54 protein-coding genes and 2 pseudogenes (2 of these 56 only partly in view) are annotated in these 56533 nt (G+C 71.0%); 34 read left to right on the top strand and 22 right to left on the bottom strand.

The features are described from left to right. The 5 genes from MKW14_RS14280 to MKW14_RS14260 all read right to left on the bottom strand — a co-directional run. Positions 1–513, bottom strand: the 5' portion of a protein-coding gene (locus MKW14_RS14280; protein ID WP_240862810.1) for a hypothetical protein. The gene continues 456 nt to the left of window position 1, outside the view; the window shows 513 of its 969 coding nt (coding positions 1–513); the start codon lies at positions 511–513; its stop codon lies off the left edge, out of view. Between the two features lie 284 nt (positions 514–797). Beyond that, positions 798–1094 (bottom strand): DUF3885 domain-containing protein, encoded by a 297-nt coding sequence (locus MKW14_RS41790; RefSeq protein WP_441349308.1) that lies wholly within the window; start codon positions 1092–1094, stop codon positions 798–800. Beyond that, complete coding sequence (locus MKW14_RS14270; RefSeq protein WP_240862806.1) at positions 1048–1668, bottom strand: DUF4291 domain-containing protein; 621 nt, start codon at positions 1666–1668, stop codon at positions 1048–1050. The genes MKW14_RS41790 and MKW14_RS14270 overlap by 47 nt, the downstream gene beginning before the upstream one ends. Before the next feature lie 134 nt (positions 1669–1802). Further along, on the bottom strand, positions 1803–2519 hold the full coding sequence (gene msrA / locus MKW14_RS14265) for a peptide-methionine (S)-S-oxide reductase MsrA (RefSeq protein ID WP_240862804.1): 717 nt from the start codon (positions 2517–2519) through the stop codon (positions 1803–1805). A gap of 97 nt (positions 2520–2616) precedes the next feature. After that, complete coding sequence (locus tag MKW14_RS14260) at positions 2617–3735, bottom strand: hypothetical protein (protein ID WP_240862802.1); 1119 nt, start codon at positions 3733–3735, stop codon at positions 2617–2619. Between the two features lie 208 nt (positions 3736–3943). Here MKW14_RS14260 and MKW14_RS14255 point away from each other — a divergent pair, with 208 nt between their 5' ends. Beyond that, positions 3944–5098 (top strand): cystathionine gamma-synthase, encoded by a 1155-nt coding sequence (locus MKW14_RS14255; RefSeq protein ID WP_240862800.1) that lies wholly within the window; start codon positions 3944–3946, stop codon positions 5096–5098. 13 nt (positions 5099–5111) lie between these two features. On the opposite strand, the gene MKW14_RS14250 is transcribed toward MKW14_RS14255, so the two are convergent. From MKW14_RS14250 to MKW14_RS14240, 3 genes are all read right to left on the bottom strand, one after another. Beyond that, positions 5112–5360, bottom strand: a complete 249-nt coding sequence (locus MKW14_RS14250) for a hypothetical protein (protein ID WP_240862798.1) — start codon at positions 5358–5360, stop codon at positions 5112–5114. Positions 5361–5427: 67 nt separating this feature from the next. Further along, positions 5428–5931, bottom strand: coding sequence for a sigma factor-like helix-turn-helix DNA-binding protein (locus tag MKW14_RS14245; RefSeq protein ID WP_240862797.1), 504 nt, complete (start codon positions 5929–5931; stop codon positions 5428–5430). A 655-nt stretch (positions 5932–6586) separates the two neighbouring features. Beyond that, positions 6587–7093: a MarR family winged helix-turn-helix transcriptional regulator gene (locus MKW14_RS14240; protein WP_240862870.1), complete on the bottom strand. Its 507-nt coding sequence runs from the start codon at positions 7091–7093 to the stop codon at positions 6587–6589. 163 nt (positions 7094–7256) lie between these two features. On the opposite strand from MKW14_RS14240, the gene ilvA reads away from it, so the two are divergent. From ilvA to MKW14_RS14220, 4 genes and pseudogenes are all read left to right on the top strand, one after another. After that, positions 7257–8486, top strand: a complete 1230-nt coding sequence (gene ilvA, locus MKW14_RS14235) for a threonine ammonia-lyase (RefSeq protein ID WP_240862794.1) — start codon at positions 7257–7259, stop codon at positions 8484–8486. Positions 8487–8736: 250 nt separating this feature from the next. Further along, a complete protein-coding gene (locus tag MKW14_RS14230) occupies positions 8737–9747 on the top strand; it encodes an ATP-binding cassette domain-containing protein (RefSeq protein WP_240862792.1) in 1011 nt (336 codons plus the stop codon). A gap of 196 nt (positions 9748–9943) precedes the next feature. Next, positions 9944–10744 carry an ABC transporter permease gene (locus MKW14_RS14225; protein WP_308314602.1) on the top strand — a complete coding sequence of 267 codons (801 nt, stop codon included), beginning with the start codon at positions 9944–9946 and terminating at the stop codon, positions 10742–10744. Positions 10745–10963: 219 nt separating this feature from the next. Next, positions 10964–11320 (top strand): annotated as a pseudogene (locus MKW14_RS14220) (ABC transporter permease); the annotation flags it as partial. 98 nt (positions 11321–11418) lie between these two features. Here the strand turns inward: MKW14_RS14220 and greA are convergent. Both greA and MKW14_RS14210 read right to left on the bottom strand, forming a co-directional pair. Then, positions 11419–11919, bottom strand: a complete 501-nt coding sequence (greA, locus tag MKW14_RS14215; RefSeq protein WP_240862790.1) for a transcription elongation factor GreA — start codon at positions 11917–11919, stop codon at positions 11419–11421. A gap of 168 nt (positions 11920–12087) precedes the next feature. Continuing rightward, positions 12088–12486 carry a DUF4307 domain-containing protein gene (locus tag MKW14_RS14210; protein ID WP_240862788.1) on the bottom strand — a complete coding sequence of 133 codons (399 nt, stop codon included), beginning with the start codon at positions 12484–12486 and terminating at the stop codon, positions 12088–12090. 129 nt (positions 12487–12615) lie between these two features. Here MKW14_RS14210 and mca point away from each other — a divergent pair, with 129 nt between their 5' ends. Next, positions 12616–13497 carry a mycothiol conjugate amidase Mca gene (mca, locus tag MKW14_RS14205; RefSeq protein ID WP_240862786.1) on the top strand — a complete coding sequence of 294 codons (882 nt, stop codon included), beginning with the start codon at positions 12616–12618 and terminating at the stop codon, positions 13495–13497. Then, positions 13490–13738, top strand: coding sequence for a hypothetical protein (locus MKW14_RS14200; RefSeq protein WP_240862784.1), 249 nt, complete (start codon positions 13490–13492; stop codon positions 13736–13738). Before mca ends, MKW14_RS14200 begins: the two co-directional genes overlap by 8 nt. Positions 13739–13759: 21 nt before the next feature. On the opposite strand, the gene MKW14_RS14195 is transcribed toward MKW14_RS14200, so the two are convergent. Next, positions 13760–16960 (bottom strand): tetratricopeptide repeat protein, encoded by a 3201-nt coding sequence (locus tag MKW14_RS14195; protein ID WP_240862783.1) that lies wholly within the window; start codon positions 16958–16960, stop codon positions 13760–13762. A gap of 170 nt (positions 16961–17130) precedes the next feature. On the opposite strand from MKW14_RS14195, the gene MKW14_RS14190 reads away from it, so the two are divergent. Continuing rightward, positions 17131–19167: a thioredoxin domain-containing protein gene (locus MKW14_RS14190; RefSeq protein ID WP_240862781.1), complete on the top strand. Its 2037-nt coding sequence runs from the start codon at positions 17131–17133 to the stop codon at positions 19165–19167. Here the strand turns inward: MKW14_RS14190 and MKW14_RS14185 are convergent. The 4 genes and pseudogenes from MKW14_RS14185 to trhA form a co-directional block, all read right to left on the bottom strand. Beyond that, positions 19164–19880: a Mut7-C RNAse domain-containing protein gene (locus MKW14_RS14185; RefSeq protein ID WP_240862778.1), complete on the bottom strand. Its 717-nt coding sequence runs from the start codon at positions 19878–19880 to the stop codon at positions 19164–19166. The genes MKW14_RS14190 and MKW14_RS14185 overlap by 4 nt on opposite strands. A 33-nt stretch (positions 19881–19913) precedes the next feature. Then, on the bottom strand, positions 19914–20549 hold the full coding sequence (locus tag MKW14_RS14180; RefSeq protein ID WP_240862776.1) for a TetR/AcrR family transcriptional regulator: 636 nt from the start codon (positions 20547–20549) through the stop codon (positions 19914–19916). Positions 20550–20632: 83 nt separating this feature from the next. After that, positions 20633–20902, bottom strand: a pseudogene (locus MKW14_RS14175) (MFS transporter); the annotation flags it as partial. A gap of 176 nt (positions 20903–21078) precedes the next feature. Beyond that, positions 21079–21825: a PAQR family membrane homeostasis protein TrhA gene (gene trhA / locus MKW14_RS14170; RefSeq protein WP_240862774.1), complete on the bottom strand. Its 747-nt coding sequence runs from the start codon at positions 21823–21825 to the stop codon at positions 21079–21081. 343 nt (positions 21826–22168) lie between these two features. On the opposite strand from trhA, the gene MKW14_RS14165 reads away from it, so the two are divergent. After that, on the top strand, positions 22169–23992 hold the full coding sequence (locus tag MKW14_RS14165) for a phosphoenolpyruvate carboxykinase (GTP) (RefSeq protein WP_240862772.1): 1824 nt from the start codon (positions 22169–22171) through the stop codon (positions 23990–23992). A gap of 511 nt (positions 23993–24503) precedes the next feature. Here the strand turns inward: MKW14_RS14165 and MKW14_RS14160 are convergent. Beyond that, on the bottom strand, positions 24504–24920 hold the full coding sequence (locus tag MKW14_RS14160; RefSeq protein ID WP_240862770.1) for an SCO4983 family protein: 417 nt from the start codon (positions 24918–24920) through the stop codon (positions 24504–24506). 101 nt (positions 24921–25021) lie between these two features. Beyond that, positions 25022–26233: a pyridoxal phosphate-dependent aminotransferase gene (locus MKW14_RS14155; protein ID WP_240862768.1), complete on the bottom strand. Its 1212-nt coding sequence runs from the start codon at positions 26231–26233 to the stop codon at positions 25022–25024. Between the two features lie 186 nt (positions 26234–26419). Here MKW14_RS14155 and MKW14_RS14150 point away from each other — a divergent pair, with 186 nt between their 5' ends. From MKW14_RS14150 to MKW14_RS14140, 3 genes are all read left to right on the top strand, one after another. Further along, entirely contained in the window at positions 26420–26995 is a 576-nt protein-coding gene (locus MKW14_RS14150) for a hypothetical protein (RefSeq protein ID WP_240862765.1), read from the top strand. 70 nt (positions 26996–27065) lie between these two features. Further along, positions 27066–28814 (top strand): P-loop NTPase fold protein, encoded by a 1749-nt coding sequence (locus tag MKW14_RS14145; protein WP_240862763.1) that lies wholly within the window; start codon positions 27066–27068, stop codon positions 28812–28814. 74 nt (positions 28815–28888) lie between these two features. Continuing rightward, positions 28889–29719, top strand: a complete 831-nt coding sequence (locus tag MKW14_RS14140; protein ID WP_240862761.1) for a trypsin-like serine peptidase — start codon at positions 28889–28891, stop codon at positions 29717–29719. Here MKW14_RS14140 and MKW14_RS14135 read toward each other — a convergent pair whose 3' ends face one another. Both MKW14_RS14135 and MKW14_RS14130 read right to left on the bottom strand, forming a co-directional pair. Next, entirely contained in the window at positions 29720–31351 is a 1632-nt protein-coding gene (locus MKW14_RS14135; RefSeq protein ID WP_240862759.1) for an N-acyl-D-amino-acid deacylase family protein, read from the bottom strand. A gap of 12 nt (positions 31352–31363) precedes the next feature. After that, positions 31364–32641, bottom strand: a complete 1278-nt coding sequence (locus MKW14_RS14130; RefSeq protein WP_240862757.1) for an amino acid deaminase — start codon at positions 32639–32641, stop codon at positions 31364–31366. Between the two features lie 146 nt (positions 32642–32787). Between MKW14_RS14130 and MKW14_RS14125 the strand changes: the two genes are divergently transcribed. From MKW14_RS14125 to MKW14_RS14090, 8 genes are all read left to right on the top strand, one after another. Further along, complete coding sequence (locus MKW14_RS14125; RefSeq protein WP_308314601.1) at positions 32788–33831, top strand: sugar kinase; 1044 nt, start codon at positions 32788–32790, stop codon at positions 33829–33831. Next, the gene (locus tag MKW14_RS14120) at positions 33828–34604 is read left to right on the top strand and encodes an IclR family transcriptional regulator (RefSeq protein ID WP_240862755.1); all 777 of its coding nucleotides are present in this window, start codon (positions 33828–33830) and stop codon (positions 34602–34604) included. The genes MKW14_RS14125 and MKW14_RS14120 overlap by 4 nt, the downstream gene beginning before the upstream one ends. Beyond that, positions 34601–35011 (top strand): RidA family protein, encoded by a 411-nt coding sequence (locus MKW14_RS14115; RefSeq protein WP_240862754.1) that lies wholly within the window; start codon positions 34601–34603, stop codon positions 35009–35011. Before MKW14_RS14120 ends, MKW14_RS14115 begins: the two co-directional genes overlap by 4 nt. 112 nt (positions 35012–35123) lie before the next feature. After that, positions 35124–36602 (top strand): GntP family permease, encoded by a 1479-nt coding sequence (locus tag MKW14_RS14110; RefSeq protein WP_240862751.1) that lies wholly within the window; start codon positions 35124–35126, stop codon positions 36600–36602. 64 nt (positions 36603–36666) lie between these two features. Further along, a complete protein-coding gene (locus tag MKW14_RS14105) occupies positions 36667–37263 on the top strand; it encodes a hypothetical protein (RefSeq protein WP_240862750.1) in 597 nt (198 codons plus the stop codon). A 166-nt stretch (positions 37264–37429) separates the two neighbouring features. After that, entirely contained in the window at positions 37430–39766 is a 2337-nt protein-coding gene (locus tag MKW14_RS14100) for an ATP-binding protein (protein ID WP_240862748.1), read from the top strand. A gap of 97 nt (positions 39767–39863) precedes the next feature. Beyond that, positions 39864–40790, top strand: a complete 927-nt coding sequence (locus tag MKW14_RS14095; RefSeq protein WP_240862745.1) for an anti-sigma factor RsbA family regulatory protein — start codon at positions 39864–39866, stop codon at positions 40788–40790. Between the two features lie 95 nt (positions 40791–40885). After that, complete coding sequence (locus MKW14_RS14090; protein ID WP_240862743.1) at positions 40886–41365, top strand: ATP-binding protein; 480 nt, start codon at positions 40886–40888, stop codon at positions 41363–41365. 32 nt (positions 41366–41397) lie between these two features. On the opposite strand, the gene MKW14_RS14085 is transcribed toward MKW14_RS14090, so the two are convergent. Beyond that, the gene (locus MKW14_RS14085; protein WP_240862740.1) at positions 41398–42642 is read right to left on the bottom strand and encodes a hypothetical protein; all 1245 of its coding nucleotides are present in this window, start codon (positions 42640–42642) and stop codon (positions 41398–41400) included. Between the two features lie 58 nt (positions 42643–42700). After that, positions 42701–43213: a SigE family RNA polymerase sigma factor gene (locus MKW14_RS14080; RefSeq protein ID WP_240862738.1), complete on the bottom strand. Its 513-nt coding sequence runs from the start codon at positions 43211–43213 to the stop codon at positions 42701–42703. A gap of 130 nt (positions 43214–43343) precedes the next feature. On the opposite strand from MKW14_RS14080, the gene MKW14_RS14075 reads away from it, so the two are divergent. Continuing rightward, on the top strand, positions 43344–43709 hold the full coding sequence (locus tag MKW14_RS14075; protein ID WP_240862737.1) for a hypothetical protein: 366 nt from the start codon (positions 43344–43346) through the stop codon (positions 43707–43709). 9 nt (positions 43710–43718) lie between these two features. Here the strand turns inward: MKW14_RS14075 and MKW14_RS14070 are convergent, their stop codons facing one another. Further along, a complete protein-coding gene (locus MKW14_RS14070) occupies positions 43719–45410 on the bottom strand; it encodes a chitinase (RefSeq protein WP_240862735.1) in 1692 nt (563 codons plus the stop codon). Positions 45411–45715: 305 nt separating this feature from the next. On the opposite strand from MKW14_RS14070, the gene MKW14_RS14065 reads away from it, so the two are divergent. From MKW14_RS14065 to MKW14_RS14005, 13 genes are all read left to right on the top strand, one after another. Continuing rightward, a complete protein-coding gene (locus MKW14_RS14065; RefSeq protein WP_240862867.1) occupies positions 45716–46525 on the top strand; it encodes a hypothetical protein in 810 nt (269 codons plus the stop codon). Between the two features lie 73 nt (positions 46526–46598). Continuing rightward, the gene (gene cpaB / locus MKW14_RS14060) at positions 46599–47309 is read left to right on the top strand and encodes a Flp pilus assembly protein CpaB (protein WP_240862733.1); all 711 of its coding nucleotides are present in this window, start codon (positions 46599–46601) and stop codon (positions 47307–47309) included. A gap of 9 nt (positions 47310–47318) precedes the next feature. Then, the gene (locus MKW14_RS14055; protein WP_240862731.1) at positions 47319–48575 is read left to right on the top strand and encodes a CpaE/TadZ family protein; all 1257 of its coding nucleotides are present in this window, start codon (positions 47319–47321) and stop codon (positions 48573–48575) included. Further along, positions 48572–48964, top strand: a complete 393-nt coding sequence (locus MKW14_RS14050; protein WP_240862729.1) for a TadE/TadG family type IV pilus assembly protein — start codon at positions 48572–48574, stop codon at positions 48962–48964. The genes MKW14_RS14055 and MKW14_RS14050 overlap by 4 nt, the downstream gene beginning before the upstream one ends. Before the next feature lies 1 nt (position 48965). Continuing rightward, a complete protein-coding gene (locus MKW14_RS14045; RefSeq protein WP_240862728.1) occupies positions 48966–49316 on the top strand; it encodes a TadE/TadG family type IV pilus assembly protein in 351 nt (116 codons plus the stop codon). Positions 49317–49337: 21 nt separating this feature from the next. Next, a complete protein-coding gene (locus tag MKW14_RS14040; protein ID WP_240862726.1) occupies positions 49338–50675 on the top strand; it encodes a TadA family conjugal transfer-associated ATPase in 1338 nt (445 codons plus the stop codon). A gap of 9 nt (positions 50676–50684) precedes the next feature. Continuing rightward, a complete protein-coding gene (locus tag MKW14_RS14035; protein ID WP_240862724.1) occupies positions 50685–51629 on the top strand; it encodes a type II secretion system F family protein in 945 nt (314 codons plus the stop codon). Between the two features lie 36 nt (positions 51630–51665). Further along, on the top strand, positions 51666–52553 hold the full coding sequence (locus MKW14_RS14030; RefSeq protein ID WP_240862722.1) for a DUF5936 domain-containing protein: 888 nt from the start codon (positions 51666–51668) through the stop codon (positions 52551–52553). A gap of 17 nt (positions 52554–52570) precedes the next feature. Beyond that, a complete protein-coding gene (locus tag MKW14_RS14025) occupies positions 52571–54181 on the top strand; it encodes a sensor histidine kinase (protein WP_240862719.1) in 1611 nt (536 codons plus the stop codon). Between the two features lie 44 nt (positions 54182–54225). Further along, complete coding sequence (locus MKW14_RS14020; protein WP_240862717.1) at positions 54226–55071, top strand: response regulator; 846 nt, start codon at positions 54226–54228, stop codon at positions 55069–55071. Positions 55072–55201: 130 nt separating this feature from the next. Continuing rightward, positions 55202–55432: a hypothetical protein gene (locus MKW14_RS14015; protein WP_240862715.1), complete on the top strand. Its 231-nt coding sequence runs from the start codon at positions 55202–55204 to the stop codon at positions 55430–55432. Further along, a complete protein-coding gene (locus MKW14_RS14010) occupies positions 55432–56037 on the top strand; it encodes a pilus assembly protein TadG-related protein (protein WP_240862713.1) in 606 nt (201 codons plus the stop codon). The genes MKW14_RS14015 and MKW14_RS14010 overlap by 1 nt, the downstream gene beginning before the upstream one ends. A gap of 16 nt (positions 56038–56053) precedes the next feature. Next, positions 56054–56533, top strand: partial view of a hypothetical protein gene (locus tag MKW14_RS14005; protein WP_240862711.1) — the 5' portion only. 105 nt of this gene lie beyond the right edge of the window; 480 of the gene's 585 nt are visible here — the first part of the coding sequence; it begins with the start codon at positions 56054–56056; its stop codon lies off the right edge, out of view.

Raw genomic sequence — 56533 nt, 5'->3', positions numbered from 1 at the left:
CGCCTGCCGGTGGCCCATGTAGTGGTGGGGCGCGCGTTTGAAGAGCTCCAACCAGACTCTCTGGAAACGGTCGTGCTCGAAGCGCAGTCCGCGCGCGGCGGTGATCATCACGACCCACGGCCCGGGGTCGTCGGCGTCGAGCGTGGCCGCTTTCTCGGCAGCGTCCATCGTCTCCCGGAGCAGTGCCCGGAAACGGGACATGAGGTCGGGGGACACGGTGTGCGCATATCCCGTACCGCGCACGGACCAGGCACCCTGGAGCAACAACTGCGCGTGGACAGTGGCGGCCACGCAGTCCTTCGGCTCGGCCGCGCGCCAGTCACGCAGCCATGCGTCGTCCTTGTCGGCCAGGTGCACCAAGAGTTCCAGCCGGGACCAGCGTTCGTCCCAGTCCCGCCCGGCTCCCTCCACGTACGAGGCCGCGGATCGCCAGTCACCGCTCCCCGCCGCATGCGCCACCGCATCGATCGCCTTGGCACGGTCAGGGGGCAGGGGAGGACCGGCATGCTCCACGTCGAGCTCCTCCCGGGAGGGCAGCCCGTAATCCGCCGGGTCGAAACGGACCCGTACCCAGATGGCACCCCCCATCCGAAGCAGGCCTGACCCGCTCCGCCACAGCAGCAAGAGCAAAGCCACGGTCGGGAGCACGAAGAGGTACGACATGGCACGCATGATCCAGGCCGTGGATCACCTGTGACAACGCCTGTAGTCGCAACGATGCCATGACGTTCAGCGCACTCGGCGAACAGCGCCACTTCGACCGACGGGGCTGTCCGCCCGCTCGATCTGGCCGAGCGTTACAGGCCGGTTGGGTTTGCGGGCAGCCAGTCGCGGTGGTTGTCGCGCAGGCGGTCGCGTTCTTCGGGGCTTGTCGCGATGACGTCTGCGCCGCCGTCACAGGGATGGTGCAGACGGCTGAGTCGGCTGTCGGTGATGATCACTCCGTTGAGTACGTCGTCTGCCACTTCGCGGAGGATGCCGTCGAGCGCGCCCGGACGCCAGTGGCGGCGGTCGGCGTAGAGGTGCGTGCAGCTGTGGAGTTCGGGGTCAGGTGCGTCGTCGTACGCGAGCGTCGTCCATCGGATGCCTTGCAAGAAGGTCGCCCTGGACGGGGTAGGGCCGTTCTGGGGGCAGGCGCTGGGCGGCGGAGTCCAGATCGCCCCCGTCGACCAGGTCGCGTATCTCGTGAGCGAGCGGGGTCACGTCGCGGATGGAGACTGTCCACTCGTCCGCGTAGCGTCGTGCTGCCTCACCGCAGAGGCCGAGTTGCAGAGACCGGTACGGCAGGGGTTGCATGCGCACATCCCGCTCGGGGTCCCACTGCACGCGAGCGGGCGCGCGCTTCAGCTGACGCTGCCAGGCGGCCCGGTCGGGGTGTATCCCGCGGACATAGCTCGACAGGCACGCGTGACGCAGCGCCCATTCGAAACCGTCACGACTGATCTCGACCGCGAGGACGGTCTCCTGTCCCTCCTTGGCGCCCCAGCCGCATCGGTACATCATCCACAGGAACGACGGCTTGATCCACGTCATCCTGTCGCGCTTCCACGCGGCGGGAAAACGGCCCTCCTGGACGGCGGGCAGGCCGATTTCCGGGGAGTACGCCTGGTAGACGGTGATCGTGGAGTCCACGTAGGCCGCACGGATCTCGTGTTGCGGTTGTTCCATGGCGTACAGCGTGATGACGGCCGGTTCGGGCGGCCACCGATTTTCGACGGCCGGTCACCGAGACGGAGACCGCCGGCCGCAGCACCGTGGGAATCGCCGGTGCCACGGCATCCGCGTCAGACCTGCCGCACACGCTACATGTCCGTGCCCTCCGGCGCCGGAGCGATGCCCGTCGGGCACGACGCCCCCCAGTTCGTCTCGAACGGGTCACTCAGCTTGACCCCCGTCCCACCGACCCCGCAGTACCCCGCCGGGTTCTTGTCGAGGTACTGCTGGTGGTAGGCCTCGGCCGGGTAGAAGGGGCGGTTGTCGGACGGGAGGATTTCTGTGGTGATCGTGCCGTGGCCCGTAGCCGTCAGGACCTTTTGGTAGGTCTCGCGGGAGGCGGTTGCCGCGTGGGCCTGGGCCGGGGTGTGGGTGTAGAACGCCGAGCGGTACTGGGTGCCCACGTCGTTGCCCTGGCGGAAGCCCTGGGTGGGGTTGTGGGACTCCCAGAAGGTCTTCAGGAGGCGCTCGTAGGAGATCAGCTTCGGGTCGTGGACCACGCGGACGACCTCCGTGTGGCCGGTCAGGCCCGAGCAGACCTCCTCGTAGACGGGATGCTCGGTGTAGCCGCCCTGGTAGCCGACCAGTGTCGTCCACACCCCTGCCGGCAGCTGCCAGAACTTGCGCTCGGCGCCCCAGAAGCAGCCCATCGCGAAGTCGGCGATCTCCAGGCCGTCGGGGTAGGGGCCGAGGAGGGGGTTGCCGAGGACGGTGTGGCGGTCGGGGACGGTGAAGGGGCGTTCCGTGCGGCCTCGCAGGGCCTGCTCGGGGGTCGGCAGCTGGGGCGTGCGGCTGTACAGGAACATGCGGTCTCCAAGAGGGGGCCCGACTCGGCTGTGCGCCCACGTCAACAGGGGGCGGTCGGCCGGGATTCCGAAGGCTGCCGCACAGCCGACCGCACCGTCACTGGGGCAGTGTCGCCGGGCTGCCGCCGTTCGCCTCGTAGCCCGCCACCGCCAGTGCCCGGTACACCGCGAACTCCGCCGCCGGGTCGGCGGACAGTGTCCAGGGGAGGGCTCCGACGTGGCCGTCGATGTGTATGAGCTGGTTCATCGCCTCGGACCAGCGTTCGGCACGGACCAGGAAGAACACCAGCAGATGGCGTACGTGCGCGAGCATCGGGTCGTCCGGGCGGGCCGAGTGGACCGCGTGCAGCGCTCCGTGGATCGCCTTCGTGACGACCTCGCTCTGGTAGAAGCCGCTGACCAGGTTCACCTCGGGCAGGTGCTCGAACACCGCGAACAGCGGCATGGCGGCCAGCAGCGAGCCCTGCGGCGCCCTCGCCGCCGCGGACTCGGCGAAGGAGTACGCCAGTTGCCGCGAGCCGTGCCACTTCTCGCACCAGTAGTGCAGCGCGGCCAGATGCGCGCCCATGTGCGCCGGGGCGCGGTCCAGGATCTTCAGCCACAGCTGCTCGAACTCCGGCTGCGGACAGGTCAGTCCGCGCGCCACCGACAGCTCGACGATGTACGGCACCGGGTCGCCGGGGGCGAGCAGCGCCGCGTCGCCGCAGGCCGCCCTCGCCTCCTCCATGATGATCCGGAACTCGTCCGTGCCCCGCGTCGCCGTCCGCCACGCCTGCTGCGCCAGGAACTCCGCGTGTACGGCCGCCCCGCCCGCGTCCTTGGGCTGCTCGGCCCGCCACACCCGCAGCCACTGCCCGCCCGGCGTCTCGCTGACCCCGCCCGGCCGCTGCTGCAGCTCCAGCGACGCGGCACCCGCGAAGGCCTGCACACGCTGCCAGCGCAGCTCGCCCTCCGCCTCCGTGCCGGCGAGCAACTGGGAGGCCGCGCGGTAGTCCTGTGTGCGCTGCACCAGGTCCAGGACGTCCAGCAGGTCCTGGTCGGGGCCGGGCATGCGCACGTCCAGCTCCTCCTCGCGTACGAAGCCGTAGTTCGCGGGGTCCGCGGCGTCCGGGTGGCCCGGTGGGACCTGCTCGATCATGCCCCGGCGGCGCCGCATGACCGGGAGCAGCACGAAGCCGAGCATGACCAGCGCGATCAGGACCCAGAGAATTTCCATGCCTCAAGCGTTCCAGACGCCGCGGACAATTGGCCAACCCGGTCGGCGCACCTGTGGAAAACTCCCGCGTCCCCTTCCGCGACCCCTCCGCGACCCCTCCGCGACCCGGTGGCCGGCTCGCCCCGGCACCGAGGGAAATCCCGACCGTGGGGCCGCTCCGGCCTCGGCGTCCGTCACTCGCCCCGCGAGCGCACTACCCTCGGTGCCCATGAGCGACAGGCACATCAGTCAGCACTTCGAGACCCTCGCGATCCACGCGGGCAACACCGCCGATCCCCTCACCGGCGCCGTCGTCCCGCCGATCTACCAGGTCTCGACCTACAAGCAGGACGGCGTGGGCGGCCTGCGCGGCGGCTACGAGTACAGCCGTAGCGCCAACCCCACCAGGACCGCCCTGGAGGAGAACCTCGCCGCCCTCGAGGGCGGCCGCCGAGGTCTCGCGTTCGCGTCCGGACTGGCGGCCGAGGACTGCCTGTTGCGTACGCTGCTCAGCCCCGGCGACCACGTGGTCATCCCCAACGACGCGTACGGCGGCACGTTCCGGCTGTTCGCGAAGGTCGTCGCCCGGTGGGGCGTGGAGTGGTCGGTCGCCGACACCAGCGATCCGTCCGCCGTACGCGCCGCCATCACCCCGAAGACCAAGGCCGTGTGGGTGGAGACCCCCTCCAACCCGCTGCTCGGCATCACCGACATCGCCGCCCTCGCCCAGGTCGCCCGGGACGCGGGCGCCCGGCTGGTCGTGGACAACACCTTCGCCACGCCGTACCTGCAGCAGCCGCTGGCGCTCGGCGCGGACGTCGTCGTGCACTCCCTGACCAAGTACATGGGCGGCCACTCGGACGTCGTCGGCGGTGCGCTGGTCGCCGCCGACGAGACGCTCGGCGAGGAGCTGGCGTACCACCAGAACGCGATGGGCGCGGTCGCCGGGCCCTTCGACTCCTGGCTGGTGCTGCGCGGCGCCAAGACGCTGTCCGTACGGATGGACCGGCACAGCGAGAACGCCGGCAAGGTCGCCGACATGCTGACCCGGCACGCGCGCGTGACGAGCGTTCTCTACCCGGGCCTGCCCGAGCACCCCGGCCACGAGGTCGCCGCCAAGCAGATGCGGGCCTTCGGCGGCATGGTGTCGTTCCGGGTGGCCGGCGGCGAGGAGGCGGCCGTCGAGGTCTGCAACCGCGCCAAGGTCTTCACGCTCGGCGAGTCCCTGGGCGGCGTCGAGTCCCTGATCGAGCACCCCGGGCGCATGACGCACGCGTCCGTGGCCGGCTCGGCCCTCGAGGTGCCCGCCGATCTCGTCCGCCTCTCCGTGGGCATCGAGAACGTGGACGACCTCCTGGAGGACCTGCAGCAGGCCCTCGGCTAGCCGCCCGCGCGGCTCACCAGCCCGTGTACGGGGGAGTCGTCTGCGAGGGCGGCTCCACCCACGGGCGGGCCATCATGGCCCACACGAGGAAGGCCACGGCCACGGCGCACAGCAGCAGCCACAGCGTCCGGCGGACCATCCTCCGGCGGCGCACCATACGGGCGCCCCGGCGCACGACCTCCGCGTACAGGTCCGGCGGTACGGGCGGCGGAGTCTGCTCCATGATCCGCCGTACGGTGGCTTCCCGCTCGGTCCGGTTCACCCGTGCCACCCCCGTTCACCCGGGCCGCTTCGCGCGCGTACGGCCGCCGCACCGGCGTCACGGCGGCTCATGACGGTGCCACCTTCGCCCCCACCACGGTCGGGGCGGGACTCCGCGGAGGTTGCAGCAGCGTGGTCGTCGCGCGGTCGCAGATCGTGCGGACACGTTCCACCGGCAGGCCGAGGAGGGCCGCCGTCTGTTCCTCGGCGACGCCCTCGTAGAGGCGCAGGACCAGGATCAGGCGTTCCTGCGGCGCGAGCGTGGCCAGGGCGCTGCCGGGGTGGGTCCGGGCGCGGCCGAGACCGCCGTACTGGTGCCAGGCCGCGCGGGCGAACCGGGTGGCCAGGTACTGGCGGGCGCGGTCGTACGGGTCCTCGCCGCGCAGCCGGTTCCAGGAGATGTACGTGCGGGCGAGGGCCAGCGTCAGCAGGCGCCGCGCGCGCGGGTTGTCGTCCGGGGCCTCCGCCGTCAGCAGCGTGGCGGCATGCAGCAGCCGCCCTGCCGCGCCCGCGACGAACGCCTCGAACTCCCGGGCCCGGCGGGCGCCCTGCAACGCCTGCCGTTGTCGCACCGCGCCTCCCGCCCTGACGCGACCCTGCGGAACCGGGGCCCGGCCGCGTACGGCATCCGGAACCGTGTACGACGGGCCCGGTCTCATATGAGGCCAGAGGTGGCCCCACGGTCAAGAGCCGCGCACCATCCACAGCCCCCACAGAGCCCCCGACCAACAAACGCACGGACCGCGTTACACACCCACGCGCGAGCATCAGCCCCCGACGCACCCACGCACGAGCATCAGCCCCCGACGCACCCACACGCGCGTCGCAGCCGACGGGGCGCCCACGCGCGGGCGTCAGCCGTCGAGGCGCCGATGCGCGGGCAGCCGTCGCCGACGGCACCCACGCCCGCTCGGAGCCCCGGGCGGACCCACAGATGCGCGCAGCCGCCCGACGCAGCCACGCGCATGTGGAGCTCCCCGACGTCATACACACGCGGAGCTTCCCGAGGCATCAAGCCGAGCCCCCAGGAACCATCAACACGCAGGGCCCCCGGCGAACGCACACGCGCGTGAAGCTCCATGCCCCTGCCCCCGCGCGCAGCCCCCGACGCAAGCGCGTGAGGCGTCGCGCACCTACTCGCGCTCAAGCATCCTGCCCCTACCCCCGCGAGCGTGAAGCACCACGCCCCTACCCCGCCCACGTCCCCCGTCGCAGCCCACCGAGTGTCTACGAGGGTGTCGACGCCTCCGGGCCGGGGACGCCGTGGGCCGTCATTCGGGCGGACAGGGCGGTGTTGAAGCGGGTCAGGAGCGCGCAGAACGCCTCGCGCTCCTCCGGCTCCCAGTCCTGGGTCAACTCCGCCATCAACTGTCGCCTGGAGGAGCGCACTTCCTCCAGTCGGGAGAGCCCGCGCGGGGAGAGCTGGAGCACCACCGCGCGCCCGTCCTCCGGGTGCGAGGTGCGCTTGACGAGCCCGGTGTCCACGAGCGGCGCCACCTGCCGGGTCACCGTCGAGGAGTCGATGCCCATGCTGGCGGCGAGCGCCTTGACGCCCATCGGACCTTCCTTGTCCAGGCGGTTGAGCAGCAGGTATGCGGCGCGGTCCATGGAGTTGCGCACCTGCCCGACCCCGCCGAGCCGGGTCTGTTCGGCACGCCGGGCGAAGACCGCCACCTCGTGCTGCAGCGTGTCGAGGAGACCGCTGTCACCGACGGTCGTCATGTCCATCGACATTTCAGGTGTTGTGGGCATGGCCGGAGGCTCGCTTCATGAAGGTGGTCTGTGAATGGGGGACAGAGTACGCGGCCGGAAGGCGGGCCGTACCGGCGCTGCGCAAACCAGTCTCGGACGTTGGTCACACCGGTCGCGGGACCCTGTGAACTGCGATGCTTGAGTCATGAGCTACAGCACGGCTGACTCCTTGCGGCACGTGACCCTCGACGATGTCCGGGGCGCCCAGAAGATGCTCTCGGGTGTGGCACGGATGACGGCGATGGAGGGCAGCAGGCATCTGTCCCAGCTGGTCGGCGCGCCAGTGCACTTCAAGTGCGAGAACCTCCAGCGGACGGGCTCCTTCAAGCTGCGCGGCGCGTACGTCCGGATCGCCGGGCTTCTGCCGGAGGAGCGGGCCGCCGGGGTGGTCGCGGCGAGCGCCGGCAACCACGCGCAGGGCGTCGCCCTCGCGTCCTCCCTGCTCGGCGTGCGGGCGACGGTGTTCATGCCGCAGGGCGCGCCGCTGCCGAAGATCAGCGCCACGCGCGAGTACGGCGCCGAGGTCCGCCTGCACGGGCAGGTGGTCGACGAGACGCTGGCCGCCGCGCAGGCGTACGCGGCCGAGACGGGCGCGGTGTTCATCCACCCCTTCGACCACCCCGACATCATCGCCGGCCAGGGCACGGTCGGCCTGGAGATCCTGGAGCAGTGCCCGGAGGTGCGGACCGTCGTCGTCGGCATCGGCGGCGGAGGCCTCGCGGCCGGAATCGCGGTCGCGGTGAAGGCCCTGCGGCCGGACGTGCGGATCGTGGGCGTGCAGGCGCAGGGCGCGGCGGCGTATCCGCCCTCGCTGACGGCCGGGCACCCGATGTCGGTCGAGAACCCGGTGACGATGGCCGACGGCATTAAGGTCGGGCGGCCCGGGGACGTGCCGTTCGGGATCGTCCAGGAGCTGGTGGACGAGGTCCGCACGGTCAGCGAGGACCAGCTCGCCGCCGCGCTGCTGCTGTGCCTGGAGCGGGCCAAGCTGGTCGTCGAACCGGCCGGCGCGAGCCCGGTCGCCGCCCTGCTGAGCGAGCCCGGGTCCATCGCGGGCCCGGTCGTCGCGGTGCTGTCCGGCGGGAACGTGGACCCGGTGCTGATGCAGCGCGTGCTGCGGCACGGCATGTCGGCGCAGGGCCGCTACCTTGCGGTACGGCTGCGGCTGACGGACCGGCCGGGGGCGCTCGCGACGCTTCTCGGGGTGTTGTCAGTGGTCGACGCTAACGTCCTCGATGTGAGTCACGTACGGACCGACCCACGGCTCGGGCTCACGGAGGCGGAGGTCGAGCTGCACCTGGAGACGAAGGGGCCGGAGCACTGCGCCGAGGTCGGCCGGGCGCTGCGCGAGGCCGGTTACACGGTCATCGGCTGAGGGCAGGCACGCCGACTTCGGCTGAGGTCGTCGACCCGTCGCGGGCCGCCCACATCAAGCGGAACGGCCTGCTCAGGGGCTCTTCGTCACCCGATGTCACTCGATCGGGTAAATCCATTGAGGGACGCGATACATCGCGTTATGGTGTGTCTCGTGGCCGCCGCTGCGTCACCGATCAGGCGGAACAAATCGCACAAACCTAGGCTTGCCTAGGCCTCTCCCAAGAATCCCCGACGACGTGGAGACTCACATGCCAGGCGCCATCTATGCCGAAGGTCTGGTGAAGACCTTCGGGGACGTAAGGGCTCTGGACGGCGTCGACCTCGATGTCCCCGAGGGCACCGTGCTGGGCCTGCTCGGGCCGAACGGCGCGGGCAAGACGACCACTGTCCGCTGTCTGACGACCCTGCTGCAACCGGATAGCGGCAAGGCCGTCGTCGCCGGCCTCGACGTGCTCAAGCAGCCGAACGAGGTGCGCCGCTCGATCGGCCTGTCCGGCCAGTTCGCCGCGGTCGACGAGTACCTGACCGGCCGTGAGAACCTCCAGATGGTCGGCCAGCTCTACCAGATGAGGGCCAGGGCGGCGAAGGCCCGCGCCGAGGAGCTGCTGGCCCAGTTCGACCTCGCGGACGCGGCCGACCGCCCCGCCAAGACCTACTCCGGCGGCATGCGCCGCCGCCTCGACCTCGCGGCCGCCCTCGTCGTGTCCCCGCCCGTGATGTTCATGGACGAGCCGACGACCGGCCTGGACCCGCGCAACCGCCAGCTGCTGTGGGAGGTCATCAAACAGCTCGTCTCCGGCGGCACGACCCTGCTGCTGACCACCCAGTACCTGGAAGAGGCCGACCACCTCGCGCACGACATCGCGGTCGTCGACCACGGCCGCGTCATCGCGCGCGGCACCTCCGACCAGCTCAAGGCGCGCACCGGCGGCGAGCGCGTCGAGGTCGTGGTGCACGATCGCGAGCACATCACGCTCGCCGGGGAGGTCCTCGCCGGCTTCGGCAAGGGCGAGCTCACCGTCGAGGAGCACACCCGCAAGCTCACCGTGCCCGTCACCGGAGGCGCCAAGCTGCTCGCCGAGGTCATCCGCGAGCTGGACGTCCGGGGCATCGAGATAGACGACATCGGGCTGCGCCGCCCGACCCTCGACGACGTGTTCCTCTCCCTGACCGGCCATGTCGCCGAGATCAAGGAAGCCGAGAGCGACGAGCAGGCCGGGCCCAAGGGACGCGGTCAGAAGACGGAGGCAGCCAAGTGAGCGCCATCACGGACGCCGTGCGGGTCGCGCCGAGCGCGAACCCGGTCAGCCAGTCCTTCCGTGACTCGCTGGTCGTCGCCAAGCGCAATCTGATTCGGATGTCCCGCATCCCGGATCCTGTTCGCCCGTGTTGGTCAGGATCCATCTCGCCGCGCGTCCACGACCGGCGGCCCAACCTGAGGAAGGGAGGGGTGAAGTGAGCGCCATCAGCGATTCCCTGGTGATCACCCGCAGGAACTTGATTCGGATGACCCGGATTCCTGAGATGGTGATCTTTGGCCTGGTCCAGCCCATCATGTTCGTGGTGCTGTTCACCTACGTCTTCGGCGGCTCGATCCAGGTCGGCTCGTCCACCTCAACCCAGGCTTACCGTGAGTTCCTGATGGCGGGCATTTTCGCCCAGACGGTGACGTTCGCTACGGCGGGCGCTGGCGCGGGCATTGCCGACGACATGCACAAGGGCCTCATCGACCGTTTCCGTTCCTTGCCCATGACTCGGGGCGCAGTCCTGACCGGCCGAACCATCGCCGACCTGGCCCAGACAGCACTCACCCTCGTCGTCCTGGCGATTGTTGCTCTGATCGTAGGCTGGCGCACCCACGAGAACTTTGGCAAGGTGCTCGCCGGCTTCGGCCTGCTCCTGCTGCTCGGCTACGCGTTCTCATGGATCGGCGCACTCATCGGCCTGTCCGTGCGCACGCCTGAGGCGGCGACCTCGGGCGGCCTCATCTGGCTGTTCCCGCTGACCTTCATCTCGAACGCGTTCGTGGACGCGAATCAGATGCCGACCTTTCTGCGGCACATCGCGGAGTGGAATCCATTCAGCGCTACTGTGCAGGCGTGCCGCGAGCTGTTCGGCAACCTTCCCCCGGGCTTCAAAGCGTCCGACGCCTGGCCCATGCAGCATCCAGTTTGGGCGTCACTGCTGTGGTCCGTGCTGATTATCACGGTGTTCCGAACGCTAGCGGTTCGCAAGTACCGCAGGGCAGGCGCCTGAACAAATCCCATCGCGTCTCTGACCAGCGATAGAGTCCAACAGAAAGAGCGCTCTCCATCGAACTGGAGGGCGCTCTTCCTGTTTTTCCACACCCCAGGCCCTGCTTTGCTCGCTGCCGGAATCGCGGAAGATCTCGCCGAAAACCGCGAGTTCGCCCGCGAAGCGATGAATGAACAGGGGTGGCGCGAATGAGCTGCCGGAAGAGGAAGCAACCCCAGCCTGGCCAAGTTGCTCGGCTACGCCTTCACCTGGATCGGCGCCCTGATCGGCATGTCGGTGCGCACGCCCGAGGCGGCGACCTCCAGCGGACTGATCTGGCTGTTCCCGGTGACGTTCATCTCGAACGCCTTCGTGGACACCAGCCACATGACCCCGTGGCTGCGGCACATCGCCGAGTGGAACCCCTTCAGCGCTACCGTGCAGGCCTGCCGGGTCCTGTTCGCCAACCCCGGCCAGTCCCAGTCGGACGCCTGGCCCATGGTGCACCCGGTGTGGGCCTCGCTGATCTACTCGGCGCTGATCATCGTCATATTCCGGACCCTCGCGGTGCGCAAGTACCGCTCGGCGACCGCGTGACTCCGACCGAATGGGCCACTGGATGACCCGACCGCATGACGATGCCCCCGGCTTCACCGGGAAGCCGGGGGCTCGCCAAGGGCGTGCAGGGGGCCGGGTCAGCCGTTGTAGGGCTCGGCCTTGAGGATCCGTACGGAGGCCTTCTTGCCGTTCGGCAGCTCGTACTCCGCGTCCTCACCGACCTTGTGGCCGATCACGCCGGAGCCCAGTGGGGACTGCGGCGAGTAGGTCTCGATGTCGGAGCTCGCGTACTCGCGCGAGGCGAGCAGGAAGGTCATCGTGTCGTCCTCGTCGCCGTCGAAGGCGATCGTCACGACCATGCCGGGCGCCACGGCGCCGTCCGCCGACGCCGGGGCCTCGCCGACCTTGGCGTTCTCCAGGAGCTGGGTCAGCTGGCGCACACGGAGCTCCTGCTTGCCCTGCTCTTCCTTGGCCGCGTGGTACCCGCCGTTCTCACGCAGGTCGCCCTCCTCGCGCGCGGCCGCGATCTTGGCGGCGATCTCCGTGCGCGCAGGACCAGACAGGTACTCCAGCTCGGCCTTGAGCTGGTTGTACGCCTCCTGGGTCAGCCAGGTGACGTTCTCGCTGGTCTGGGTCACAGGTGCTCCTCGTAGGTACTGGGAATACAAAGCATCGCCCTACCCAGAAGAATGTTCCTTCACGGATGGGCGAAACCACGAGCCTAACAATTCAGCGGCCGAAGGGGGAGGACATAAGCCCTCAGAATTACGTCGACGCAGGTCAGCCGCCACGTTTCCGGGCTGACGTCAGTCGGCGTGGCAGCCGAGCAGCTCCGCCGTGGTGCCCGGGGCCGTCGTGCGCAGCGTGAGGACCCGGTCGATTCGGGTCGCGCTGCCGGTGAAGCGGAAGTCGGCCCGGCCCACCTCGCTGCCGTCCGCCGCCTGGGAGCGGATCGTGCAGTAGCCGGAGGTACCGGAGTCCTTGCGGACCTCCAGATGGATCTGCACCGAGTCCTTGTGGGGCTCGAAGGTGATGACCTCGCCGCTGATCTTGTTCTGGCCGACGTAGTGGTAGGCGAAGTAACCGATCAGTGCCAGCAGCAGGGCGCCGAGCACCGCACCGGCGATCTTGAGTTTGCGGTCGGCGCGCTCGTCCGAGGAGCGACCGTAGCGGCCCTCGGGCAGCTGAGTGCTCGCCGTACTCATGATCGTCCTCTCGGCGCGGGGGCCTCCGGAGCCGGACCCCGGAATTATTCGCCTCCCGATTCGGTCACTATAGAAGCCGCCGATCGCACCCGAAGACACCGGGGGCGCCGACTTACCAAGGATTGAGTCTTGACTGACCAGCTGCGACTGATGGCCGTGCACGCCCACCCCGACGACGAGTCGAGCAAGGGCGCGGCCACCATGGCGAAGTACGTGTCCGAGGGGGTGGACGTGCTGGTCGTGACCTGCACGGGCGGGGAGCGCGGCTCCATCCTCAATCCGAAGCTGCAGGGGGACAAGTACATCGAGGAGCACATCCACGAGGTACGCAAGAAGGAGATGGACGAGGCCCGCGAGATCCTCGGCGTCAAGCAGGAGTGGCTGGGCTTCGTCGACTCCGGCCTGCCCGAGGGCGACCCGCTGCCGCCGCTGCCCGAGGGCTGCTTCGCGCTGGAGGACGTCGACAAGGCGGCCGGCGAGCTGGTCAAGCAGGTCCGCGCCTTCCGTCCGCAGGTGATCACCACCTACGACGAGAACGGCGGCTACCCGCACCCCGACCACATCATGACCCACAAGATCTCGATGGTGGCGTTCGAGGGCGCGGCGGACGCCGAGAAGTACCCGGAGGCCGAGTTCGGGCCCGCGTACCAGCCGCTGAAGCTGTACTACAACCAGGGCTTCAACCGCCCGCGCACCGAGGCGCTGCACAACGCGCTGCTGGAGCGCGGCATGGAGTCGCCGTACGGGGACTGGCTCAAGCGGTGGGCGCAGTTCGAGCGCGCCGAGCGCACCCTGACCACGCACATCCCGTGTGCCGACTTCTTCGAGATCCGCGACAAGGCGCTGATCGCGCACGCCACGCAGATCGACCCCGACGGCGGCTGGTTCAAGGTCCCGATGGACATCCAGAAGGAGGTCTGGCCGACCGAGGAGTACGAGCTCGCCAAGTCCCTCGTCGATACCTCCCTCCCCGAGGACGACCTCTTCGCGGGCGTCCGGGACAATGCCTGACATGAGCGCAAGCGTGAGCCTGGCAATGACGCACCTCGTCCCCCTCGCCAAGGAGGTGGACGAGAACAAGGTCACCCCCGGTGTCCTCGGCTTCATCGTCTTCGCGGCGATGGCCCTGGCCGTGTGGGGCCTGATGAAGTCCATGAACCGCCACATGGGCAAGGTCGAGTTCAAGGAGAAGGGCGACCCGGACGCCGAGTCCGGGAAGACCTCCGCCGGCCCCAAGGCACGCCAGAGCTGACGAGGCGGGCGGTGGTGCCGGTCACTGTCTGGCCGGCACCGCCACGCCCATGACCTCCCGCGCATGCCGGCTGGGCGCCATCCCCAGCCGCCAGGCCTGCCAGCCCGCCTCCAGGCTCACCCCCCGCTCCAGCAGCAGCTGGTACGCCCCCACGTAGTCGTCGAGCTTCTCGTCGCGCAGGGGGTGGTCGGTGCGGGCGAGCTCGGCCAGGTCCTCCTGGGCGACCGCGGTGCCGACCTCCACGCCACCGGGGGCCGCGTAGGGGAGCAGGGTGCAGCGCAGGAAGCGGGCCCAGTCCTCGCCGCGGCGGTCGCCGTAGGAGGCGAACAGGTCCGCCGCCTCGTCGCACAGGGCGAGGGCCTGCTGGGTGCGGGCGTTGCCCGCGTCCACCACCGCCAGCTCCAGACACGTCCACGCCTCGCCGTGGGCGACGCCGATGCGCTGGAAGTCGGCGCGGGCGTCGACCAGCAGCTGGCGGGCGAAGCCGGAGTTGCGCAGCGACCCCGTCTGGGCCGCCCGCTGGTCGCGGGTGACGCGGGCCGAGTGGTGCCGGGCGCACGCGAGGCCGTAGACGTCCCGCATCCGGGAGAACATCGTGCGGGAGCGCTCCAGCTCACGCACCGCCCGATCCAGGTCGCCGGTCTCCTCCAGGGCCTGGCCCAGGTAGTAGATCGTCCAGGCCTCGCCGCGCGCGTCCTCGTTCTCCCGGTGGCGGGCCGCCGCCTGGCGCAGACCGTCGACCGCCGGGGAGGGATCGCCGGCCACCAGCCGGGCGCGTGCCAGCTGGGTCAGCGCCCACGCCTCGCCACGGGCGTCGCGGGTACGGCCGTACCGGTCGAGGGCCGCCTTCAGCTCCACCTCCGCGCGCGGGACGTCCCCCGTCCGCAGAACGAGCTGGCCCAGCTGGAAGTGGGCCCAGGCCTCGCCGTGCAGGGACTCACCGGCGTGGTGCAGCACCAGGGACTCGGTGAGCAGCCGCATCGCCTCGGGCAGCCGGCCGCGGTCGCGCTCCACCGCCGCCAGCGCGTGCATCGTCCAGGCCCGGTCCGTCGCCAGTTCGGGGACCGACTGCAGCTGAAGGGCCTCCCGCAGCCGCGCCGTCGCCTCGGTCAGATTGCCCTGGTGGTGCAGGGTGATGCCGAGGGAGCACAGCGCCCGGGCCGCGCCCGCGTCGTGGTGGGCCTCCATGTACAGGTCCACGACCGAGGTCAGGGTCGTCCGGGCCTTGTCCAGCTCGCCCAGCTGACGGGCCGCGATGCCGGTGCGCCACTGCACCGAGCGGACCAGCAGGCCCTGGTCGACGGCCTGCGCCAGCTCGCTGATCTCGCCCAGCCGGTAGAGGTCGCCGCGCAGCAGGCAGTAGTCGCACAGGGCGCCCAGCAGGTTCAGCACGGCCGCCTGGTTCACGCCCTCCGCGTGCCGCAGCGTGGAGGTGATGAAGCTCGACTCGTCGTCCAGCCAGCGCAGCGCCTCGTCCAGGGAGGTGAAGCCGTGCGGGCTGAAGCGGTCCGAGCGGGTCGACATGTTGCCGTCGACCAGACGCAGCACCGAGTCGGCGAGATCCGCGTAGTTCACGATCAGGCGTTCCTGCGCCGCCGTACGCTCGGCCGGGTCCTCCTCGTCGAGGAGCCGGGCCTGCGCGAAGGCGCGGACCAGGTCGTGCAGCCGGTAGCGGTTGCCCCGCACGTGGTCGATCAGGCCCGCGCGGGACAGGGCCACCAGATGGCGGGTGGCCTCCGTCTCGTCGGTCGCGAGCAGGGAGGCCGCGGCGGCGGCGCCGAGCGAGGCGCGGCCGGCCAGCGCGAGTCGGCGCAGCAGCCGCCGGGCCGTCTCCGACTGGTCGGTGTAGCGCAGCCACAGCGCCCGCTCCGTCGGCTCGACCGGGCCGTACGCCCCGAGGTCCGTGGCCAGTTGGCGCGGTGAGCGCGGCCCCAGGGAGGACCCCGCGATGCTCAGCGCCAGCGGCAGGCCGCCGCACAACTGCCTGATCCGGTCCGCGGAATCCGCGTCGTACGGTCCGGAACTGTCCTGCGCCGCCGCGTCCAGCAGCTCCTCCGCGCCCGCCGCGTCCAGCGCCTCCACCGGCAGCTGGTGGACGTCCGCCGGCAGGGCGGCGGGCAGCGCGAGGGGCTCGCGGGCGGTGACCAGGACCAGGCTGTCGGAGCGCTCCGGGACGAGCGTGCGGACCTGCTCCGGGTCTGAGGCGTCGTCCAGGACGATCGTCACCGCGACTCCCGCCAGATGCTGGTGGTAGAGCTCGCTCAGCCGCTTGACCTGCTGGTCGGGGGAGGAACGCTCACGGAACAGCAGCTGCTCGCGGGGCGCGCCCAGCCGGTTGAGCAGATGGAGCAGGGCGTCACGGGTGGACAGGGGCGACTCCTCCGCGCTGGCGCCGCGCAGATCGACCACGCAGGCGCCGCGGAAGTAGTCCTTCAGGTCGTGCGTGGCCCGTACGGCGAGCGTCGTACGGCCGCTGCCGGGCGCACCGTGCAGCACGACGACCGTCGGACGGGTCGCCGTCGCCGCCCGCGAGGCCTGCACCCACTGCCGGATCCGCGCCATCTCCTGCCGTCGGCCCGCGAACGCGCCGACCGGCTCCGGTAGTTGACCGAACGACTGCGCCAGCACGCTTCGTCCGCGGGCCGCCGCGCTCTTGTCCGCGCCGCGCAGCTGCGGGCCCGTCTTCTTCGGGCCGGTCGATGCGGCGAGGACGCGCTGCTGGTCCAGGAACGGGCGGATGCCGCGCACCTCCAGCGCCGTCAGCCACTGCAGCCGCAGCTGTTCGGGCCCGCCGGGCTGGTTCGCGGCGCCGGCGCGGTGGTGGGCGGCGGGCAGATGGGAGCCGGCCACCTTGACCACCGTCGCCGCTGCGGCCACGACGCCCACGGCCACGCCGGCTCCCAGCGCGGTTCCCGTGTCCGTGCCCAGGACCAGGTCGGAGACGGCGGCCGCGAGAGCGGCAACGGCCGCCACGAGCAAGGGGGTTCCGGCGCCCTCCTTCGCGTACCGCTGCGCGAACGAGAGCCGCCCGGCCTCCGCCTCGTCCAGCGCGCGGGTGTAGGCCTCGTACTCCTCGGCGGACGTCTCGGCCATCGCGTCCAGCGCGCCGCGCGCCCGCGACAGCAGGACCGTTCCGTCGGTACGTCCGCCGGAGCGCCGTACCTCCTCCTCCACCGCCCGTGCCAACAGCCGTTCGGCATCAGCCCGATGGCCGTCCCGCATGTCCCGTCCCCCTCCGGCGGCAACTCCATTGCCTACGAGTGTCCTTCGCCCGGGCCGCGAGCGCGAGAGGGCGGCGATCACCCGTGCCGCGCGAGACGGTCCCCCCGAGGGGGCGCGCCCGGTCAGCGGGCGTCACTCCGCGTCGCCGGAGCCCGTGGGAGAGTGGGGGAGTGAACCGACTGGCCCATGAGACGTCCCCGTACCTGCTCCAGCACGCCGACAACCCCGTCGACTGGTGGCCGTGGTCGGCCGAGGCCTTCGACGAGGCCCGCAAGACCGGCAGACCGGTTCTGCTGAGCGTCGGGTACTCGAGCTGCCACTGGTGCCATGTCATGGCCGGCGAGTCCTTCGAGGACCAGGACACCGCCGGCTTCATGAACGACCACTTCGTCAACATCAAGGTCGACCGTGAGGAGCGGCCGGATGTCGACGCCGTCTACATGGAGGCGGTGCAGGCGGCCACCGGGCAGGGCGGGTGGCCCATGACCGTGTTTCTCACGCCCGAGGCCGAGCCCTTCTACTTCGGCACCTACTTCCCGCCCGCCCCGCGGCACGGCTCGCCGTCCTTCCGGCAGGTGCTGGAGGGGGTGCGGGCCGCGTGGGCGGACCGGCGGGACGAGGTGGCGGAGGTCGCGGGGAAGATCGTGCGGGACCTGTCCCAGCGGGAGATCAACTACGGCGGTACGGAGATCCCCGGCGAGGAGGAGCTCGCGCAGGCGCTGCTCGGGCTGACCCGGGAGTACGACGCGCAGCGCGGCGGGTTCGGCGGGGCGCCCAAGTTCCCGCCGTCCATGGTGATCGAGTTCCTGCTCAGGCATCATGCCCGCACCGGTTCCGAGGGCGCCCTGCAGATGGCCTCGGACACCTGTGAGCGGATGGCCCGCGGCGGCATCTACGACCAGCTCGGGGGCGGGTTCGCGCGCTACTCCGTCGACCGTGACTGGGTGGTCCCGCACTTCGAGAAGATGCTGTACGACAACGCGCTGCTGTGCCGCGTCTACGCCCACCTCTGGCGCACCACCGGCTCGGAGCTCGCCCGCCGGGTCGCCCTGGAGACCGCCGACTTCATGGTGCGCGAACTGCGCACGAACGAGGGCGGGTTCGCCTCCGCCCTGGACGCCGACAGCGACGACGGGACGGGCAGGCACGTCGAGGGGGCGTACTACGTGTGGACGCCCCGCCGGCTCGCCGAGGTGCTCGGGGACGAGGACGCCGAACTCGCGGCCCGGTACTTCGGGGTGACCGAGGAGGGCACCTTCGAGCACGGTCAGTCCGTCCTCCAACTCCCGCAGCAGGACGAGCTGTTGGACGCCGGCAAGGTCGCCTCCATCCGGGAGCGGCTGCTCGGCGCGCGGGCCGGGCGGCCCGCGCCCGGCCGGGACGACAAGGTCGTCGCCGCGTGGAACGGTCTCGCGATCGCCGCGCTGGCCGAGACCGGCGCCTACTTCGACCGCCCGGACCTGGTCGAGGCCGCGGTCGGCGCCGCCGATCTCCTCGTCCGGCTGCATCTCGACGAGCACGCCCGCCTCGCCCGTACCAGCAAGGACGGCCAGGTCGGCGCCAACGCGGGCGTGCTGGAGGACTACGCGGATGTGGCCGAGGGCTTCCTGACGCTCGCGTCGGTCACGGGGGAGGGGGTGTGGCTGGAGTTCGCCGGGTTCCTGCTGGACCATGTCCTCGCGCGCTTCGTCGACGAGGAGTCGGGTTCGCTGTACGACACCGGCGCCGACGCCGAGCGGTTGATCCGCCGGCCGCAGGACCCGACGGACAACGCGACGCCCTCCGGCTGGACCGCCGCCGCGGGCGCCCTGCTGGGTTACGCGGCCCAGACCGGCGCGGAGCCCCATCGCACCGCCGCCGAGCGGGCGTTGGGCGTCGTGAAGGCGCTCGGTCCGCGGGTGCCCCGGTTCATCGGCTGGGGGCTGGCGGTCGCCGAGGCCGTGCTCGACGGGCCGAAGGAGGTCGCGATCGTCGGACCGGCGATCGACGAGGAGGGCACCAGGGCCCTGCACCGCACGGCACTTCTGGGCACCTCCCCGGGCGCGGTGGTCGCCGTCGGAACACCGGGAAGCGACGAGTTCCCACTGCTCGCCGAGCGCCCTCTCGTCGACGGACGGCCCGCCGCCTACGTCTGCCGCCACTTCGCCTGCGACGCCCCGACCACCGACCGGGACCGGCTGCGGGCCGCGCTGTCCGGCCGCGGCTAACCCGCGAACTCCTCCAGGGCGCGTTCCACGATGGCCACCAGCTGCTCGTGGTGCGCGCCCTTCCAGTAGGCACGTCCGCAGTCCCGGCACTGGGCGAAGACGTCGTACGACCGCTGGGTCCCGCCGTGCAGCTGGTCCGCCACCTCCTCCTTGGTGGCCTCCTTCAGCAGGCCGTTGCAGGCGGTGCAGCGGGTCCAGGGCCGCAGTTCGGGGCGGAACCGGTCGAGGACGTCCCGGAGTTGGTCCTCGGGGCGGGTGCTGTAGACGTAGGCGCCCGCCCACAGTTCGCGGCGCCGCAGCAGACCGCGGTCGCGGCTGAGCATGACCCGCTGCTCGGCGGCGGAGAGGGCGGCGAGGGCCGGGTCGCCGATGTCCGTCGACTCGTAGGCGGTGTCCACGCCCAGCAGGCGCAGCCGGCGGGCGAGGGTGCCGAGGTGGACGTCGAGCAGGAAGCGCAGGGGTGCGCCGGGGATCTGCTGGGGGCGCTCGACGGGCCGCACCTCCACCGCGTCGCCGGCGGCGGGGACGTACGACGTCGGGACCTCGCGGCCGTGGACCCAGAGGGAGCCGACCTCGGTCAGCGGCACGCCGGCCGATTCGACCACGTGGCCGAGGGAGGAGACACCGTCGGTGACGAGCGTCCGGCGCGGGCCGCGCGGCACGAACGGGGTCAGGTCGGGGGCGAACTCGACGTGGATCTCGGGACCGTTCACCCGGTCAGGATGGCATGTCGCGGGGCGCGGGGCTCAGGGGTTTCGGGTGGGCAGGCCGTGTTCCATGACGTCGAGGGCCTGGTGCATGAGGTCCTTGAGCTCGCCCTTGAAGTCGTTCTCCGCCCAGTACATGGAGACCTCCATGAGGCCGCCGATCAGGGACATCGCGCAGACCCGGACCCGGAGGTCGACCGGCTCCAGGCCGCAGCGGTCGGCGATCGCCTCGCACAGCATGCGCCCGGTCTCCGACATGCTCTCGAACATCCGGGCGCGGACGGCGGGGACCTGGACCCCGAGATGCGCGCGCATCCTCATCATCTCGGGGTCTTCCCGGGTGGTGAGCTCGATCGCCGTCTCCATGATGTGGCGCAGCGAGTCCATCCACGGCTCACCGGGGGGCCTGGCCCGCAGCTCTTCCAGCATCAGCGGGTCGTACTCGTCCGTGAGGACGATGTCCTCCTTGGTGGGGAAGTACCGGAAGACGGTGGACGGCGACACCTCCGCCCGGTCGGCGATCTGCTCGATCGTCGTGGCGTCGTACCCCTGCTCCTTGATCAGCGCGTAGGTCGCGGTCCGGATCGCCTCGCGGGTCTTGATCTTCTTACGCTCGCGAAGTCCCAACTGAGGGCGGTCGGAGGGGGAGGAGAAGGGCGTGCGTGGGGCCGTCATGGGGTTGATTGTCAGGCATTCTCGGCGGCGGTGACCAAGTCGGGTTCGGGGCTTGGTGCGGGCTGCCCGGATGCCGTGCGCGGCAGGTCCCCGGCCAGTGCGCCCATGAGCGAGCCGGCGAGGAAGACGCCGAGTCCGGCGATCAGCATGCGGCGCCGTCCGAAGCGGCCGCCGAGGAGGCCCGCGGGGAGCATCAGCGCCGCGAAGACGACGACGTACGCGTCCGCCATCCTCCCCCAGTGCTGAACGCCTGGGGGCACCCCCAGCTGCTGACCGGTGGTGGCGCCGAGGTCGGCGGCCATGGTCGGCAGCGCCACGTTGAGGATCGTCGTGTCGAAGCCGAGCGTGAGCATGCTCGCGACCAGGGCGCCGAGGGCCCACCAGCGTCGGGGTTCGGGGTCTCGATGACAGCAACCATTAAATGAGAGTAACTCTCAAAATAAAGTAACTGTCAATCGCGAGCACCTACCGGCATATGAGAAATGGCCACGGCGGGAAGCCGTGGCCAGGGGGAGGGGCGGTGGAGCGGTTACGCGTGCTGGTACGCGACCAGCGAGATGCCGACGTAGTGCACGACGAACGCGGCCAGCGTGAAGGAGTGGAAGACCTCGTGGAAGCCGAACCAGCGCGGTGAGGGGTTCGGCCGCTTGATGCCGTAGATCACGCCGCCCGCGCTGTAGAGCAGGCCGCCGACGACGACCAGGACCAGGACGGCGATGCCGCCGGTGCGCATGAAGTCGGGCAGGAAGAAGACGGCCGCCCAGCCCATCGCGATGTAGCAGGGGGTGTAGAGCCAGCGCGGGGCGCCGACCCAGAAGACCCGGAAGACGATCCCGGCCGCGGCCGCTCCCCAGATGCCCCACAGCAGCCACTGCCCCTTGGCGCCCGGCAGCAGGAGCATCGTCAGCGGGGTGTAGGTGCCCGCGATGATCAGGAAGATGTTGGCGTGGTCGAGGCGGCGCAGCACGCCGTCCATGCGCGGGCTCCAGTTGCCCCGGTGGTAGAGCGCGCTCACGCCGAACAGCAGGCAGGCCGTCAGCGCGTAGATCCCGCAGGCGATGCGTCCTCTGGCCGAGTTCGCGAGGGCGGTGAGGACCAGGCCGGAGACGAGTGCGGCCGGGAACATGCCCAGATGCAGCCAGCCGCGGAGCTTCGGCTTGATCGGCTCGGTGAGCTGCTGCGCGTGCTGCTTGATCTGGTGCGGGATGGAGGGCGTTTCGGAACCGCGGCCGGCGGCCGGCGTTCCGGTTGACGCGTCGGGGACGGGCGCTGTCATGCCTCGCATCGTACCTACGGAACCGTAAGTTACGGATCAGTGCGGGCTCGGAAGCGGCCAAGAGTGGCCATCATCTCACGACAGTCGGCAACCGGCGCATACCGCGCAAAGGAACGGTCACTTGAACCCCAGGTGCACGCAAATAAACGCGTCGCACACAAAAGAGGCGTGACGATCCCCACTCCGCTCACCTGTGAGGCCCTCTGGACATATGGGCACTCGCGTCGGATGATCAAATGAGTGCGGTCGACACCGGATGAGCGCTGAAGATCCAGCCACGAAGCATCCGGGTCGCAGCCCCCACGGGGCCTCCAAACACAAAATCCCTCATTTAGGAGCAATCGTGGCGCGCGACAACGCGGCTCCCCCCGTCATTCCCACCCAGCATCAGGAACTGGTCTCGTGGGTGAACGAGATCGCCGAACTGACCCAGCCGGACAACGTGGTCTGGTGTGACGGATCCGAGGCCGAGTACGAGCGCCTGTGCGAGGAGCTCGTCTCGAAGGGCACCTTCAAGAAACTCGACCCGATCAAGCGCCCCAACTCGTACTACGCCGCCTCCGACCCCACCGACGTCGCGCGCGTCGAGGACCGGACCTTCATCTGCTCCGAGAAGGAGGAGGACGCGGGCCCGACCAACCACTGGAAGGACCCCGCCGAGATGCGAGAGGTCTTCTCCGGCGAGAAGGGCGTCTTCCGCGGCTCGATGAAGGGCCGGACGATGTACGTCGTCCCGTTCTGCATGGGCCCGCTCGGCTCGGACCTCTCCGCGATCGGCGTCGAGATCACCGACTCCGCCTATGTCGCGGTGTCGATGCGCACGATGACCCGCATGGGACAGCCCGTCCTCGACGAACTCGGCTCCGACGGCTTCTTCGTCAAGGCCGTGCACACGCTCGGCGCCCCGCTCGCCGAGGGCGAGGCGGACGTGCCGTGGCCGTGCAACTCCACCAAGTACATCTCGCACTTCCCCGAGAGCCGCGAGATCTGGTCCTACGGCTCCGGGTACGGCGGCAACGCCCTGCTCGGCAAGAAGTGCTACGCCCTGCGCATCGCGTCCGTCATGGCCCGCGACGAGGGCTGGCTGGCCGAGCACATGCTGATCCTGAAGCTCACCCCGCCGACCGGTGAGTCCAAGTACGTCGCCGCCGCCTTCCCGAGCGCCTGCGGCAAGACCAACCTCGCCATGCTGGAGCCCACGGTCTCCGGCTGGACCGTGGAGACCATCGGCGACGACATCGCCTGGATGCGCTTCGGCGAGGACGGCCGGCTGTACGCCATCAACCCCGAGGCCGGATTCTTCGGCGTCGCCCCCGGCACGGGTGAACACACCAACGCCAACGCGATGAAGACCCTGTGGGGCAATTCGGTCTTCACCAACGTGGCGTTGACGGACGACAACGACATCTGGTGGGAGGGCATGACGGAGGAGACCCCGGCCCACCTCACCGACTGGAAGGGCAACGACTGGACGCCGGAGTCCGACACCCCGGCCGCCCACCCCAACGCCCGCTTCACCGTGCCGGCCTCGCAGTGCCCGATCATCGCGCCCGAGTGGGAGGACCCGAGGGGCGTGCCGATCTCGGCGATCCTCTTCGGCGGCCGGCGCGCTTCCGCCGTCCCGCTGGTGACCGAGTCCTTCGACTGGAACCACGGTGTCTTCCTGGGCGCCAACGTGGCCTCCGAGAAGACCGCGGCCGCCGAGGGCAAGGTCGGCGAACTGCGCCGGGACCCGTTCGCCATGCTGCCGTTCTGCGGCTACAACATGGGCGACTACATGGGGCACTGGATCGACGTGGCCAAGGACAAGGACCAGTCCAAGCTGCCGAAGATCTACTACGTCAACTGGTTCCGCAAGAACGACGAGGGCACGTTCGTCTGGCCCGGGTTCGGCGAGAACAGCCGCGTCCTGAAGTGGATCGTGGAGCGGCTCGACGGCAAGGCGGAGGGCGTGGAGACGCCGATCGGCGTCCTGCCGGCCAAGGGCGCCCTCGACACCAAGGGTCTCGAACTGTCCGAGTCCGACCTGGAGTTCCTGCTCACCGTCGACAAGGACGTGTGGCGCGAGGAGGCTTCGCTGATCCCCGAGCACCTCAACACCTTCGGTGACCACACGCCGAAGGAGCTGTGGGACGAGTACCGGGCGCTGGTGCAGCGGCTCGGCTGACGTCCCTGTGGTGAGACTCCGCGGCCGGTTGGGATGTGCCCTGACCAGTGATCGTCACGGCCGACCGCGGTGTTGTACGGCGAGGCCGCGCACAACGGCGTGTGCGGCTCGGGCCTGCCCTTGACCTTCCGTCCGCCCCGACGGAAGGGAAGGGGCAGGCCTTCGCCGTTTGTCGTCCGCGAGGACGGTCCCAGCGATACGTCTCAGGCCGGGGAGCGACCCGGAACCCAACAATCCCGGACGGGTGGGGTGAACGGGGAGTGTCGCGATCGCTCCGGCCGCAACGCGCCCGAAGGGGCGCGGGGAACTGCGCGACAAGCCACAACGAGCCCGCAGCCGCACATCAACATGAACCCCCACGGCGAACAGGCACCACGACGACCACCGGCACTGAACAACCCGGCGTAACAAAAGCGCGCCGCTCAAGCCAACGCAGTGTGTGGCGCCCGGTCCGCGCGTCGCTGCGGGTGCACGCGGACCGGGGCCGTCTGGGGGAGCCCCCGGTGGGGGCTCAGCGGGACGCGAGTTCGCGGGGGTCGAGGGCCTCCGTGTGCGCGTCCATGCGTTCCGCGGCGAGGATCGCCGCCGCCGTGTCGGCCCGGGAGGCCGCCACGACCAGGGCGCGGCCCGCGAGGGCGTGCGCCCGCTCGTGCAGGGTGGTGAGGTCGACCTCGGCCGGCGCCATCCGCATACGCACCGGCGTCACACCGCCGCGCAGCCGGGCCACCTGTTCGGCGAGCCGCTCGGCCGCCTCGTCCAGGTCGGCGGAGGGAGCCGCCGTCCGCAGCTCGTCCGTGACGGCGAGCAGCGCGGCGAGGTGGCCCGCGAGCTGGATGTCCAGCTCCTCCTCGCGGGAGCGGTGGGGAAAGTCGGAGGTCGTGCCGGCCATCGTGCTGTGGACCGACTTGGTGCGGATCGGTTCGTACATGGGATGGCCTCCAGAAGCTGTCAGGAAACCATCCTAGCTTAGATTTCGTCTAAAGTTGAGCGCATCCAAGAAGATCCTGGAATTCGTGGCCCGAAGAATGTTTAAGGCTGGCCGTAGCCGTCCAGGAACCGCCCGATCCGCCCCACCGCGTCCCGCAGATCCGTGACCGTGGGCAGGGTCACGACCCGGAAGTGATCGGGCTCGGGCCAGTTGAACCCGGAACCCTGCACGACCATGATCTTCTCGCTGCGCAGCAGGTCCAGCACCATCCGCCGGTCGTCCTTGATCTTGAACACCTTCGGGTCGAGCCGCGGGAAGAGGTACAGCGCTCCCTTCGGCCGTACGCAACTCACCCCCGGGATCCGCGTCAGCAGCTCGTACGCCGTGTCCATCTGCTCCTTCAGCCGCCCGCCCGGCAGCACCAGGTCGTTGATGGACTGCCGCCCGCTCAGCGCGGCGACCACCCCGTGCTGACCGGGCATGTTCGCGCACAGCCGCATGTTCGCGAGGATCGTCAGACCCTCGATGTAGGAGTCGGCGTGCGCGCGCGGCCCGGAGATCGACATCCAGCCCACCCGGTAGCCGGCCACCCGGTACGCCTTCGACATGCCGTTGAAGGTGAGGGTCAGCAGGTCCGGCGCGACCGCGGCGGTCGGGGTGTGCGTGGCGCCGTCGTAGAGGATCTTGTCGTAGATCTCGTCGGAACAGACCAGCAGGTTGTGGCGGCGGGCGATGTCGGTGAGCCCCTTGATCATCGCCTCGTCGTAGACGGCCCCGGTCGGGTTGTTGGGGTTGATGATGACGATGGCCTTGGTGCGGTCGGTGACCTTGCGCTCGACGTCCGCGAGGTCGGGCATCCAGTCGGCCTGCTCGTCGCACCGGTAGTGGACGGCCGTACCGCCGGACAGGGACACGGCGGCGGTCCACAGGGGATAGTCCGGGGCCGGCACCAGCACCTCGTCGCCGTCGTCCAGCAGGCCCTGCATCGCCATCACGATCAGCTCGGAGACGCCGTTGCCGATGAAGACGTGCTCGACGTCCGTCTCGATGCCGAGGGTCTGGTTGTGCATGACGACCGCGCGGCGGGCGGCCAGCAGGCCCTTGGCGTCGCCGTAGCCGTGTGCCGTCGAGACGTTGCGGAGGACGTCCTCCAGGATCTCCGGGGGGCACTCGAAGCCGAAGGCCGCCGGGTTGCCGGTGTTCAGCTTGAGGATCCGATGCCCGGCCGCCTCGAGCCGCATCGCCTCCTCGAGCACCGGGCCCCGGATCTCGTAACAGACGTTGGCGAGCTTGGTCGACTGGATCACCTGCATGTCTGGGAGCTTACGGCCCGGTAACGCCTCTGGGACCGTGTTTTCCACCACGCGAGACGCCTGGGTTTGGGCTGTTATCGCCGGTAGCTGTCCCAGTGGTCCCACCAGTCCCTAGAATGCGCGGTCATGTCCGGGTCACCTCAGCACGCGCACGGGAAAAACGGCGTCCCACAGGATCCGCCGAACGTGTACCACCCGATCCCGGAATCGACGCCCGTGTACGAGGGCTACGCGGACCCGGCGGCCGCGCACGGCTGGCAGAACGCGTACGACCCGACGGCGGAGCTGCCCAGGGTGTCCGGGACCGACCCCGCCCTCCCCGCCGGTGGCCCCGCCGCCGCACGCCGGCGCGAGCGCGGGACGCGGGGACGGAGGCGGGTGCTGGTCGCCGCGGGGGCGGCGGGCGCGCTGTCGGCGGCCGTGATCACCGCGCTGTCCCTCTCGGGCGCGTCCACGGGAGGAGCGGAGGGAAAGGAGGGGCGGCACGCGTCGGCGGACGCTTCCCCGACACCCACGGCGTCCCCGCGCGGCGCCGGGGCCTCGGCGGCCCCCGCCGCCACGTCACCGTCCGCCCCCGCGAGCGAGTCGACGGCCCGCGGCGCCGCGACGGCCGGGAGCGGGGCACCGGCCACCGCACCGCAGCCCTCGACCGGGACGACCACCGCCCCCGTCACCTCGCCCCCCATCACGACCACCGCGGCCCCGGGCAACTCCGGCAACAGACAGGGGCGGGGACAGGGCGCCACGAAGCACCCCAAGTGAGGACCGGAACAAGGCCGTTCCCCAAGTCCCTCCTTCCCCCGGTAGGTTGATTCCGCCGAAGGGGGAGTGCATGGAGTTCTCGCTGCTCAACGACGAACCGGTGGCCGAGGCGGAGGGCGATCGGCTCGGGTCCGGGCGGGCCGCCCGCGAACTCGCCAAGCTGCTGTGCGACTCCCGCGGGGCCACGCCGTTCACCCTGGCCGTGGACGCCGGCTGGGGCATGGGAAAGAGCAGCCTGATGAGGTTGGTCTTGGAGGAGCTGACGGAGAAGGACGTCAAGGCGGTCTGGTACAACGCTTGGACCTCCACCGGCGCCGACGCCCTCGAAGGGCTCATCAAGACCGTGCTGATGGGCCTCGACAAGCGCGTGATGCGACGCGCGGTGTCCAGGCTCACCGAGAAGAAGACGGTGCTCACGGCCCTGCGGGTGACGCTGACCGTGGCCGGGGCGCCGTTCGGGATGGCGGGACTGGTCGACCGGTTCTGGCAGGAGCTCTCCGTCGACGCCAAGGCCCGCAACGAGATGCTGAAGGCGCTGCGGGACCTGGCCGTCGAGTGGGCCGAGCAGACACCCCACAGCCCCCGCCGCATGCTCGTCGTCTTCATCGACGACCTCGACCGCTGCTCCGAGGAGACCGTGCTCGCCGTGTGCGAGGCGGTGAAGGTGTACCTCGACGTGCCCGGGCTGGCCTTCGTGATCGGCTGCGACCGGGCGGCGCTGGCCCCTACCGGTCTGCTGCGCGACCTGGGACCGGCCGGATCGGCCTTCATGGAGAAGGTGTTCCAGACGAGCTACCGGCTGCCGGTGCCGGGCGCGGCGGAGATCCAGGCGTACGCGCGGCACTGCGCCGAACGTTCCGGCCTGCGCGAACTGCTCGACGACGACCTGGTACGGCTGATCGCCGACCGCTCGGCCCGCAACCCCCGCCGGATCAAACGGCTCATCAACGGCTTCGGGCTGGAGTGCGCGCTCAATCCGGTGTGGGCGCGGTTCAAGCCCGAGGCGGTGATCCGCACCCTGCTGCTCCAGCATCTGTACGCCGACTTCTACCGGCTCCTGGTCTCCGGCGACGGCACCCGGCCACACGCGGCCCGGGAGTTCCTGGAGTACGCGACGGCCCGCCGGGTGCTGAGCCAGTGGGCGCGGGTGGACGACGAGTCGTGGCGTACGACGGTGGACGCGCTGACGGGGCACGGACTCGCGGCCCCCTCGGCCGAGGACCGGGAGAACTGGGAGTCGGTGCTGGCCCGGCTGGAGGAGGATCTGCCGACCTCGTTTCCGGCGCTGGCCCGCGACCAGAACTTCGTGCACCTCATCGAGGAGTGGATGCGGCTGCCCCAGGCCGACGAACTGCTCCAGCGGTTACGGCAGGGGGACCTGTCCCCGGTCACGGCCCGGACGGACGACGACCCGGAGGCGGGGGCGGGAGACGAGTACCGGGGTGTCACCGTGCTGTGGGTCGACGACTATCCGGAGCAGAACGAGACCTTCGCCGCCCGCTATCTGCGGCGGCACGGTGCCGACGTCCTGTTCGCGGAGAACGGCCGCACCGCCGAGCGGATCCTCGGCACCCACCCCGTCGACCTGCTGATCTCCGACATCACCCGGGACACCGGCCCGGACGTCGGGCTCACCGATCTCGCGAGCTGGCGGGAGAAGGGCCTCTTCCAGGGGCCGGCCGTCTTCTTCACCGGCCGTGTCACCCCGGCCCGCGAGCAGCGCAGCCGTGAACTCGGCGCCCGCATCACGAGTGACGGCAACGAACTCTTCCAGCACATCGACAGCGCCTGCGCGGAAATCCGCCAACGCCGGTCCTGAAACGACTCCTTGCCCGGGCATCCCCCTCCCCTCACAATGCCCATGACAAAATCAGTCCAAGAGGGGACCCCCACATGAAGAAGCCTCTCGGCGCCGTGGTCACCGCCCTGGTACTCGCCGGGGCCGGCGCGGCACCGGCGGTCGCGGCGTCCGCGCCGGCCCCCGCGGTCACGGCGGTCAACTTCGCCGGCACCGTCTCGCTCAGCAACTGCTCCGGCTCGGTCATCCGCTTCCCGAACTCCGCGGACACCGACCCGGCGCTGGTCATGACCAACGGCCACTGCCTGGAGACCGGCTTCCCCGAGCCCGGCGAGGTCATCACCGGCCAGTCCTCCAGCCGTACCTTCGGACTGCTGAACTCGGCCGGCACCAAGGTCGCCACGCTCCGCGCCAACCAGGTCGTCTACTCGACCATGACCGACACGGACGTCACGATCTACCGCCTGACGACCACGTACTCCGCGATCAAGAGCTCCTACGGCATCAGCCCGCTCACCGTGCAGGACACCCACCCGACCGCCGGCACCGCGATCACGGTCGCGTCGGGCTACTGGAAGCGGACCTACGCCTGCAACATCGACGGGTTCGTCTACCGCCTCAAGGAGGGCGACTGGACCTGGAAGGACTCGGTCCGCTACACCTCCGCCTGCCAGACCATCGGCGGCACCTCGGGCTCCCCGGTGATCGACAACGCGACCGGCAAGGTCGTCGCCGTCAACAACACCGGCAACGAGGACGGCGAGCGCTGCACGGAGAACAACCCGTGCGAGGTCGACGCGAACGGCAACGTCACCGTCCGCGAGGGCATCAACTACGCCGAGGAGACCTACCAGATACCCGCCTGCTTCGGAGCCGGCAACAAGCTCGACCTCAACGCCAGTGGGTGCGTGCTGCCCAAGCCGTAGTCAGGCCCGGGTGGCGTTCCGTCGTACGGGACTACGACGGACCGCCCGTCCCGCCAGCACGTCCGTGCGCCGCCCGTCCTCGATCACGAACTTCCCGTCCACGAAGACGTACGGAATGCCCGTCGGCAGGGTGCGCGGCTCCTCGAAGGTCGCCCCCGGCGCCACCGTCGCCGGATCGAACAGCACCAGGTCGGCCCGGTAGCCCTCACGGACCAGCCCCCGGTCGGGCAGCCGCAGCCGCGCCGCGGGGCGCGAGGTGAGGTGCGCGACGCACTCCTCCAGCGACAGCACCCCCAACTCCCGTACATAGCGGCCGAGATACTGCGGGAAGGTGCCGTAGGCCCGCGGATGCGGCTTGGTGCCCTGCAGGATGCCGTCCGAGCCGCCGGTGTGGACGCGGTGCCGCATGATCTGCCGCACGTTCTCCTCGTGACCGACGTGCTGGAGGATCGTCGAGCCCAGCCGGTCCGCGAGGAGCAGGCGGCGGGCGGTGGTCCAGGGGGCCTCGCCGCGCGCGTCCGCCGACTGCCGGACCGTACGGCCCACGAAGTCAGCGAGGTCCGGGTCCGTCACGCCGGAGATCTCGATCGTGTCCCACTCGATGGGCACGCCGTGACAGCCGTCCGAGCCGACGACCTCCAGATGGTGCCGGATGCGTTCCGCCGTGTCGTCGTCCTGAAGCCGCTTGAGGACCGCCTCCGGTCCGCCCTCGTTCGCCCAACTGGGCAGCATCGCCACGAGGGTGGTGGAGCCGGGGGTGTAGGGGTACGTGTCCAGGGTGATGTCCGCCCCGGAGGCGAGCGCCTCGTCCAGCAGCGTCAGCAGCTCGGGCGCGCGGCCCTTGTTCACGCCGAAGTTCATGGTGGCGTGGGCGAGATGCAGCGAGCAGCCCGCCTCGCGGGTCAGGGTCACCATCTCCTCGTACGCCTCCAGCGCGCCGGCCCCGTAACTGCGGTGGTGCGGGCAGTAGTAGCCGCCGTACGACGCCACCACCCGGCACAGCTCGGTCAGTTCGGCGTCCTTGGCGTACATGCCGGGCGTGTACGTCAGCCCGGAGGACATGCCGACCGCGCCCTGTTCCATCCCCTCGGCGACCAACTGCCGCATCCGGTCGAGCTCTTCGGGCGTGGCCTCCCGGTCCTCCCAGCCGACGGCGAACATCCGGACCGTGCCCTGGGGGATGAGGTAGGCCGCGTTGACGGCGATACCCCCATCGAGCCGGTCCAGGTACTCGCCGACCGACCGCCAGTCGAAGTCGATGTCGTCGCCGTGGCCGTTCCAGCCGGTGATCGCGCTGCGCACCTCGGCGAGGGTGCGGTCGTCGACGGGGGCGTACGACAGCCCGTCCTGGCCCAGGACTTCGAGGGTGACGCCCTGCGCGGCCTTGGCGCTGTGGTCGGGGTCGCGCAGCAGGGCGAGGTCGCTGTGGGCGTGCATGTCGATGAAGCCGGGGGAGAGGACCAGCCCCTCGGCGTCCAGCTCCCGCATGGCCTTGGGCCGCAGACAGCCGGCCGCGGCGGCCTCCTTCACGATCGAGACGATCCTGCCGTCGTCGATCACCACGTCCGCCCGGTACGACGGCTCACCGCTGCCGTCCACGACGTCCGCGTCCCGGATGACGAGCTCCTCCATGGCGGGCTCCCTCTAGAAGAACGTACGGATGTAGTCGACGACCGTGCCGTCCGCCTCGACCAGTGGGATCAGCTGCCACTTGTCGAAGGACGTGCACGGGTGCGACAGCCCCATCCCCACCCAGTCTCCGACCTCCAGGTCCGCCTCGCCGGTCGTCCGCAGCCACGCGTGCTGGTCCGACAGACCGGTCACCTCGACGCCGGTGGCCGGGCGCTCGGCGCCGTCCCGGCGGACCACCTGGGCGAAGGGCAGGTCGAGGTCGTGGGCCGCGTCCCGCTTGCCCGCGTTGGCGAAGGCCTGCTCGGCGGAGGGGCGCGAGACGACCTGCGTCCAGAGCCGGAACGCCGGCTCCAGGGCACCCTCCTCGGGGACCCGGTTGAAGGGCGTGACCTTCCGGTAGTGCCCGTCGTCGTGCGAGACATAGGCGCCCGAGCGCAGCAACTTCAGTACGGGGGAGGAGAGTTCGGGGATCTCGGCGAACACGTCGGCGACCGCGTCGAACCAGGCGCTGCCGCCCGCGCTGACGACGATCTCGTCGAGGCCGGTGAAGCGCCCCGCCTTGTCGAAGTCGGCGGCGAGTGCGACCAGCCGCCGCAGCCAGGCGCGCACCCGCTCCGGATCGGCCCGCGGCACCTCGCCCTCGTACCCCGCCACCCCGACGAGCCGCAGCGTCCGCGTCCCGGCCACCGCGTCGGCGACGGCCGCGCACTCCGCCTCCGTACGGACACCGGTACGGGCGCCCTCGCCGGCGCCGAGTTCCACGACGACGTCCAGCGGGCGGGCGGCCCCCGCCAGCGCCGCGTCCATGAGCTCGACCCCGCGCACGGAGTCGACGTAACAGACGAACCGGAAGTCCGGGTCGGCGTCCAGCTCGCCGGAGAGCCGGCGCAGGGCGGCGGCGTCCACGAGCTCGTTGGCGAGGAAGACCCGCCGGACACCGAACCGGCGGGCCACCCGCACCTGGTGCGGCACCGCCAGCGTGATGCCCCAGGCGCCCCGCTCGATCTGCTGCCGGAACAGCTGCGGGGCCATGGAGGTCTTGCCGTGCGGGGCGAAGGAGAGGCCGTGGCGGACGGCGTACGTCTCCATGAGCGCGAGGTTGTGCTCCAGGCGCTCGGCGGACAGCGCGAGGACGGGGGTCGGGAAGCCGCCGGTGAAGAGGTTGCGGCGCTGGGCGGTCAGCTCGCCGACGGTCAGGCCCTCGGCGTCCGGGGGGAGGCCCTTGAAGCGGTGGTCGACGCGTTCCCCCAAGAGGCTCGCGAAGGCTTCGGAGGGGCTGTCGGCTGTCATGGAAGCCTCCCTGATCTGGATCGTTGCAATGCTTGCAACGTCCGTTGCGTATATCGCTCACTGCTGTCTAACATCTCGGCCAACGCGGGGTCAACGGAGCCGTCCCCGCATCCGTCCCCGCATCCGACCCGGGAGCCACCACCATCGTGACCGCCAGCGGACCCAGCAGTACCGGCGACGACGTGGACGTCGTCGCCCTCGGCGAGTCCATGGTCGCCTTCCTGCCCTCCCGCCCGGGCCGCCTCGCCGACGTCCCCTCCTTCGACCGCGCCATCGGCGGCGCCGAGTCCAACGTGGCGTGTGTCCTGGCGGCGGCCGGTCATGCCGTGCGGTGGGTGAGCAGAGTGGGCGCCGACGGCTTCGGCGACCATCTCGTCCAGGCCGTCGCGAGCCACGGCGTCGACGTCTGTGCCGTGCACCGGGACCCGGCCCGCCCCACCGGCGTCTACTTCCGCACGGCAGGCGACCGGGCGACCGACGCGCACGAGGTGGCGTACTACCGGGCGGGCTCGGCGGCCTCCGCGATGACCGTCGGGAACGTCGATCTGGCGGCGGTGCGAGCCGGCCGGATCCTGCACCTGTCCGGGATCACGGCGGCCCTGTCCGACGGCTGCCTCGCCCTGCTGCGCGAGCTGACCGCACCGCGTCCGGGGCGCCCGCTGATCTCCTTCGACGTGAACTACCGCGCGGGACTGTGGCCGCACGCGGACGGCGCGCACGTGTTGCGGGACCTGGCCCGCCGGGCCGACCTCGTCTTCGTCGGCGAGGACGAGGCCGAGGACGCCTGGGGGGTCACGGGCGGACCGGCGGCCGTCCGGGAGGCGCTGCCCGAACCGGCGGTCCTGGTGGTCAAGCAGGGAGAGCGGGGAGCGACGGCGTTCACCGGGCCGACGACCACCTTCGTGCCCGCCCTCCACGTCGACGTCGTCGCCACCGTCGGCGCCGGCGACGCCTTCGCCGCCGGGTTCCTCTCGGCCACCCTCCGCGAGCTGCCCCTGCCCGCACGCCTCCGCCACGGCCACCTCGCGGCCGCCGCCGCCCTCACCGTCCCCGGCGACCTCGCTCCACCCCCCTCCCGCGACACCGCCGACCGCCTGGCCGCCCTCGACGAGGACACGTGGGGGAGACTTCGACTCGGCCCCGGCTGGACCCGAGCCGAGCAGGCCCCGGAGGAGGTACGCACCCCATGAGCCAGACCGTCGACCGAGCGCTCAGCATCCTGCCGCTGCTCGCCGAGGGCCCCGCCGACCTCGGCCAGGTGGCCGACCGCCTCGGCGTGCACAAGTCCACGGCCCTGCGCCTCCTGCGCACGCTGCACGAACACGGCATGGTCTACCGCCAGTCCGACCAGCGCTACCGCCTCGGCGCCCGCCTCATCGCCCTCGCCCAGGAGGCGATGGAGAACCTCGACATCCGCGAGATCGCCCACCCCCACCTCGTACGCCTCAACGAACAGTGCGGACACACCGTCCACCTCGCCGTGTACGAGGAGAGCGAGGTGCTCTACATCGACAAGGTGGAGAGCCGCTATCCGGTGCGGATGTACTCCCGGATCGGCAAGCCCGTCGCCATCACCGTCGCCGCCGTCGCCAAGCTGCTCCTCGCCGACCTGCCGGAGGCCGAGCGGCGGGCCCTGGCCGAGAAGCTCGACTACCCCGCGTACACCGCCCGCTCCACCCCCAACGCCCCGGCTTTCCTACGGGAGTTGGAGAAGGTGCGGGAGCAGGGCTGGGCCACCGACCTCGGCGGCCACGAGGAGTCCATCAACTGCGTCGCGGCCCCCGTGCGCGGCGCCGACGGCCGGGTCGTCGCCGCGATGTCGGTCTCCGCGCCGAACGTCGTCGTCACCGCCGACGAACTCCTCACCCTGCTCCCGCTGGTGCGGCGCACGGCCGACGCCATCAGCGGCGAGTACTCCGGAAGAACCCCCGTGAAGGACAGCGAAGCGAAGGACCCCGTATGACCGACAAGATCGCGCTCACCCCCAGGACCCACACCACCCCGCCCGCGAAGTTCTCGCACGGCGTCAGGAAGGGCAACATCCTCCAGGTCGCCGGGCAGGTCGGCTTCCTGCCCGCCGAGGAGGGCAAGCCCCCCACGCCCGCCGGCCCCACTCTGCGCGAACAGACCCTCCAGACCCTCGCCAACGTCAAGGCGATCCTCGAAGAGGGCGGCGCGAGCTGGGACGACGTGATGATGATCCGCGTCTATCTGACGGACGTGGACCACTTCGCCGAGATGAACGACATCTACAACGCCTACTTCGAGGAGCAGGCGCTCACCGCCCCGCCCGCCGCGCGCACCACGGTCTACGTCGGCCTGCCCGCGGGTCTCCTCATCGAGATCGACGCGCTCGCCGTCCTGAGCTGACGGCCACTCACCTCCCGCACGCAGTACACGGCACGGCGCCCAGGACTTCCCGGGCGCCGTGCCGCGATCCCCCCTGCCCGAAAGCCCGAATGCACTGACCCAGAGGACCCCCATGTCCCTCCCGCTCGCCGCGACCACCCCCACCGAGGCCCCACCCCACACCGGTGGCCTGCTCCTCCTGATCGACGGAACACCCGGCCTCCTCACGGTCGCCGCCCTCGGCATCGCGCTCCTCCTCTTCCTGATCATCAAGGTCAGACTCCAGCCCTTCGTCGCCCTGCTCGCCGTCTCCATAGCCGTCGGCCTGCTCGCCGGGCTCTCCGTCACCGAACTCTTCGGCACGGTCCAGCGGTCGGACGCCGTGTCCACCATCGAGTCCGGCATGGGCGGCATCCTCGGCCATGTCGCGATCATCATCGGCCTCGGCACGATGCTCGGCGCGATCCTCGAAGTCAGCGGCGGCGCCGAGGTGTTGGCGTCACGGCTGCTGGGGCTGTTCGGCGAGAAACGAGCCCCCCTCGCCATGGGCCTCACCGGCCTGATCTTCGGCATCCCGGTCTTCTTCGACGTCGGCATCTTCGTCCTCGCGCCGATCGTGTACGCGGCGGCGAAGCGGGGCGGCAAGTCGATCCTGCTGCACTGCCTCCCGCTGCTCGCGGGCCTGTCCATGACCCACGCGTTCCTGCCCCCGCACCCGGGCCCGGTGGCGGCCGCCGGCCTGCTGCACGTCGACCTCGGCTGGGTCATCCTGATGGGCGTCGTCTGCGGCGTCCCGGCGGTGCTCGCCGCGTGGGCCTACTCGGCGTGGATCGGCAACCGCGTCTTCGTGGCCGTACCGCAGGACATGGTGGAGGCGGCGGCGGAGGCCCGGCAGGCGGTGATCGACGAGCAGCGGCAGCAGGGCGTCGAACCGCGCGAGGAGCCCGTGTCGTTGGCCACCGTCCTCGGCATCATCGGCACCCCGCTGATCCTGATCCTGGCCGCGACGTTCTCCTCCATCGCGCTGGACCCCTCCACGGGCCGCTCGGTGATCGAGTTCTTCGGCCACCCCTTCGTGGCGCTGACGATCGCCCTGCTCCTCGCCTACTACCTGCTGGGCATACGACGGGGCTGGTCCCGCAAGTCCCTCGAGACCGTCTCCACCGCCTCGCTCAAGCCGGTCGGCAACATCCTGCTGGTCGTCGGCGCGGGCGGGATCTTCGGCGCGGTCCTCAAGGCCAGCGGGGTCGCCCAGGCCCTCTCCGACACGTTCCACGACGTGGGCCTGCCGGTCCTGGTCCTCTCCTACCTGATCTCCCTCGTCCTGCGCGTCGCCCAGGGCTCGGCGACGGTCGCCATCGTCACCACGGCCGGCATCGTCGCCCCCCTCCTCGCGGAGGGCCACCACTCCCAGGCCTTCGTCGCCCTGGTCATCATGGCCATCTCGGCCGGCTCCATCTTCGCCTCGCACGTCAACGACGGCGGCTTCTGGATGGTCGCCAAGTACTTCGGCATCACCGAACGCGACACCCTCAGGACCTGGACGGTCCTGGAATCGGTGCTGTCGGTGGCGGGGTTCGTGGTGGCGCTGGTGCTGAGCTGGTTCGTGTAGGCGTCTGATAACGATGCAGGGGCTCGCTGTGTCCGACACAGGATCGTCGACCATACTGCCCGCTGTGGAGCAGCGCATAGGTTCGAGCAGTCAGCCCCTGAAGGCAGAGCCCGTGAAGGGCGCCGGGTTCGACCCGGCGTTCATCCCCGGGTTGACCTCACCCGTGGCCGAGGAGCCGGAGGACGCCACGTCCGAGGGTGGGGACGTCGAGGCGGAGGAGGCGGAGCAGGCGCAGACCCCGGTGGTCGGGGCGGACGAGACCGACGCCGGCTCCGGTGCGGAGGACGCCGAGGACGGGCCCGTCTTCGAGGCCTCCGACCGGCGGGCCAGGATCGTCGCCGACCGCCGGGGCATCCGTCTCAGCCTCGACGAGGAGAAGTGCGAGTTCCGCTGGGACGAGATCGGGGCCGTCGAGACGGAGACCCCCCGCTTCGGCAAGCGGTACACCGTCACCGTCCACACCCCGGACCGCCGTTGGTACCCGATCGAGATCGAGGCGACGTCCCGGGCCCGCTTCCAGGAGTGGGACGAGCAACTGGACGCGGTGCTCGACGCCTACTTCGACGACGAGGCGGACGACACGGCGGACGCCAACCCGGACGACAAGGCGGACGCCAAGCCGGACGACAAGGCGGAGACGCCGGACGAGGACGCCGACTAGGCACAACGGGCGGTCCTCGGACCGGCCTTCGCGGGCGCGCGCAGTGTACGCGCGCCCGTTCTCCCCGCACGGACCTCCGGCAAAGTGCACTCGCGGGTGTGACCACGACGTGCATATATGCCGAACCAAGAGGAAAGTGAGGTTCCGTTGCCAGGGGAGGCTGATCATGGGCGGATCAGCGCCGCGACGGGAGCGTCACCTGCCGGTCGAGACGACCAGCTTCGTCGACCGTCGTGGCGAACAGACCGAGGGCCGTGAGCTGCTCGCCAGGGCACGCCTGGTCACGCTGACCGGACCGGGCGGCGTCGGCAAGACGCGGCTGGCCGCACGCATCGCGGCCCGCGTCGAACGCACCTTCCCCGACGGCGTCCGCTTCGTGCAGCTGGCCGGGCTGGACGACCCGGCGCTCGTCCCGGTCGCCGCCGCCGACGCCCTCGGCCTGCACGACCACTCCAGCCAGCCCCCGCTGGACGCCCTCGTCGAGCAGGTGCGCGACCGGCGTCTGCTGCTCGTCCTCGACAACTGCGAACACCTCCTCCAGGCCTGCGCGCGCCTGTCCGCCGCCCTGCTGCACGGCACCTCCGGCGTCCGCGTCCTCGCCACCAGCCGCCACCGCCTCGGCCTGACCGAGGAACACCTGCTGGAGGTACGGCCGTTGCCGGTCCCCGACCCGGACGGCGACCTCACCTCGGCCGATGGCTACCCCGCCCTCGCCCTGTTCGCCGACCGGGCCGCCGCCGTGGTCCCCGGCTTTCGGCTGACCGCCGCCAACCGTGCCGCCGTGGCCCGGCTGTGCCACCGCCTGGACGGCCTCCCGCTCGCCATCGAACTGGCCGCCGTCCGCATGCGCGTCCTCGGTGTCGGACAGCTCCTGGAGCGCCTCGACGACCGCTACCGCCTCCTGACCGCCGGCTCCACCGCCGCCCTGCCCCGCCACCAGACCCTGCGCGCCGCCGTCGACTGGAGCCATGAACTGTGCACCGCGCAGGAGCAGTTGGTGTGGGCGCGGGTGTCCGTGCTGGCCGGCGGCTTCGACGCGGAGACCGCCGAGGCGGTGTGCGCGGACGGCGAACGGGTGCGCGCGTACGAGGTGCTGGAAGCCGTCGCCGGTCTCGTCGACAAGTCCGTGCTGGCCCGGGAGGAGGGCCCCGGCGGGGTGCGCTACCGGCTGCTGGACACCCTGCGCCACTACGGCCTGGAGAAGTTACGGCAGCGGGAGGGCGAGGAGGTCGCCGCGCGGCGCCGGCAGCGGGAGTGGGTGCAGCGGCGGGCCGCCGGTTTCGAGAGCGCCTGGTTCGGGCCGGGGCAGCGGGACATCGTCGCCCGGCTCCGCGCCGACCAGGACAACCTGCGCGCCGCCCTCGACTTCAGCCTCGCCGAACCCGGCGAGGCCCGTGCCGGACTGCGCCTCGCGGGCACCCTGTGGTTCTACTGGCACGCCTGCGGGGCGCCCCGCGAGGGCCGCTACTGGCTCGACCGGGCCCTCGCCGCCTGCCCCGAGCCGACCCGCGAACGGGCCCGCGCCCTGTGGATCGTGGGCCTGCTCGCCGGCTCCCAGGAGGACCTGACCTCGGGGCTGGCCCGCGCCGAGGAGGCCCGGGACCTGGCCCGCTCCCTCGGCGACGAGGCCGAGGCCGCCCACGCCGAGTACGTCATCGGCGTACTGCGCCTGTTCAACAACGACGTGCCCGGCGCCCTGGAGCACTACCGCGCCACCGTCGCCCGCGGCCGCGTCCCCGGCCAGCACCTGTCCCTGGTCGGCCTGGACCGCGTCGAACTCGCCTGTGCGCTGGGTTTCCTGGGCGAGGCGGACCAGGCCATCGAGGTGTGTGTGGAGACCCGTCGGCTGTGCGAGGAGCACGGCGAGGAGTGGGTGCTGTCGTACGTGCTGCGCATGCTCGCCCTCGCGCACACCGTGAAGGGCGAGTGGGAGCAGGCCGAGCGGCACGCCCGGGACGCCCTGCGCCGCAAACTCGCCGTCCGCGACGTCATCGGCATCGGCCTCACCCTCGACCTGCTCGCCCAGACCGCCGCCCGGCGCGGCGCCGCCGAACGGGCGGCCGTCCTGCTCGGCGGCGCCGACCGCGTCTGGGCCGACGTCGACCGCTTCCGCTGGGGCTCCAAGGCCCTCGGCGCCACCCGGCTGGAGAGCGAGTCCCGCGCCCGGGAGGCCCTGGGTGCGGCCGCGTACGAGCGGTCGTACGAGCGCGGCGCGGCCCTCGGCCTCACGGCCGCCGTCGGCTACGCGGTGGGAGAGGCGACTGGTGAACTCCCGCCGCCACGGCCCGAGTCCGCGCCGGTCGAGCGGTGCGACGGCGTCCGTCTCACCCGGCGGGAGAGCGAGGTCGCCCAACTCGTCGCCCAGGGTCTCGCCAACCAGCAGATCGCCGACCGCCTCGTCATCGCCCGCCGGACCGCCGAAGGCCATGTGGAGCGCATCCTCAGCAAGCTCGGCTTCAGCAACCGCAGCCAGATCGCCGCCTGGGTGACCGCCCAGCGGTGAACCGATCCCCCTCCCCACGGAGATCCCCTCCGCACGGAGATCCCCTCCGCACGGAGATCCCCTCCCCACGGAGATCCCCTCCCCACGAAGGAGAACCATGACCGCTCGACCAGCCCCCACCCCGGCCCCCACTCCGCCCCCGACCCCCTTCGACCACCGCATGGGCGTCTTCGGCGCCGACGACGAGTTCGTGGCCACCGCCGTGCCCTTCCTCACCGAAGGCCTCGGCGCCCCCGGCGAACCCCCGCCCGTGGCCATCGCCGCCCCGGACAGGCTGGACCTCCTGCGGGACGCCCTCGGCGGCGACGTCAAGGAGGTCGCCCTCATCGAGCACACCGACTGGTACACCGGCTCCGCCGCCAACGCGGTCGCCCAGGGCGCCGGTTACCTCGCCGCGCAGGCCGGCCCCGGCGGCCGGATCCACCTCCTGATGGAACCCGTGTGGGACGGCCGCGCCGGGCGCTCCGCCCGGGAGACCACCGAGTGGATCCGCTACGAGGCCCTCGCCAACCTGCTGTTCGCGCCCATGGCGACGACGGTCCTGTGCGCCTACGACACCCGTACCGCCGGTGAGGCGATCGTCGAGGCCGCCCGCCGCGCCCACCCCGCCTCGGGCGTGTACGAGGACCCGGTCCGCCTCACCGCCGAGCTGGACGCCGTACCGCTCGCACCGCCCGCGCCGGACGCGGAACTCCTCCGAGAGCCCTACGCCGAGGCCGTTCGCTCGCGGGCGGTGGCGCGTGGACTGACGTGGGTGGACGCCGAGTTGTTCACGGAGGCGGTGACCGCGGCGCTCGGCACGCTCGGGCCCGTGACCGCCGTACGGCTGTGGGGTGAGGCGCCGGCGTGTGTGTGCGAGCTGCGCGTCGCGCGCCGGGTCGGCGACCCGCTGGCCGGTTTCGTGCCGCCGCCCACGCCGGAACTGGAGCCGGAGCAGGGGCTGTGGTTCACCCGGCAGGTGTGCGCGTACGTCGACGTCCGCGACGACGAGCACGGGGCGACCGTACGGCTGCAGTACGGGTAGGGCGCGGGTGGGTACGCAGGTACGCAGGTACGCAGGTATGGAATCGGGTAGTCCTCCCCGTGTGCCGCGCTCGTGGGGAGGCCATCCTGTTCCCCATGCTGCAACGCTCCGGGAGCGCTCGCCCGGACCCCGACCCGCATCATGCCCCCTACCCGCAACCACCCCTGGGCGCCGGTGACCTGAGCGTCCGCTACGGCCCTCTTCCCTCGTCCGTGCGGCGGGCCCGGACGGAGGTGCGAAGACAGCTGGAGGCGTGGGGGATCGCGGACCGGGACGGCGAGCTGGTGGAGGTGGCGGAGCTGCTGGTCAGCGAGCTGGCGACCAACGCGTTGCTGCACTCCGGCGGAGGCTTCCGGCTCACCCTGTCCGCGGCCCACGGGGTGCTGCGCTGCGAGGTGAGCGACTCGGGCCGGCGCGTTCCGCGGGTGCTGGACGCGGGCACGGGGGAGAGCGGGCGGGGGATGTTCCTGGTGGAGGCGCTGGCGCTGCGCTGGGGCTGGCGTCACGACGGACCGGGCAAGAGCGTGTGGTTCGAGCTCGGTACCTGCGGGGCGGACGGCTGTGGTCGGCGATAGCCGTCCGCCCTCGCGGGGTGTCGTCCGGTCCGTCACTGCCACCACTTGGGGCTGAGGGCGATCGCCCTCAGCTGCTTCATGGTCAGCGCGGGGGTCTTGCGGGTCGCGGGGGTGTCCTGGGCGCCGGAGTTGAAGGCGCTGATCACCACGCGCCGCCCGTCCTTGCGCAGGGTGTCGACGGTCCACCACACGACGCCCGCGCCGCCCTTCTCGCCGGGCCGCTGGTGGAGGGCGACCTTCGTCCCGTCGGGCAGCGTCTCGGCGTCGGAGCCGAACAGCTCGGCCGCGACGTCCGACTCGCCGGCCTGGACGTTGACCTGGATGAGGCTCCTGCCCTTGCCGTCGTCGACGACGAGGTAGCCGAAGCCGGTGTCCTGGCCGCTGTCCTCGGACACCGTGAACTTGCCCTGGGGCAGCAGGCTCCTGAGCATCGGGGCGACGGACACCGTGCTCTGGGACGCGGTCGCCGTCGGCTCGGCGGTCGGCGCGTTCGGGTTGCTCGGGATCGCGTCGACGGCGTCGCGCCAGGCGCCGGCCGTCACCAGCTGCCTCAACTGCGCGGCGGACAAGGGCGGTTCGGGCCGGGTGACGGGCGCGTCCTTCTCGGCGGCCGCGTTCCACTCGCTGACGCTGATGTGCTGCCCCTCGGGTGTGACGAGTTCGGCGGTCCAGTACTTGGTGTCGACCCGGCGGTCCGGATACTCGTACCCCTGCAGCACCATCACCACCGAGCCGTCCGGCATCCGGGTCGTGCCGCACGCGTCGTAGTGCACGTACGCCTTGCCCGGGCACTCGGTGGTCTGCCGTGCCTCGTCGCTGCCCGGCTCGATCCGGTTGAGCCCCACTCCGATCGCCGCAGCGCCCTTCCCGTCGTCGTACACGAGGTGCACGAACGGTCCCGGCTTCTCGTTCGTGCCGCGCGCCTGCGCCTGGCTGAACTTGCCCTGCGGCAGCAGCTTTTCGAGGGTGCGGATCAGCTGGTCGGCGGAGACGGGGGTGGGGGCCGGCCCGGTGGTGTGCCGGGAGGTGCCGACCGTGGCGGTGGCCCGCGGCGGGGATCCCGCGCCCGGCAGGAGCAGCGCCCCGCCCACCCCGGCGAGCGCGAGGGAGGCGGCGCCGCCCACGACGGCGGCCCGGCGCCGCAGCAGACGCCGGCGGCCGATGCGGACACCGGCGGCGACGAGTTCGGCCCGGTCGGTCGTGAAGGCGCCGCCCGCCTGGTGCAGTTCGGCGGTGAGCCGGTCCTCGAAGGGGTCGCTGTGCTGTTCGACGGGCATGGGGGTCCACCGTTTCGCTGAGGGTTGAAGTGAGGTGGGTGGGCTGGGGTGAGGCGGGTCAGGGGCGCGCGTACTCGCCGAGGTCCTCGCCGAGCAGCTCCCGCAGCCGCCCGAGCGCCCGCACGCAGCGTGTCCGTACGGCGGCCGAGCTGGCGTTCATGACGTCGGCGGTCTCCTCGACGGAACGGTCCTCCCAGTACCGCAGGACGACCACGGCCCGGTCCTTGGCGGCCAGCCGGGCGAGCGCCTCCAGCAGCGTCAGCCGCAGCGAGGGGTCCCCGTCGGGGGCGCCGTCGGGCAGCTCGGGCAGGGTGTCGGTGGCCTGCTCGGTGCTGCTGCGCCGCCGCTGGTGGGCGAGGAAGGTCCGGGTGAGCACGGTCTGGGCGTACCCCGCGGGGTTGCCCACCCGGGACACCCGTCCCCATCTGACGTAGAGCCGGCCGAGGGTCTCCTGCACCAGGTCCTCGGCGAGATGCGTGTCCCCGGCGGTCAGCAGACAGGCGGAGCGGTACAGATGCCCGGCGCGGGCGGCCGCGAACTCGGCGTACTCGTCCGCACGTGCCTGTCTCATACGTCTTCCCCCTGCCCCGGTGCCGCTCTCACTTCATTGATGCGGTGGCACCGCGGAAATGTTTCACACGAAATCGATAAGGTGCACCGCCCGCTCGATCACCGTGACCGCCCCTCGCGACGGAGGCCGCATGACCAGCCCACCGAGTCCACCGCCCCCACCCGGCTTCGGCCCGCCCCCGCCGCCGCACGCCTTCTCCCGGCAACCGCCGCCGCCCGCACCGGAGTTCCTGGCGGTCGACCGCGACTACTCGGTCCTGGTCGATTCCGCCGGTGTCGCCTTCGACGACCACGGTCTGTCCGTCGACTTCGGCTGGCACGAGATCCGGAGCGTCCACTACAAGGCCGGGCCCTCCGGAAAGACCCTCATGGTCGCCGTGATCCACGTCGACGGCACGTTCTACGAATGTGCCGTCGACGCGAAACGCCGGGAGCGGGTCCAGGAGTGGTTCGCACAACTGGCCTTCGTGCTCGGGTACTACCGCCCCATGGGCTGATCCCGGCCCCTACGGCAGCGCGTGGACATGCGGGCCCACCGAGCCCGACCACGAACCGCCCGCGGCGGCGTCCCAGTTGGTGGACCAGGTCATCGCGCCCCGTAGGTCGGGGTACGTCTTCGACGGCTTGAAGGAGCCGCAGTTCGTGCCCTTCGTGAGGCAGTCGAGGGCGTTGTTCACGACCGTCGGGGAGACATAGCCGCTGCCCGCGGCGCTGGTCGAGGCGGGCAGGCCCAGGCCCACCTGGGACGGGGAGAGGCCGCCCTCCAGCTGGATGCAGGCGAGCGCGGTGAGGAAGTCCACCGAGCCCTGCGAGTAGACCTTGCCGTCGCAGCCCAGCATGGAACCGCTGTTGTAGTACTGGGTGTTGACGACCGTCAGGATGTCCTTGACGTTGAGCGCGGTCTGGAAGTAGCCGGCCGACGTCGACTGCATGTCGATGGTCTGCGGGGCCATGGTGATGACGAGGGACGAACCGGCCTTCGCCGACAGGGACCGCAGCGCCTGGGACATGTACGTCGGGTTGAGGCCGTTCTCCAGGTCGATGTCGACGCCGTCGAAGCCGTAGGTCTGCATCAGCGAGTACACCGAGTTGGCGAAGTTCGTCGCCGAGGCGGAGTCGCTCACCGACACCGTGCCGTTCTGCCCGCCGACGGAGATGACCACCTTCTTGCCGGCCGCGTGCTTCGCCGCGATGTCCGCCTTGAACTGGTCGACGGTGTACCCGCCGAGCCCCGCCGAGTCGAGCGTGAAGCTCACCGCACCCGGCGTGGACGTCGCGTCCGCGAACGCCACCGCGATGATGTCGTACTGGGCGGAGACGTCCGAGATCCTCTGGACCGTGGCGCCGTTGTTGAAGTTCTGCCAGTACCCGGTCACCGCGTGCCTGGGCAGCGAGGTGCCCCCGCCCGTGCCGCTGGTGGCCGTCGTGCCCGTGACCGCCGCCGACTTCGCCGACTCGCCCGCCGAGTTGGTCGCGGTGACCTGGAAGGAGTACGAGGTGGCGGCCGCGAGCCCGGTCACGGTCGCCGAGGCTCCGGTCACCGCGGTCACCTTCGTGCCGTCGCGGTAGACGTTGTAGCCGGTGGCGCCCGAGACCGCGTTCCAGGACAGCGACACCGACGAGGACGTCGTACCCGACACCGCGAGGCCGGCCGGCGTCGCCGGGACCGTCGGGGCCGGGTCGCCGCCCCCGCCGCCGTCCGGGCCGTAGACGGAGACGTCGTCGGCGTAGTAGGCCGCCTGTCCGTACCAGCCGTGGGTGTAGACCGTGACGGACGTGGTGGCCGCGCCCGTCGTGAAGCTCGTCGTCAGCTGCTTCCACGAGGACGAGTCCGGCGTCCAGGTCGACACGTCGGTCGTGCCCGTGCCGGTGACGCCCAGGAAGGCGTAGCCGCCCTGCACCCAGGCGCTGAGCGAGTACGTCGAATTCGGTTTCACGGCCACGGTCTGGGCGCACTGCGCGTCGTCCTGCCCGGCCGGCGTCGCCTTCAGCGCGGCCGAGCCGCCGTGCACCGGGGAGGAGACCGTCGTACCGCTGCCGGCGGAACAGGTCCAGTTGCTCAGGCCGGACTCGAAACCGGCGTTCTTGGCGTTGTTGACGTCCGCTGCGGACGCCTGGCCCGCGCCCGCGAGGGACAGGGCGAGGGCGGCGGTGACGGCTGAGGACCAGAGCCGTGTCGATCGTCTCAGTGGGGACATGACAACAAGTTGGTCCAGACCAATCTCGCTGTCAAGAGGTCCAGACCAACTCGACCGTCCGGCGCCGGACCGCCTCGGCGTCGGCAAGATGCTCAACCTGCCCCGTTTTGACGTGTCTTGCGAAACGGCAGTTGCCCATCAGCTACAGAAACGCTGTTCTCCGGTCACAGAGGCGTGGATACAGTGCTGAGGTAGTCACGCAGTGAAGTCATATCGGTGTACCGGAGTAACCCCGCCCCGGTGGGCCGACGGCGTAACACGGGGAGCTGCGCGTGCCAACTGCCATTGCCGTGACCAGTGCCGACATGGCGCTGCCGCCGCTGGACGAACGGACCCTGCCCGCCGCCGTCCTGCCGGACCTGGACCGACAGCCGCTCGACCAGGCGCTGTCCGCCGTCCAGGCCCTCGTCGACCAGCACGGGCACCTCGTCGTCGTGTCCTCGCGCGCCGAACCACCCGCAGTGGAACGCCGGCTGCACACCATCCGCTCCCTCCTGGAGAGCGACCGTATCGCCCTGTTCCGCCCCGATCTGCCCCCGCTCGGACTGGCCGTGCTGGCACGGCAGTTACGGCAGCTGGCGTCCTGCGACCTCTCCCCGGGCGTCCTGGCCTCCGCGGGCCGGCTGCTCACCCACTACATCCACGCGGGCGCGCTGCTCGGCTCCGTGGCCCGCCTGGACCGCGTCCCCGTGGGCCTGAGGTCCCACGCCAAGTCCTGGGTGCCCGGCAGCCACTTCGCCGTCCTCGCCCATCCCGAGCCGCAGTTGGTGAAGCTCGGCCCCGCGGCCGCCCTGGCGGGACCGGAGTTCGGCACCTGGATGCTGGTCGGCAAGGGCCAGCTCCAGTCCGACTGGGTGAGCGCGACGCTGGCCAAGCAGTGGAACGTGCAGGGGCTCAGGGAGACCGTCCCGCCCGCCGAGTCGGCGACCTGGTGGGGGACGAACAAGCTGGTCGAGTTCGCCGCCTTCCTCCCCGACCTCTCCGTCCTCTACCAGCTGGTGACGTCCGTCCGGCAGAGCAGCTGCCACTGGTGCGGCATCGACGTCATCGGCGACCGCTGCGTGTTCTGCTCCGCCACGCCACCGCTGCTGGAGAACCAGCTCCCGGCCGGGTGAGTCCCGAACGCCCCCGCACAGCCCGCCCGATCCCATTCCGCTCGACCGATACCCCCATGAGGTTGTACGGCACATGAACTCCCGTCAGCGCCGCGGCGTGCTCCTCCTGCTCCTGTCGGTCCTGTGCGCCCTCGGCGCGTTCGCCGGCGTCCTGTCCGTCATCAGCGACGTGAAGTCCAAGGTCGGCCCCGAGGTCACCGCGTACCAGGTGAAGGACAACATCGCGCCGTACACCCAGCTGACCGCCGGCCAGTTCGAGAAGATCAAGATGCCCAAACGGTGGCTGTCGCACAACGCGGTCACCGATCTCGACGCCGTCCGGGGCAAGATCGCCGTCACCACGCTGCGGTCCGGGTCCCTGCTGCAGAGCGACATGATCGTCGACCAGCCCGCCCTGCAGCCGGGTCAGCAGGAGGTCGCCATCATGATCGACGCGGCGACCGGTGTGGCGGGCAAGATCACGCCTGGTTCGACGGTCAACGTGTACGCCACCTTCGCGGGCCAACGGGAGGGTGATCCCGCCCAGTCCAAGATCATCGTAACAAACGCGAAGGTGCTGGACGTGGGGGAGATCAAGGCGCTGGACCCCTCCGCGAGCGACAAGAACAACCAGCAGCCCACCGACGAGGTCCCCATCACCTTCGCCCTCTCCACCCTCGACGCCCAGCGCATCACCTACGCCGAGTCGTTCGCCCAGCGGGTCCGGCTCGCCCTGGTGGCGCCGGGCGGCAGCACCACGGTCCCCGACAAGGACCGGACGTACCAGCTCGCGAAGGACAAGTGAGAGGCCCCCATGCCCACCAGGATCCTCCCGGCAGTCGGGGACGCGGACGCGGTCCGTTCCATCACGACACTGCTCAGCCAGCTCCCGGACGCCGAGCCGGTGGCCCCGGTCGTCGACTCCACCCAGCTCGTCGACACCCTGGCCCGGCTGGCCGCCGAGTCCATCGACGAGCTCCCCGAGGTCGTGGTCGTCCACGAGCGCATCGGCCCCGTCCCCGCCCTGGAACTCATCCGCGAAGTGGCCCTGCGCTTCCCGGCGGTGGGCGTCATCCTCGTCACCTCGGACGCGAGCCCCGGGCTCTTCCAGGCCGCGATGGACTACGGCGCACGCGGGCTGGTCGCCCTCCCGCTGAGCTACGAGGAGTTGGCGAGCCGCGTCCAGGCGGTCGCCCAGTGGTCGGTGGGCGTACGGCGCCATCTGGGCTCCGGCGGCGACGTGTTCACCGGCGTCGGCGGCACCGTGGTCACCGTCAGCGGCGCCAAGGGCGGGGTGGGAGCCACCCTGACCTCGATCCAACTGGCGCTGGCGGCCCAGGCCTCGGGCCGGAGCACGGCCCTGGTCGACATGGATCTGCAGACCGGGGACGTGGCGTCCTACCTCGACGTCCAGTTCCGCCGCTCGGTCGTCGACCTGGCCGCCATCACGGACATCTCGCCCCGGGTGCTGGCCGACGCCGTCTACCGGCACGACACGGGCATCGCCCTGCTCCTCGCGCCGGGCGAGGGCGAGCGGGGCGAGGAGGTCACGGACCGGGGCGCGCGGCAGATCGTCAGCGCGCTGCGCTCGCGGTACGAGATCGTGGTCATCGACTGCGGGGCGCAGCTGAGCGGGGCGGGCGCGGCGGCCGTCGAGATGGCGGACCTGGCCCTGCTCGTCACCACCCCGGACGTCGTCGCCGTCCGCGGTGCCAAGCGGGCGGTACGGATGTGGGACCGGCTGCAGATCCGCAAGGCCGAGGAGACGACCGTGGTCGTCAACCGGCACAGCCGGGCCACCGAGATCCAGCCGCAGCTGATCCAGAAGATCACCGGCACCGCGGTGGCGGGGACCGTGATCCCGGCCAACTTCAAGGAGCTGCAGGGCGCGGTGGACGCGGGCCGGGTCCATGAACTGGACAGCCGGGGCGCGGTCAAGCAGGCGCTGTGGTCGCTGGCCGGGGAGCTGGGGCTGGTCAAGGCGGCCGAGGCGGCTCACCGGGGCGGCGGGCGGTTCCGGGGCGACCGGGGCGCGGTGAGCTTCCGGCGCCGTAGGGAGGGCGGGGGATGAGGAGACCCGGGGCCGTGCGGAGAGGGGACAGCGGTCAGGTCGCCATCGAGTTCCTCGGCATGACCCCGCTGATCATCGTGACGCTGGTGGTGCTGTGGCAGCTCGTGCTCGTGGGATACGCGTACACGCTCGCGGGGAATGCTGCGGACGAGGGGGTACGGGCGGCGACCGCCGCTCCCCGGGGGGCGCGCTTCGGCGTGTGCGAGCAGGCGGCGCTGAAGGACCTCTCGGCGTCCTGGCGGGGAGGGACCACGGTGGACCAGTGCGGCGGCACCGGCTTCGTGACCGCGGACGTCTCCATACGGGTCCCCCTGCTCTTCCCGGGCGCGGTCTCCGTCCCCATCACCGTGCACGGCCACGCCGGCGCGGTGGAGGAGGTGAAGGACTGAGATGCCGTACGACCGGAAACCTCGCGACCGGGGCCAAGTGGCCATCGAGTACCTCGGGTTCATCCCGGTGCTGCTGCTCGTCGCCCTCGCCGGCATCCAGCTCGGCCTCGTCGCCTACGCCGCCCAGCAGGCCGGCACCGCGGCCCGGGCCGGCGCCCGCGCCGCCTCGCTGCGGCAGGACGCGGGCGCGGCCTGCGCGGACGCCGTCAGCAGCCGGCTGACGGTGCGGTGTTCCCCCGCGGTGGGGAGCGACTCGGTGACCGTGACCGCGTCCGTGAACATCCCGAAGCTCTTCCCCGGACTGGGGAACTACGAGGCCAGCAAGACCGCCACCATGCCGCTCGACCACTGAGGCACGCGAGGAGCACGCACCATGAGCCTGCGGGCACGTATCAACTCCCCCGAGGAGAACGGTCATCGGGGCGAGGACGGCCACCTGGTCGCCTCGTACCGGGCCAAGCTCCTGGAGGAGATCGACCTCGCGGAGATGTCCTCGCTCGCCGCCGCCGAACGCCGCGCCCGTCTAGAGCGCGTCCTCGGGCACATCATCAGCCGCGAGGGCCCCGTGCTCTCCACCGTGGAACGCTCCCAGCTGATCCGGCGGGTGGTCGACGAGGCACTGGGCCTCGGCATCCTGGAGCCGCTCCTCGAAGACGCGTCCATCACCGAGATCATGGTGAACGGGCCGGACGCGATCTTCGTCGAACGGGGCGGCCGGGTGGAGCAGCTGCCGATCCGCTTCGCCTCCCACGACCAGCTGATGCAGACCATCGAACGCATCGTCTCCACGGTCAACCGGCGGGTCGACGAGTCCAACCCGATGGTCGACGCCCGCCTGCCCTCCGGAGAGCGCGTCAACGTGATCATCCCGCCGCTGTCCCTGACCGGCGCGACCCTCACCATCCGCCGCTTCCCCCGCTCCTTCACGCTGCAGGAGATGATCGGCTTCGGCTCGCTCGACGAGCACATCCTGTTCCTGCTCGCGGGCCTGGTCCAGGCGAAGTTCAACATCATCGTCTCCGGCGCCACCGGCACCGGAAAGACGACCCTCCTCAACGCCCTCTCCGGCCTGATCCCGGAGGGCGAACGCATCATCACCATCGAGGACTCCGCCGAACTCCAGCTCCAGCAGTCCCACGTCATCCGGCTGGAGTCCCGCCCCCCGAACGTCGAGGGCAAGGGCCAGATCACCATCCGCGACCTGGTCCGCAACTCCCTGCGGATGCGGCCCGACCGCATCGTCGTCGGTGAGGTCCGCGGCGGCGAGTCCCTCGACATGCTCCAGGCGATGTCGACGGGCCACGACGGCTCGCTCGCCACCGTGCACGCCAACAGCGCCGAGGACGCGCTGATGCGCCTGCAGACCCTCGCCTCCATGTCCGACGTCGAAGTCCCCTTCGTCGCCCTGCACGACCAGATCAACAGCGCCGTCGACGTCATCATCCAGCTCACCCGCTTCGCCGACGGCGCCCGCCGCGTCACCGAGATCGCCCTGCTCGACAGCCACGGCGGGGAGCCGTACCGCCTCGCCACCGTGGCCCGCTTCAACGCCCAGCCCATGGCCCCGGACGGCCGGATCTACGGCGCCTTCCAGCACTTCCCGCTCACCCGCCGCACCGCCGACCGCCTCTACATGGCCAACCAGCCCGTCCCACAGGCCTTCGGCGTCGCCCAGTCCGCAGCACAGCTAGCCACCCGAGAAGCCAGGTAGGTGCCGTCCATGGATCTGCAGAACCTCGTCACCCTCACCACCGGCATCACCCTGCTGACCTGCGTCCTGGCCGTCGTGGGCGTCCACACCTACGCCACCGGCAGGGCCGAACGGGCCGCGCTGGTCGAACGGCTCGCGCACACCGGCCAGATCACGGCCGGCGGCCGCACCCGCCGCTTCCGCACCCTCGACCGCCGGCTGCGCCGCACCGGGCTCGGCAAGAAGCTGGAACTGCGGCTCGCCGCCACCGGCCTCGACGTCACCCCCGGCGAGTTCTTCGCCTACATGCTCGCCACCGTCGCCGCCCTCTGGCTCATCGGCCAGGCCTCCCTCGCCCCCTTCTTCGGCCCGCTCGCCGGGCTGCTCGGCGTCGGCGTGGCCGTGCAGTTCCTCAACTGGCAGCGACAGAAACGCATCGAGAAGTTCATCAACCAACTCCCCGAACTCGCCCGCATCCTGGCCAACGCCACCCAGGCCGGACTGGCCCTGCGGACCGCGATCGGGATGGCCGCGGAGGAGCTGGAGGCACCGGCCGGCGAGGAACTGGGCAAGGTAGCCGACCAGTTGGCGATCGGCCAGTCCATGGACGAGGCGCTCGGCGACCTCGCCGACCGGCTGCCCTCACGCGAACTGGTCGTCCTCGTCACCACGCTGGTGCTGTCCAACCGGGCCGGCGGCCAGGTCGTCGGCGCCCTGCGCAACCTCACGGAGACACTGGAGGAACGCAAGGAGACCCGGCGCGAGATCCGCACCCAGCTCTCCCAGGTCACCATGACCTCCTACGCCGTCCCCGCCCTCGGCGTGGGCGCCCTGTTCCTCATGAACGGGGTCAAGGACGGCGCCCTGGACCGGATGACCGGATCACCCGTCGGCCAGGCCTGCGTGATCATCGCCTTCGCGCTCTACGCCGTCGGCTTCGTCCTCATCCGCCGTATGTCCCGCATCGATGTCTGACACGACCGACACGTCTCCGCCGAGAGGAGGGAAACGATGGCACTTCTGCTCGCGGCCGTCATGGGCCTGAGTGTCTGGGGCATCTTCGCCGGGATCCGCATGTACCGCGCGGAGGCCAAGCTGCCCGGCGACCTGGTGCTCGCCCTGGAGGTGGGCGCCACCCGCACCGGCGCGGTCGACTCGCTCATCGACCGGCTCGGCATGCGGTATGCGCCCGCCGTCCTGCGCCTGATGGGCCCCACCCTGGTCGCCAGGTACCGCCGCAGGATCGACCTCGCGGGCAACCCCGGCGGCCTGACCATCGACCGCTACGCGGCCCGCCGCGCGGTCTACGGCTTCCTCGGCGCCGTCGGCTTCCTGGTCTTCCTCATGCGGGGCCAGTACTTCGTGGCCCTCCTCCTGCTCGCCTTCGGCGCGTTCTGGACGGAGGTCGGCATCTGGGCCGCGATCCGCATCCGCAAGGACGTCATCGAGCGGACCCTGCCCGACTTCCTGGACGTGCTCGCCGTCGTCGTCAGCGCGGGCCTCGGCTTCCGCCAGGCCCTGGACCGGGTCGCCTCCCGCTACGAGGGCCCCTGGGCGGACGAACTCCGCATCACCCTGCGCCAGATGGACCTCGGCATGAGCCGCCGCCAGGCCTTCGCCGAACTGCGCCGCCGCAACGACTCCGAACAGGTCGCGATGTTCGTGACGGCGCTGCAGCAGGGCGAGGAACTGGGCGCCCCGATCGTCGACACCCTGGTCTCCCTGACCAAGGACATGCGCCGTACGGACGCCCAGAACGCCCGTCGCAAGGCCGCGCGTGCCGTGCCGAGGGCCACGCTGATGATCACCACGTTCATGGTGCCGGCCACCCTGCTCCTGCTCGGCGCGGGTCTGCTGCTGGGCTCGGGCACCGACTTCGGCACGATCACGGGCAAGTAGCGGGGGAGGGCGCGGACATGGCGACGACGAGGGAGGCCACCGGGCTGCTGTGGCGCCGGCCGAGGACGCCGGAGATCACCACCCCGCCGGCCGGCACGGTCCTGCCGGACCACGTGCGCACGGGCGCGCCCGACATCCCGGTCACCTCGGTGACCCCCGCGCTGCCGCCGGGATGGGCTCCGGCGGACGCGCCCCCCCTGCCGGGCGTGCCCCGCCAGGCGACCCGCGCGGACCGCGAGCCGCGGACGACGACGGAACCGGTCGAAGAGGTATCCACCCCCGCCACCGAAGGCCGCCGCCGCAAGACCCCCGAGGCCCCGACGCTGCCCATCCAGGTCAACGCCCTCCAGGCCATGTGCCGTCAGGTCTTCGGCTTCCGTCTGGCCATGATCAGCCTCGCGGCCCCGGCGGCCCTGCTCAACGCGTCCCCCGGCCTCGCGACCCGCCTCGTCGGCGCCGCCGTCGTCGTCACGTTCATGGGCTCGTACGTCCTCTTCCGCGACTGGGAGCGCTTCGGCCCGCTCCTGCTGCGCCACCCGTCCCTGCTCGTCGTGGACACCCTCTTCGGCTTCCTGCTCCTGGTCTCCGCGGGCCCCGACACGACCCTCGCCTACGTCGGCGTCTGCACCCCGCTGCTGGCCGGCATCGTCTACAGCTGGCGCGGCGCGGCCTGCTTCGCCTCGCTGCAGTCGCTGATCCTGCTGATGGTCTACGCGACGAGGAAGGACCTGCACGGCAACCTGGCCGAGTCCCTGCTGCTGCCCGGCCTCTGCGTGATCGCGGGCGCGGTCGGCTCCTCCCTGCGCGGCCTGATGCTCCGCTTCGGCTCGGCGACCCAGGCCCTGACCAAGGTCCAGGCCCGGCTGGCGGTCACCGAGGCGGTCAGCGCCGAACGCGCCCGGCTGGCCCGCGAGATGCACGACTCGGTCGCCAAGACCCTGCACGGCGTGGCCCTCGCCGCCGACGGCCTGGCCGGCTCGGCCGGCGCCGAACGCATGGACCCGGCCCTGGTCAGACAACAGGCGGAACTCGTGTCCCGCTCGGCCCGCCGCGCCGCGTCCGAGGCCCGCGAACTCCTCACCGACCTGCGCCGCGAGAACGACCCCGACCACGGCACGGACGTCCTGGTCGAACTGGCCGCCCGCACCCGCGACTTCAGCACCCGCACCGGCCTGCGCGCGGCCTACCGCCCGATCGGCGAACACGCCGTCCCGCCCGTCCCGCCCGCCGTCGCCCGCCAACTCCTCACCATCGCCACGGAGGCCATGGAGAACGCCCACCGCCACGCCGACCCGACCCGGGTGGAGGTCAACGCGGGCGTCCACGACGGCCTGCTGCGCATCAGCGTGTACGACGACGGCAAGGGCCTCCCACCCGGTACGACCCTCGAACAGCTGCGCCGCGCGGGCCACTTCGGCCTGGTCGGCATGGTCGAGCGGGCCGCCTCGGTGGGCGCCCGCATCCGCATCGGCCGCGGCGGCCACCTCACGGGCACGGAGGTCCGCCTGGAACTCCCGCTGTCGGCCCTGACGACAGTCACCGAACGGACGGACGGGACCGGACGGACGGACCAGACCGAACGGACCGAACGGACGGCACCGACCGCGCCGACCGCACGGACCGCATGAGCACGCAGCCCACGTCCCCCCACGCCCACGAGAGGAGGCCGCCGATGCCGGAACAGGCCTACCCCCACCCCGGTTCCGCGCAGCCGCCGCCGAACCCGTTCCAGGTCCACTCGGCCGCCGCACCGCTCAAGGTGGTGGTGGCGGACGACAACCCCGTGGTCCGCGCGGGCCTGACCGCCCTGCTCTCCGGCCGCGAGGACATCACGGTCGTGGCGGAGGCGGCGGACGGCCGCGAGGCCTACGAGGCGGCCCGTCAGCACCGCCCCGACATCGTCCTCCTGGACGTCCGGATGCCCGGCGTGGACGGCATCTCGGCCCTTCCGTACCTGGTGCCGTTGGCGCCGGTCGTGATGCTCACGTACAGCAGGGAGTCGGAGATCGTCCAGGAGGCGCTGCGCCGGGGAGCGGTGGGTTACCTGGTCCACGGCGAGTTCACGGCGGAAGAACTGGTGTCGGCCGTACGGGACATCAGACAGGGCCGCCCCCACCTCACGGCGACGGCGACGGGAGCGCTGCTGGCGCAACTGCGCGAGACGCGCCGGGCGCCGGGTGAGCCGCTTCCGGAGGGCTTAGGGAGTGCGACTGCATACGCTGACACACCCTCACTCCCCTTGCAGCGCAGCGATTACCCCCAAACCACTTCGCAAACGCAACCATCTGTGGCACAGTTGAGGAAGCGCTACCAACTCAGCACGAGGGAGGCGGAGATCATGGACCTCATCGCGTCCGGCATGACCAACCAGCAGATCGCCGCCACGTGCTTCATCAGCGAGAAGACGGTCAAGAACCACATCAACCGCATCTTCGCCAAGCTCCACAGCACCAGCCGGGCCGAGGCGGCGGCCAAGTGGCTCGGCACGGCGCCCGGTTCGGGCCGAGGGCTGGGGTGAGCGGCCGTGCCGGGATGGGGGAGCGTCTGGGTCCGGGATTGGGCCCGCGATTGGGCCCTGGGGCCCTGGGGCGAACGGGGTGCCGCGCCGTACGGTTCCGGCGTCGGAAGCGAACCCGGAGGGGACCACCATGAGCGACCTGATGCTGAAGAAGGCCGTGGCGGCCAAGGTGCGTGTGAATGGCTGGAAGAACACGACGGTCGAGGCCATGCAGCGTCGCGCCGCCGACAAGGGGCAGACCGCGGTGGAGTATCTGGGGATCATCGCGGTGGTTGTGGCGATCGTGCTGGCGATCACGGGCACGGACATCGGGCAGGCGATTCTCGACGCGATCAAGGCGCAGATCGCCAAGATCACCTGATGCCTTCGCGCAAATTCGGCGACACAGGGCAGGCCTTCCCCATCTACATCATGGTGGTGGCGGGTCTGCTCTTTCTCGCGTTCGCCTACTTCGCGGTCGGCCAGGCCGCGGTGAACCGGAACGGTGCCCAGACCGCGGCCGACGCGGCGGCGCTGGCGGCGGCTCAGCAGACCCGCGACCAACTCGCGGGCCAGTGGACTCTGGACATCCTCGACCCCACCAAGTGGGGGGACATCTTCAAGGGTGTCGGGGCAGTCGACGGATGCGGCCGCGCTGGTCAACTGGCCGCGCAGAACGACGCCAGCTTGGAATCCTGCCAGCACGACGTGCTGAGTTACACGGTCGGGGTCACGACCAACAAGACTGTTGGGCAGTCCGTCGTACCAGGCACCGAGAACATGAAGTCCGATGCCCAGGCCACCGCCGTGATCGAACCCCTCTGCACGTTCGAGTTGCCCGGTGAGGCTGCCGCGGGCGCCCCGTTGCCTGAGCTCACCTGCAAGGACAAGAACTGGGACCTGAATCCGGACGACCCCACGGGTCTGCCCAAGCCTCAGGATCTTTTCGACGTCCACCTGGCCGAGTCACAAGCGAACGACGAGTGAAGAAGGAAGCAGAGTGATGAGCATTCGGTTCACTGCGAGGGCCCGCAGGGGGATGGTCGCGTTCACCGTTGTGGCCGGACTGGCCCTGGGTGCGTCCGGTTGCGGCGGTGGTGGAGGCGACGACGGCAAGAAGCCGCAGACCTCGGCATCCGCCTCCAAGAGCGGCGGGTCCCAGCCGAGTGCTCAGGAAGGGCAGTCCAGCCAGCCCTTGGCCGAACTGAAGGGCCCGAACAGCCTGCTCCTGCAGATCACTTCGGTCACTCGGGACTCCGGTGGATTCGTCACAGTGAACGGAACGCTCAAGAACGACGGGGCCGACACCGCCATCATCCCGTCGAACCTGAGTGGCAACGAGACCGAGATCATCAAGAACGGAAGTTCGCTTGGCGGGGCGACCCTCGTGGACTCCGCGGGCAAGAAGCGCTACTACGTCCTGCGGGACACGGACGGACGGCCTCTGACCACAACGGGTCTGCCGGCCCTGAAGGCGGGACAG

Source organism: Streptomyces gilvus (assembly GCF_022513565.1).
In the GTDB taxonomy this organism is placed as follows: Bacteria; Actinomycetota; Actinomycetes; order Streptomycetales; family Streptomycetaceae; genus Streptomyces; species Streptomyces gilvus.
The sequence above is the reverse complement of the archived record's forward strand: the minus strand, read 5'-3'. Positions and strand labels throughout refer to the sequence as shown.

Bases quoted from the DNA above. Each gene is read 5' to 3' on its own strand.
- MKW14_RS14075 (WP_240862737.1), top strand. From the start codon at position 43,344: ATGACCAGCCCACCGAGTCCACCGCCCCCACCCGGCTTCGGCCCGCCC.
- MKW14_RS14030 (WP_240862722.1), top strand. From the start codon at position 51,666: ATGGCACTTCTGCTCGCGGCCGTCATGGGCCTGAGTGTCTGGGGCATC.
- MKW14_RS14050 (WP_240862729.1), top strand. From the start codon at position 48,572: ATGAGGAGACCCGGGGCCGTGCGGAGAGGGGACAGCGGTCAGGTCGCC.
- msrA (WP_240862804.1), bottom strand. From the start codon at position 2,519: ATGTTCCTGTACAGCCGCACGCCCCAGCTGCCGACCCCCGAGCAGGCC.
- MKW14_RS14155 (WP_240862768.1), bottom strand. From the start codon at position 26,233: ATGCAGGTGATCCAGTCGACCAAGCTCGCCAACGTCTGTTACGAGATC.
- MKW14_RS14100 (WP_240862748.1), top strand. From the start codon at position 37,430: ATGGGCGGATCAGCGCCGCGACGGGAGCGTCACCTGCCGGTCGAGACG.
- MKW14_RS14230 (WP_240862792.1), top strand. From the start codon at position 8,737: ATGCCAGGCGCCATCTATGCCGAAGGTCTGGTGAAGACCTTCGGGGAC.
- MKW14_RS14065 (WP_240862867.1), top strand. From the start codon at position 45,716: ATGGCGCTGCCGCCGCTGGACGAACGGACCCTGCCCGCCGCCGTCCTG.
- MKW14_RS14045 (WP_240862728.1), top strand. From the start codon at position 48,966: ATGCCGTACGACCGGAAACCTCGCGACCGGGGCCAAGTGGCCATCGAG.
- MKW14_RS14120 (WP_240862755.1), top strand. From the start codon at position 33,828: ATGAGCCAGACCGTCGACCGAGCGCTCAGCATCCTGCCGCTGCTCGCC.
- MKW14_RS14085 (WP_240862740.1), bottom strand. From the start codon at position 42,642: ATGCCCGTCGAACAGCACAGCGACCCCTTCGAGGACCGGCTCACCGCC.
- MKW14_RS14090 (WP_240862743.1), top strand. From the start codon at position 40,886: ATGCTGCAACGCTCCGGGAGCGCTCGCCCGGACCCCGACCCGCATCAT.
- MKW14_RS14015 (WP_240862715.1), top strand. From the start codon at position 55,202: ATGAGCGACCTGATGCTGAAGAAGGCCGTGGCGGCCAAGGTGCGTGTG.
- MKW14_RS14130 (WP_240862757.1), bottom strand. From the start codon at position 32,641: ATGACAGCCGACAGCCCCTCCGAAGCCTTCGCGAGCCTCTTGGGGGAA.
- MKW14_RS14160 (WP_240862770.1), bottom strand. From the start codon at position 24,920: ATGTACGAACCGATCCGCACCAAGTCGGTCCACAGCACGATGGCCGGC.
- MKW14_RS14095 (WP_240862745.1), top strand. From the start codon at position 39,864: ATGACCGCTCGACCAGCCCCCACCCCGGCCCCCACTCCGCCCCCGACC.
- trhA (WP_240862774.1), bottom strand. From the start codon at position 21,825: ATGACAGCGCCCGTCCCCGACGCGTCAACCGGAACGCCGGCCGCCGGC.
- MKW14_RS14135 (WP_240862759.1), bottom strand. From the start codon at position 31,351: ATGGAGGAGCTCGTCATCCGGGACGCGGACGTCGTGGACGGCAGCGGT.
- MKW14_RS14055 (WP_240862731.1), top strand. From the start codon at position 47,319: ATGCCCACCAGGATCCTCCCGGCAGTCGGGGACGCGGACGCGGTCCGT.
- MKW14_RS14145 (WP_240862763.1), top strand. From the start codon at position 27,066: ATGGAGTTCTCGCTGCTCAACGACGAACCGGTGGCCGAGGCGGAGGGC.
- ilvA (WP_240862794.1), top strand. From the start codon at position 7,257: ATGAGCTACAGCACGGCTGACTCCTTGCGGCACGTGACCCTCGACGAT.
- MKW14_RS14240 (WP_240862870.1), bottom strand. From the start codon at position 7,093: ATGTCGATGGACATGACGACCGTCGGTGACAGCGGTCTCCTCGACACG.
- MKW14_RS14040 (WP_240862726.1), top strand. From the start codon at position 49,338: ATGAGCCTGCGGGCACGTATCAACTCCCCCGAGGAGAACGGTCATCGG.
- MKW14_RS14035 (WP_240862724.1), top strand. From the start codon at position 50,685: ATGGATCTGCAGAACCTCGTCACCCTCACCACCGGCATCACCCTGCTG.
- MKW14_RS14110 (WP_240862751.1), top strand. From the start codon at position 35,124: ATGTCCCTCCCGCTCGCCGCGACCACCCCCACCGAGGCCCCACCCCAC.
- MKW14_RS14140 (WP_240862761.1), top strand. From the start codon at position 28,889: ATGAAGAAGCCTCTCGGCGCCGTGGTCACCGCCCTGGTACTCGCCGGG.
- MKW14_RS14020 (WP_240862717.1), top strand. From the start codon at position 54,226: ATGCCGGAACAGGCCTACCCCCACCCCGGTTCCGCGCAGCCGCCGCCG.
- MKW14_RS14210 (WP_240862788.1), bottom strand. From the start codon at position 12,486: ATGAGTACGGCGAGCACTCAGCTGCCCGAGGGCCGCTACGGTCGCTCC.
- MKW14_RS14180 (WP_240862776.1), bottom strand. From the start codon at position 20,549: ATGACGGCCCCACGCACGCCCTTCTCCTCCCCCTCCGACCGCCCTCAG.
- MKW14_RS14200 (WP_240862784.1), top strand. From the start codon at position 13,490: ATGCCTGACATGAGCGCAAGCGTGAGCCTGGCAATGACGCACCTCGTC.
- MKW14_RS14080 (WP_240862738.1), bottom strand. From the start codon at position 43,213: ATGAGACAGGCACGTGCGGACGAGTACGCCGAGTTCGCGGCCGCCCGC.
- MKW14_RS14070 (WP_240862735.1), bottom strand. From the start codon at position 45,410: ATGTCCCCACTGAGACGATCGACACGGCTCTGGTCCTCAGCCGTCACC.
- MKW14_RS14260 (WP_240862802.1), bottom strand. From the start codon at position 3,735: ATGGAAATTCTCTGGGTCCTGATCGCGCTGGTCATGCTCGGCTTCGTG.
- MKW14_RS14255 (WP_240862800.1), top strand. From the start codon at position 3,944: ATGAGCGACAGGCACATCAGTCAGCACTTCGAGACCCTCGCGATCCAC.
- MKW14_RS14010 (WP_240862713.1), top strand. From the start codon at position 55,432: ATGCCTTCGCGCAAATTCGGCGACACAGGGCAGGCCTTCCCCATCTAC.
- cpaB (WP_240862733.1), top strand. From the start codon at position 46,599: ATGAACTCCCGTCAGCGCCGCGGCGTGCTCCTCCTGCTCCTGTCGGTC.
- MKW14_RS14115 (WP_240862754.1), top strand. From the start codon at position 34,601: ATGACCGACAAGATCGCGCTCACCCCCAGGACCCACACCACCCCGCCC.
- MKW14_RS14025 (WP_240862719.1), top strand. From the start codon at position 52,571: ATGGCGACGACGAGGGAGGCCACCGGGCTGCTGTGGCGCCGGCCGAGG.
- MKW14_RS14270 (WP_240862806.1), bottom strand. From the start codon at position 1,668: ATGGAACAACCGCAACACGAGATCCGTGCGGCCTACGTGGACTCCACG.
- MKW14_RS14195 (WP_240862783.1), bottom strand. From the start codon at position 16,960: ATGCGGGACGGCCATCGGGCTGATGCCGAACGGCTGTTGGCACGGGCG.